Consider the following 56,636-nt stretch of genomic DNA (forward strand, 5'->3'; position numbering starts at 1 on the left):
CGGTGGAATATGGCGACACGGTGGATCTGTCTTATGTCGATCAGTCGCGCGATGACCTGAAGGATGGCGACACGGTGTGGGAGGCCATCACCGGCGGGGCCGAGATCATCCAGTTGGGTGATGCGCAAGTCAACTCGCGCGCCTATTGTTCCTCCTTCAACTTCAAGGGCGGGGACCAGCAGAAGAAAGTCTCGCTGCTATCCGGCGGGGAGCGCAACCGCGTCCACATGGCCCGGCTGCTGAAAGAGGGCGGCAACGTTCTGTTGCTGGACGAACCAACCAACGATCTGGACGTCGAAACCCTGCGCGCGCTGGAAGACGCTCTGGTCGACTTCGCCGGTTGCGCCGTGGTGATCTCTCACGACCGCTTCTTCCTTGACCGCATCTGTACCCACATCCTGGCCTTTGAAGGCGAGGCGCATGTGGAATGGTTCGAGGGCAACTTCGAGGATTACGAGGAAGACAAGAAACGGAGGCTGGGGGCGGATGCACTTGAGCCAAAGCGGTTGAAGCATAAGAAGTTTGTGAGGTGAGTTTTCGCAGAGAGCGGGATCCACTTTTTGATTGGCGCAAACATAACGCGCAACGACTTATTGAACTCGGCATTCCTGAGGCCATCGTAACCGATCATCATCGCTTCCTGCTCGCCGTGCAAAACGGCGAGGACTTCGACAGCGGCTGGACCGCGTACTGGCTCAATTCCCAAACCGGCCCGAAACTTTTGTCCCTTTTAGTCGATAGCTTTGACCCCATCGGCTATGATTTAGTTGACCGCTTGCAACGTATCCACGGACCGCCTCCGTTGAAAGAATATGATGTCGTTCGCCTCAGGGGAAAACGCGGCCGGTTTGATGCCGGATCAGTCGGAACAATTGTCCTCGAAAACTCACCGAATGATTTCACCGTAGAGTTTTCAGGAGAAAACCATCATCAAGACAGCGGACTGCTCGACGTAAAAGCGGCGTGGTGCGAACTAGTCCAGCGACAGCGCAATTCTTTTTAACAAACACTTGATTGTAGGCCGCACGATTTGCGACGCGCGCGGGAGCGAAGCGATGAGTGTTCGGGGAACAGCATCTATGTCAAATCCGAACATCATCAAACTGGCGCGCCAAGATCAGCCAAATCGCCGCCGCGCGGGGAGAGAAGCTGTAGGGTGGGTTTTCAACCCATCTTTTCCTGCGTGAAACCATCCCACATGGCGGGGTGAGCCCCGCCCTACCGGTTCTTGTTTGAACGCAAACAAAACCCACCCACCGGCACCAAATCGGCAGGAAATGGAACCAAATCCGCTCTTATTCCGGCTCATTTCTGCGTAACGCTGAGGGTGAGGAGAGCCGTTATGAGAGCTTATGTTCCTGTTCCACGCACGACCCGGCGGTCTGTTGAAACGCCAAAGCCCGGATATCGCGCGCCCAAGCCGTATCGTTTTACGGATTGGGCGAGCATCTGACCGGCCCACAGCGACCCGTTACAATGTGGTTTCCCGCGCGGGTCTGCCATAGCGGGGTAAAACCCCGCCCTACATTTTCAGGCAAACGCTGTGTGTATCGGCGAGCAGGTCGTTTAAGGGCGTCCTCAGAATACACGCTATAGGCGAATGATCGCCGATCCCCCGGTCCCGAATTTGCCTTTGCCCGCAAAATTGCGCCACACTTGCCCCAATCCCGCCTCAATTGGGGCGTTAACTATCCTCACGACACTCTGGGGAGAGGAAAATATGGCACCAGTCGCAGCGATCCTGGGCAGCGTTTTCGGAACAATAGCAGCCGTGGTTGGCTGGCTTCTGTTCGGTCTCGGCCTTTTGGGTGTTGTGCAGGTCTATTTTCTGGTCTCCCTGCTGGTCGCCGCGGCCCTGATCGGCTATGCGCTGCTACAGCCCAAACCTGCGCCGAAACCCGACCCCGAGGGCCTGCAACGCGCCTGAGCCGCATCCGCGCCACAGTTCCATAAAAACATCCGTTTTTAGTTTCACTCTCTTTTGATTTCCTCTTCAAAAGCTGGCACGATATACAGCAATCACACCGCGAAAAGGGAACGCAAGATGATTAAACGCCGCGAATTTATTGCGACCGGGCTGGCTGCTGCCACAGTGCCTGCTGTCGCGCAATCCTTTGAACTCAATCCGAAATACGCCCCCCAAGATGTGAAGATCGCCAGCCAGTACCAGCCGGGCCAGCTTCTGGTTCTGCCGCGTGCGCATTTCCTTTACCTGGTCACCGGACCGGGCACCGCGCGCCGCTATGGCGTGGGCGTGGGCAAGGCCGGTCTGGAATTCACCGGCACCGCCAAAATCGGCGCCAAGAAGAAATGGCCCACATGGCGCCCGACCAACGAGATGATCGAGCGCGATCCCAGCGCCTATTCCAAGTTCATCGACAATGATTACGTCCAGCCCGGCGGCCCCGGAAACCCCTTGGGTGCGCGCGCGCTCTACCTGTTCCAGAACGGGCGCGACACATATTTCCGCATCCATGGCACCACCGCGCCCCGCTCGATCGGGCGTTCAGTCTCAAACGGCTGTATCCGGATGATCAACGATCACGTGATCGACCTTTACGAACGGGTGCCGATGGGTGCGGTTGTGACCGTTCTTTAAGACGGCACGCCGATCAGGCCTGATTTCGACGGGCGCACCATTGGCTGCGCCCGTTTTCTATTGCACCTGTTCAATCAGGCGCAGAACCGACGGCCCAAGACCCTCGACAATCCGCGCCACGCCATCGGCATTGGGATGGATGCCATCGGCTTGAAAATAGCGCTGCAGCGCATCCGGTGTCCCTTCGCCCAGCCCGGAGAAGAAATAGGGGTGCAGCAGGGCGTCATGATCGGCCGCAAGATCGGGATACATGGTATCAAAGGCAGTTTTATAGGCCGGTCCGTAATTCCCCGGCGCGCGCATGCCGACCAGCAAGACATCGACATCGGCTTCCGCTGCGGTCGTCAGGATCGCATCGAGGTTTCCGCGGCTGACCGCCGGGTCGATCCCGCGCAGCAGGTCATTGCCGCCAAGGGTCACGATCATCGCATCCACGTCTGGCGTCAGGCTCCACGCCACCCGCGCGGCCCCGCCCGCGGTGGCATCGCCCGACACGCCGCCATTGATCAGGGTCACATCTGTCCCCTGCCCGTTCAGCCACGCCTGCAATTGCGGCACCAGCCCGTCGGCCTCAACCAGGCCATAGCCCTGGGTCAGGCTGTCGCCAAAGGCCAGCACCGTGATCTGCTCGGCACGCAGGGGTGCCGTGAGAAACAGAAACGCCATCAATGCCTTGCCCAGCAGGGCGCATACCCCATATGTCCTGCAATGCATCACCAATTGGCCCTTCCTTCATGACCCAGCCCATTCTCTCGCTTAAAGATGCCTCGCTGTCGCTGAAAGGCAATGCCGGAGAGGTGGCCATCCTTCACGGCATTACCCTTGATGTCCATCCGGGCGAGACATTGGGGCTGGTCGGCCCGTCGGGGTCGGGCAAATCTTCGCTGCTGATGCTGATGGGCGGGCTGGAACAGGCCACGGGCGGCAGTGTGATGGCCATGGGTCAGGACCTGACCGGAATGAGCGAGGATCAACTGGCCCGGTTGCGGCGCGATCATGTCGGCGTCGTGTTTCAGTCCTTTCACCTGATCCCCACGATGACAGCGCTGGAAAATGTGGCGACCCCGTTGGAACTGGCCGGGGCGCGCGATGCGTTTGAGCGGGCTGCCGAGGAGTTAGAGGCCGTGGGGTTGGCCGACCGGATGGATCATTACCCCTCGCAATTGTCGGGGGGCGAGCAGCAACGCGTGGCGCTGGCCCGCGCCGCAGCACCACGCCCCGATCTGGTGCTGGCGGATGAACCCACGGGCAATCTGGACAGTTCAAACGGGGCGGCCATTGTCGAGATGCTGTTTGATCTGCGCGCGCGCCACGGGGCCACGCTGGTTCTGGTGACCCACGATCCGACGCTGGCGGCGCGGTGTGACCGGGTGATCACGCTGCGGGACGGGCGCATCGACGTGCCGGAACAGGCCCCGGCATGAGCCTTGCTCTGTCTGCCCGGCTGGCCCGGCGCGAATTGCGCGGGGGGCTGCGCGGCTTCCGGATTTTCCTGGCCTGCGTGATCCTTGGAGTGGCTGCGATTGCCGCCGTGGGCACCGTGCGCGAAAGCATTCAGGCCGGGTTGAGTCGCGATGGTGCGGTCCTTCTGGGCGGCGACGCGGCGTTGGAGCTGACCTATCGCTTTGCGGATGAGGACGAGCGCGGCTGGATGGAAGGCGTCGCGCAATCCGTGTCCGAGATCGCCGATTTCCGCTCGCTCGCCGTGGTGGGCGAGACGCGGATGTTAACACAGGTAAAGGCCGTTGACGGGGCCTATCCGTTGGTCGGTGACGTGGTGTTGGACCCGGCGATGCCCTTGGACGTGGCCTTGCAAGAGAGCAGCCTACCCGGTGCGGTGATGGACCCGGTCCTGATCGCGCAGCTGGATATTGCAGTGGGTGACACGTTCCGCCTGGGCACACAGGAATTTGAGCTGCGCGCAGCGCTGGAGAGCGAGCCGGATGCCGCCGCCGCTGGCTTTGGCCTTGGTCCGCGCACCATCGTGGCGCGTGAGGCATTGGAGGCCTCCGGTTTGTTGGCCCCGGGCACGCTGTTTTCGACGCAGTACCGGTTGAAGTTCCCCCCCGGCAGCGACCTTGCGGTCTTGGAGGCCGAGGCCAAATCACGTTTTGAAACCAGTGGGATAAGCTGGCAAGACGCGCGCAACGGCGCGCCCGGTGTGGCGCAGTTTGTTGATCGGTTGGGGGCCTTCCTGATCCTTGTGGGCCTGTCCGGTCTGGCCGTGGGCGGCGTGGGTATTTCCGCCGCGCTGCGGGCCTATCTGGCCAGCAAAACGCGGACTATCGCCACATTGCGCACCTTGGGCGCAGATCGCCGGGTGATCTTTCAGACCTATTTCATTCAGGTGGGCATTCTTGGCCTTTTGGGCATGGCCTTGGGTGTTCTGCTGGGTGTGGGCCTGCCCATCCTGCTGGCCCCGCTGATCGAGGCGCGCTTGCCGGTGCCAGCCGTCTTTGCCCCCTACCCCGCCCCGATCTTCGAGGCGTTGATCTATAGCCTCTTTGCCGTGCTGATCTTTACCCTCTGGCCGCTGGCCAAGGCCGAACAGGTACGCGCCTCGACCCTGTTTCGCGACGCGCTGTCGGACACGCGCGGGCTGCCAAACTGGCGTTATATTGGGGTTACACTGATCTTGATCATAGCCCTTTTGTCCGCTGCCGCGTGGTTTTCGGGCAATCTGCAACTGACCCTTTGGACCGTAGGCGGGATAGCAGGCGCACTGGCCTTGCTGGCTTTGGCTGCACTGTTGCTGCGCCGAGTTGCAAAGGTCCTGCGCCCGGCATCACGACGCCGTCCGGCATTAGGCTGGGCCTTGGGGGCGATTGGCGGACCCGGCACCACGGCGGGGCCGGTGATGTTGTCGCTGGGTCTTGGCTTGTCGGTTCTGGCCGCCGTGGGGCAGATCGATGGCAACCTGCGCGGCGCGATTGAACGCGACCTGCCCGGGCAGGCCCCGTCCTATTTCTTCATCGACCTGCAAAAGGATCAGATGCCCGGCTTTCTGGAGAGGATCGAAACCGACCCCGCCGTCAGCCAGATTGAACAGGCCCCGATGCTGCGCGGGATCATCACGCGGATCAATGGCCGTCCTGCCGCCGAAGTGGCGGGGGATCATTGGGTTCTGGAGGGCGATCGCGGCGTCAGCTACGCCGGAGCGCTGCCCGAGACGACGACATTGACCGATGGCACATGGTGGGCCGAGGATTACAGCGGTGCACCACAGGTGAGCTTTGCCGCCGAAGAGGCCGCCGAGATGGGATTATCCTTGGGCGATCAGCTGACCGTCAACATCCTCGGGCGGGATATCGAGGCCACCCTGACCTCGCTGCGCGAGGTGGATTTCTCCACAGCTGGCATGGGTTTCATCATGGTGATGAACCCTGCTGCGCTTGAGGCAGCGCCGCATTCCTTCATTGCCACCGTCTATGCCGAGGCCGAGGCCGAAGCGGCGATCCTGCGCGATGTGGCGGGCATGTTCCCCAATGTCACCGCGATCCGAGTGCGCGATGCGATTGGCCGGGTCAGTGACCTGTTGGCCGGGCTGGCAGCGGCGGTATCGTGGGGGGCATCTGTCACGCTTCTCACCGGGTTTCTGGTGCTGATCGGGGCGGCAGCGGCAGACCAGTCGGCGCGCCGGTACGAGGCGGCGATCCTGAAAACCCTCGGAGCCAGCCGCGCGCGTATTCTGGCCAGCCTGACCATCCGCGCCATGATCCTTGGGGCCGCCGCCGGCGCCGTGGCGCTTGGCGCTGGCCTCTTGGGCGGTTGGGCGGTCAGTTACTATATCATGGAGACGGGGTTCGAGGTGATCTGGCCTTCGGCGCTGAGCATCGTTGCGGCAGGTGTGAGTGTCACGCTTCTGGCGGGCATCGCCTTTGCCTGGGGGCCACTGACCGCGCGACCTGCGGCGATTTTGCGCGCAAGGGAATAGCAGCGTTGAACCTCAGGGCGGGGGCTGTCACCCTGCCCCCGGTATCGCCCCAAGGAATCAAACGATGAGTGACAGCCTGCCCATCCCCCTCACCTCGCCCCTGACGCCTGCCCAACAGGCCAGCCTGATCAACCTTGTACGCCGCGCCGCCAAGGCCGAGATCATGCCGCGCTTTCGCAATCTGGGGCATGCGGATGTGTCGGCCAAGTCCTCGCGCTACGATCTGGTGACCGAGGCCGATACCGGGGCCGAGGCAATCCTGGCACGCGGCATTCAGCGGATGTTTCCCCACGCCCTGGTCGTTGGCGAAGAAGCGGCCAGCGCCGATGACACCCTGCGCGACAAGATCGGCGAGGCGGAACTGGCCTTTATCGTCGATCCGCTGGATGGCACCTGGAATTTCGCGCATGGGCTGGCGGTGTTTGGTGTGATCGTGGCGGTCACACGGTTTGGCAAGCCGGTTTTGGGGCTGCTGTATGATCCGGTGATGGATGACTGGATCATCGCGGACGAAGCCCACCCCGCCCGGCTGGCCCGTAACCTCGGGGCCGAGAGACCCTTGCAAATGTCGCGGGGTGGCGCGCTGGACGAGATGTCGGGCTTTATCCATCTTTATCTCATGCCCAAGGAAGGTCAGGCCGAGATGGCTGCCACCTTTCCCGATTTCGCTCGCACGCAGGTGCTGCGCTGTTCGTGTCACGAGTATCGCACGCTGGCACAGGGGGGCATGGATTTCTGCCTCTCGGGGATGATGACACCCTGGGATCACGCCGCCGGTGTGTTGATCTGTCAGCAGGCGGGCGGGTATGTGGCCATGCTGGACGGGTCCGATTACAATGCGGCGGTGCGCGAAGGGTATCTTTTGACCGCGCCCAACAAGGACAGCTGGCAGCGCCTGCGCGACCGGTTTGCATTTCTTCTGGATGGGCCGGACACGGCAGAACCTGTTGTAACGGAAACCTGAACTGACAAAGCCGCGTCGAATGGTCTAGGTTGTAAGCCAAGGAGAACGCGCGGCATGACAGCAGGGTCTGGGGACCACAAGAAAAAGGATTCGCACGCCACCCTTTCGGAAAGTGACCGGGAGGCGGCCATCGACCGGCTTTACGATGTCGCCCTTGATCCCAGCCGGTACGAGGCGTTGCTGGATCATTGGGAAAGCGCCATTGGTCCGTTGCGGGCGCAAGCCGACTTCAGCAAGCCTCAGTTGTTGGACGATCCGCTGATCGAAGGGCATTTCGAACGCGCCAGCACGTTTCTGGACCGCGTGGATACCGGCAGCAAGACAGATGAGATCGAAGATATCCTGGCCCCGTTTGACAGGGTCGCCGCATTTGTTCTGAACACACAGCAGGTTGTCTGTGCCGCCAATGACACCGCCAAAGAGTTGATGGGCGTGGATGTCGGCGCGCGTCTTCGCGATCTTCCGATCAACGACGATGATATAGAGGCGGTTCAGCGCACGCTTGGCTCGCTTTTGTCTGACAGCCCCGAAGACACGGCGATCCTGCGGGTGCGTGCCCGTCAGCAGGGCCGGTTTACTGTCCTGCGGCTACAGCTGTGTCATACGGCCGATGGTCAGCCGCTGGTGCTGACGGCCTCGAACGAAGTCGGCTGGCCAGACGAATTCGGGCCAATCCTGCGCAATGCCTTTGGTCTGACACAGGCCGAGGCCGACGTGGTGCATGGGTTGGTCGAATGCTGCTCGGTGAACGAAATTGCCGCCCGGCGGGACCGCTCGGTCGACACGATCCGCGCCCAGATCAAGTCCATCCTGTCCAAGACCGAAACCCACAGCCAGGTGGAGCTGGTTCGTCTTGCCCTGTCGATGATGGACATGGTCAGCCTGACCGTCGGCACCGCCCCCGGCCCCCGTGTGGTCAGCCGCGGACGCGGCGCGCTGCAGGAGCGCGAGTTTCAATCGCTGCTGACCGCGGACGGCCGACGGCTGGATTACCTGGTGCTCGGGGATCCGGCGGGCAGCCCGGTGTTGTTTCTGCCGCTGGATTATGGCCTCGTGCGCTGGCCCGCGCCGGCCGAGGCCGAGGCCACCCGGCGGGGTTTGCGCATCATTGTTCCGGTGCGCCCGGGCTATGGCCAGTCCGATCCTGTCCCGAAGAACGGCGATTACGATGCCGCCCTTCTGGCGGATGCGATGCAGATCCTTGATACAGAAGGCGCAGGCCCCTGCCCGATCATTTCGCTGGGCGGTGATTTTTACTATGCCGTCCAATTGATCCTGGCAGCGCCCGAGCGCTTTACCGGTGTCGTCGCCTGCGCCGGGGTTTTGCCGCTGACCCGCCGGGAGCAGTTCGAGCGGATGGAGAAGTGGCACCGCTTTATCCTGGCCGGGGCGAAATACACCCCGCATCTTTTGCCCTTCATGGTCAAGGCCGGGTTCCTGCTGGCCCGCAAGATCGGCAAACGCGGCTTTATCCACGCGGTCTACGGCCAGTGCCCGGCGGATGTGGACACTTTCGAGGACCCGGATGTCTTTGAGGCGATGGTAACCGGCTCGGAAGTGGCGTTATCAGAAGAGCATTCCGCCCATGCCGCATTCTCAGCCCAGATTCTGGGGCGTCAGCAAAAGGACTGGTCCGATGACCTGAACCGACTGCGAGGTAAGTTGCCGGTGATCTTCATGAACGGCACGCAGGATCCCCAGATTCCCGTGGCCACGCTGGAGGAGTTTCAACGCGACGTGGACTGGATTGATTATCGCATTTACGACGATGCCGGCCAGTTGGTATTTTTCCGGCATTGGCGCGACGCACTGGACAATCTGCAAGCTTTTCCGGCGAAAAAGTAAACCTTACCCTATCTGGGGTATGACGACACCCGGCGGGCGGGATACCCTTTCGAATAGGGGAAGATGTTTGGTAACGATGTAGGGGATATCTGTTTTCAGGTCACCTATTCGCCGTCCTGTATCGACACCGTTTTTCATAATCGAACACTTTTTGAGTGATCTTTTTTAGCAGCTACGCGGGGCGGCCTTCTTCCAAGGGCCGCCCTTTTCATGACATTCGCTCGGGATTGCTCGGAGTTATGAAAGCCAGCAATGCGGGGCGGAACAGACACTCGTCGCGTGCCAGCCACCGGAGGCCAACGTCAGCCCCTGGGGTGGCGACCCACCATCTGCTTCTGGGCGCTTTATGGTCGCAAAGTACATCCACAGAACGAACGCAGCGCTTGTGTCAGAGTAATCGCCAGCCCAAGGGAGGGGCTGACGATGGCCGGGCCGCTGCGCGGCTGTTAACCGGCTTGGTGCTTAGCTGTGAAGACCGCTTCGGGCTCAAACCAGACATACCGCCGCCGCTCCGATCCTATTCAGCGGCCTGATCATAGGCCTCCATTGTCGGGCAGGTGCATACCAGATGGCGATCACCATAGACGTTATCCACGCGGTTGACCGGCGGCCAGTACTTGTCGACCCGGAACGCGCCCGGAGGGAAACACGCCTCTTCGCGGGTGTAGGGGCGATCCCATTCCTTCACCAGATCCTCCATCGTGTGAGGCGCGTTTTTCAGCGGATTGTTTTCAGGGTCGATCCTGCCCTCTTCAATCGCGCGGATTTCTTCGCGGATCGACAGCATCGCATCGCAGAAGCGGTCCAGCTCGGCCTTGGTTTCGGATTCCGTCGGCTCGATCATCAGGGTACCCGCCACCGGCCAGCTCATCGTGGGAGCGTGAAAGCCGCTGTCCATCAGGCGTTTGGCGATATCGTCCACTGTCACGCCCGCGCTGTCCGCATAGGGGCGCGTATCAATGATACATTCATGCGCCACGCGTCCGCCGCGCCCTTTGTAAAGCACGTCAAACGCCCCTTCGAGCCGCTTGGCAATGTAATTGGCATTCAGGATCGCCACGCGGGTCGCCTGGGTCAGCCCCTCGCCGCCCATCAGAAGCGTATAGGCCCAGCTGATCGGCAGGATCGAGGGCGAGCCAAACGGGGCTGCCGCCACCGGCCCCTCATCTCCACCCAGTTCGGGATGACCCGGCAGATGTGGTTCCAGATGGGCTTTCACACCGATCGGCCCCATGCCCGGTCCACCCCCGCCATGGGGGATGCAGAAGGTCTTGTGCAGGTTGAGGTGGCTGACATCGCCACCCAGGTCACCGGGGCGCGACAGGCCCACCATGGCGTTCATGTTGGCCCCGTCGATATAGACCTGACCACCGTGATCATGGGTGATCTGGCAAACCTCGATCACGGTTTCCTCGAACACGCCGTGGGTGGACGGATAGGTGATCATGCAACCCGCCAGGTTCTCGGCATGCTGTTCAGCCTTGGCACGGAAATCGTCGAGATCGATGTCCCCGTTCTCGGCCGATTTCACCGGTACCACCTTCCAGCCCACCATCTGGGCGCTGGCCGGGTTGGTGCCATGTGCGCTCATCGGGATCAGGCAGATATTGCGGTGTCCCTGACCATTGGCGCGGTGATAGGCCGAGATCGTCAGCAGACCGGCATACTCGCCCTGCGCCCCTGAATTGGGCTGCATCGACAGGGCATCATAGCCGGTGATCACGCACAGCTTGTGGCTGAGATCGTCAATCATTTCCTTGTATCCCAACGCCTGATTTGCAGGGCAAAACGGGTGCAGGCGGGAAAACTCACGCCAGCTGATCGGCATCATCTCGGCCGCAGCGTTCAACTTCATCGTGCAGCTGCCCAGCGGGATCATCGCCCGGTCCAGCGCCAGATCGCGATCCGACAGGCGGCGCATGTAACGCATCATCTCGGTCTCGGCCCGGTTCATGTGAAAGATCGGGTGTGCCAGATAGGCGGACGTGCGGTGCATATTCTCGGGGACACGATAGTCGGGGGTGAAATCGTCGTCGATCTGCTCGATCCCGAAGGCCCGCCAGACAGCCTCGATGTTTCGCGGGCGCGTGGCTTCGTCCAGAGTGATCCCAACGCGGGTTTCCCCCACCCGACGCAGGTTGATGCCCTCATCCACGGCCGATTTCAGCACGGCGGCCTGCAAGGGCCCGACATCGACAGTGATCGTGTCAAAGAACACCTTGGGATCAACCTTGAACCCCGCTTTCTCCAGTCCCTTGGCCAGACGCACGGTCTTGCGATGAATGCGCTGCGCAATCGCCTTGAGGCCCTTGGGCCCATGAAACACCGCGTAGAGCGAGGCCATCACCGCAAGCAGTGCCTGCGCGGTGCAGACATTGCTGGTCGCTTTTTCACGGCGGATATGCTGTTCGCGGGTTTGCAACGACAGCCGGTAGGCGCGGTTGCCCTGGCTGTCGATGCTGACGCCGACAATCCGTCCGGGCATCGCGCGTTTATAGGCGTCGCGACAGGCCATATAGGCGGCGTGCGGGCCGCCATAGCCCATCGGCACACCAAAGCGTTGCGTGCTGCCCACCGCGATATCGGCATCCATCGCGCCGGGCTCTTTCAGCAGGGTCAGGGCGAGCGGATCAGCGGTGACAATGCCGATCGCCTTGTTAGCGTGCAGTTTGGCGATGTGATCAGTGAAATCGCGCACATGGCCATAGGTGCCGGGATATTGGAAAATCGCACCAAACACCTCTTCAGGGTTCATCTTGTCCGGGTTGCCGACGATCACCTTGATGCCAAGGGGCGCCGCACGGGTCTGCATCACGGCGATGTTCTGGGGGTGGCAATCGCGGTCCACGAAAAACGCCATCGCCTTGGATTTCGCCACGCGCTGCGCCATGGTCATCGCCTCGGCGCAGGCCGTCGCCTCGTCCAGCAGGGACGCATTGGCAATTTCAAGCCCCGTCAGATCGCTGACCATGGTCTGGAAGTTCAGCAAGGCCTCAAGCCGGCCCTGGCTGATCTCGGGCTGATAAGGCGTATAAGCGGTGTACCAGGCCGGGTTTTCCAGCACGTTGCGCTGGATCGCGGGCGGGGTGACCGTGCCGTGATAGCCCTGCCCGATCATGTTGACGAGCACCTTGTTCTTGGCCGCCGTCTTGCGCATGGAATGCATCAGTTCCCGCTCGGACATGGGCTTGCCGAAATCCAGCGGCTCGGCCTGACGGATCGCCTTGGGAACGGTTTCGTCAATCAGCGCCTCAAGGCTGGTCGCCCCAACAGTGGCCAGCATGTCGTCCATCTCTTCCGGGGACGGGCCGATATGGCGGCGATTGGCGAAATCATAGGGCAGATAGTCGGTCGGTTTGAACGTCATAACGGTCTCCCACGTCTGTGGCGGGCACGAAAGGCCCTTTTGCGGTTCCAAAGTAATCTCGGCTGCAGGCCAGAGAGGTTTCGCACGAAAAACCCCAGGCCTGCGTCAGATCAGGCGATGAAGGCCTGGTAAGCGGCTTCATCCATGTAATCGTCCATCTGGGATGGGTCGCTGGCTTTGATCTTGAAGAACCAACCGTCGCCGATGGCGTCTTCATTCACCTTGCTGGGCTCATCTGCCAGTGCCTCGTTGACCTCGACAATCTCACCGTCGATCGGGGCCAGAATATCGCTGGCGGCCTTGACGCTTTCGATCACCACGATCTCATCGTCCTTGGTCACCTCGGTGCCCACTTCGGGCAGTTCTACGAAAACGATATCGCCCAGCTGCTCGCTGGCATGTTCGGTGATGCCCACGACAATCACGCCATCTTCTTCGCGCAGCCATTCGTGTTCTTCGGTGAATTTCATCTTGGTCTCTCCCTTGATAATCAGCGTTTGAATGTGGCGGGGGTGAAAGGCATATCGGCCACCTGAACAGGTTGGCGTTTGCCCCGCACCTCTCCGAAAAGTTGTGTGCCGGATGCAGCCATGTCAATCGGCACATAACCCATCGACATCGGCCCTTCGATCGTTGGCCCGAACGCGCCCGAGGTGACATGGCCAATGGCCTCGCCCCCCTCGGCACTGGCGAACAACTCGGTCCCTTCCCGCATCGGGGCACGCCCCTCGGGGCGCAGGCCAACGCGTTTGCGGGTCGCGCCATTGTCCAGCTCGTGCAGGATACGGGCCGCGCCCGGAAAGCCACCCGCCCGCTCGCCGTCGGTGCGGCGCACCTTCTGGATTGCCCAGGTCAGCCCTGCCTCGACCGGGCTGGTGGCGATGTCAATATCGTTGCCATATAGGCAAAGCCCGCCCTCCAGGCGCAGGCTGTCACGCGCGCCGAGGCCAATGGGTTCCACGTCTTCGTGGGCCAACAATGCGCGGGCCAGCGCCTCGGCATGGGTGGCATGGACCGAGATTTCAAAACCGTCTTCGCCCGTATAGCCCGAGCGGGAAATCCAAAGGACACCGTAATCCGAGGAAAACAGGCCAACATCCATGAATCTCATGATGTCACAGCCCGGCGCGATGGGTTCCAGCACCGCCTCGGCGGCCGAACCCTGCAAGGCAATCAGGGCGCGGTCGGTGATTTCCTCGACTTCGCAGCCCTCCAGATTGGCGCGCATATGGGCAATGTCATCGGCCTTGCAGGCGGCATTGACCACCACGAACATCTCGTCCCCGCGATGGGCGATCATCAGGTCATCCATGATCCCGCCCGCGTCATTGGTGAAAAAGCCATAGCGTTGTCGCTTGTCGCCAAGGCCCAGCAGATTGACCGGCACAAGCGACTCCATCGCTGTCGCCGCCCCGCCATAACCATCGGGGTGGCGCACGATCACCTGGCCCATATGGCTGACGTCAAACAGCCCGGCCTTGGCGCGGGTGTGCAGATGTTCCTTCATCACGCCCAAGGGAAATTGCACGGGCATCTCGTGGCCCGCAAAGCCCACCATCTTACCACCCAGTTCCGCGTTGAGGGCGGTCAGGGGCGTTTGCCGCAAAGTCTCGCTCATCGGGTATCCTTCCCAATTTGCGCCAGTTTGATTTTCAGCAAATCAGTCCGGCATCACGTCTGCAAGGCACGAAAGCCTTGCGATGATGCCCCCTCTGTCCTTTCGCCTGAGATCGCTATCCCTTCGGCGCCCCGTCACTTTACGGGGTCTCTCCAGAGTTTATGAAATCGGGTCGGTCCTTTTGCCTGAGAGTTTCCGGGGCGGTTGCTCCTTCGGCACTGGCGGGGCCAGTTCTCCCGTTCCGATTTGAGTGTACGTTAGTATACCGCCCGAGTCGGTTCAAGCGGTTTTGCTGCGGCGACCTCAGGCCAGCTCTTTTCGGCTGCAGGCCGAGGGGGTGAAGATTTCAAACAAAGCGTCGTTGTCACATACCAGCGCTTCAAGCGTGACCGCATCAAGATGGGCAAAGAAAGCTTCGGCCGCATCGGCGATGGCCAGACGCAAGCGACAGGCGCTGACCAGAGGGCAGGTATTGTCGACATCGGCAAAGCACTCGGCGATGGGGGTATGCGATTCGAGTTGGCGAAAGACATCGCCGATCACGATCCGCTTGGGATGCCGATCCAGCGTAATCCCGCCCGAGCGTCCCCGTTGCGTATGCAAATAGTCCAGTTGCGCCAGCCGGTTGATGACCTGCGCCAGATGGCTTTCCGAGGTGTTACAGCGCTCGGCGATTTCGGCCTTTGTGACCAGCCGGTCCATGTTGGCCGCGCAATACATCAACACGCGAATTGCAATATTTGTTCGTTTGGTGATCCGCATTAAGCGACCTCATTGCTTGAACTTGGCACACCCTGCGGGCAAAAAGACCTTTAAAACATGACCTAAATCAAGAGCACGGGTAAAACATTGATCCCACATGCATATTTCTTCGGCTATGGTAGCCTGGTGAACCGCGACACGCATCATTTCGAGGGTGCGCACCGCGCGCGACTAACCGGATGGCGGCGAGTCTGGCGGCACACCCGGCTGCGCCAGGTGGCCTATCTGACGGTGGTGCCGGACGAGACGGGCGACATTGACGGGTTGATCGCGCAGGTGCCGCATGATGACTGGGACGCGCTGGACAAACGTGAAGGGGCGTATGAGCGCGTGGCGGCCGCCCATCAGGTTGCGCATCCCCTGCCCGATCAGCCCGAGATCGCGGTTTATGCCATCCCGGACGGCAAGCATGGCCACCCGGACGAGCATGGGCCGGTGCTACTGAGTTACATCGACGTGGTGGTACAAGGCTATCTGCGCGAATTTGGCGAGGACGGAGCGCGGCGGTTCTTTGAGACCACGAGCGGCTGGGATGCGCCGGTGCTGGCGGACCGCGCCGATCCGGTCTATCCGCGCCACACGAGACTGGGACCGTCCGAGCGCGCGTTTGTCGATGATCATCTGTTCGATTTAGGCGTGCGACTGATCCGCGCCTAGCGGCGAACCTGGAAAATCTGCAGCATACGGGCCTGCCGCTGGAACGGTTCCACCGGCCCCAGTGACGCCAGCGTGGCCACTTTGCGCAGGACCAGCCAATAGGCCAGCAACCCGAACAGCACGCCGCCCACTGCCTGTCCGATCAAAACGCCCGGCGCACCCATCAGCCAGGCCCCGAACATCACGAAAGGGATCGTGCCCAGCGTATGGCGCGCCCAGTTCAGTGTGGTGGAGTAAAACGGGTGGCCCAAATTGTTGAACCCTGCGTTGGCGATGAACAACATCCCGTTGAAGAACCACGCCAAGGCCAGCGGTCCGCAGAACAGATAAACAAGGTCGCGGGCCTGTCCGTCTACCCCGAACAGATCGGCCAGCGGCGCGCGCAGGAAGAACAAAAGCAGGGCCATTCCAACCACGTAGAGGGCCGTGAATGTCAGCGCCGCCCACAAAGCGCCATTCACGCGCTCGCGGTCCTTGGCGCCGAAATTCTGACCGATGATGGGGCCAACCGCCCCAGACAGGGCGAAAATCACCCCGAATGCCAGCGGGATCAGGCGGCCGACAATGGCCATGCCCGCCACGGCGGACTCGCCATAGGCGGCCATGGCGCGGGTGACATAGGCCTGCCCCACGGGTGTCGCCAGTTGGGTCAGAATTGCGGGGACAGCGATGGCCAGAATGGGCGGCAGATCACGCAGCAATGCCATCGGCGTGGGCCACGCAAACCCGCCGTAATGGCGCAGGATCGGGCGCAGGGCCATCGCCGCGATGGTCAGCCGCGCCGCCACGCTGGCCCAGGCGGCCCCGGTCAGACCCATGGACAGACCGAAGATCAGGATCGGGTCCAGCACCGCGTTGACCGTGCCGCCATAGATCGTGGCATACATCGCCCGCTTGGCATCCCCATGCGCCCGCAGGATCGCCCCGCCGGTCATGCCAACCATCAGGAACGGCAAGGTGGGGACAATGATTTGCAAGTAATGCACGGCCAGATCCGCAGTTTCCCCCGTTGCCCCCAGAAGGGCGACGAGATGGTGCAGGTTGACCCAGACCGACGCGGCAAAGATCGCCCCGAAAAGAACGCCGTAAATCAGGGTGTTGGTGGCTTTGACCTGCGCCTCTTCACGCTGTCCTGCACCAAGGGCGCGCGCCACCAACGCCCCGGCGGTGATCGCAAGACCAATGCCGAACGAGGTGGTGAAAAACAGGATCGCCCCCGCATACCCAACAGCCGCAGCCAATTCAGGCTCACCCAGCATCGAGATGAAGATCATGTCGATGAAATCGACGAAGAACACCGCGATCAGGCCGACTGACGCGGTCAGGGACATGACACTGACATGGGCAAACAGGTTGCCGGTCAGGAATTTCGCGCGGTCGTCACTCATTATCGGGCCTTATCATAAGACCCGCACTCAATCATCTGGGCGACATGGCGACAACCCCGGCCTTTTAACGCTCGACCCGCGACAGCGCCAAACCAACCCCGGCACCAAAGAACAACCCCCCGGTCAGCCGGTGCCTGAGCCGCCCCAGCCTCAGGATCAGCGGTCGCGCCGAGTGTGCCGAACTCGCCCATACCAGATCGCCCAGGAAAATCACGCACAGATAAAGCGCTGCGACGGGTACCAATGCTGTCCCCGCTGCATCGGGGCCTATGAATTGGGGAAGAAACGCGGCGTTGAAGAACAGTGTTTTGGGATTGATCATCGCCAGCAACAGCCCCTGCCAGAAAAGTACCCGCCCCGGCCTTTGACTTGGCGTGGTCGCCCCAAAATCCTCGACACCCTGCCTCCAGGACAAGACACCGAGATAAAGCAGATAAAACACACCAGCCCATTTCAACCATGTGAAGGCCGCGCCTGCGAACTCAAGCAGGGCTGCCAGCCCGGTAACAACAACGGCAAGCTGAATGGCCACACCTATGGTGGTGCCCAGAACAGTCATCGCCCCCAGCCGGAATCCGCGGGCAATGGTATTGGCGATGATCAAAGCGACGTTCGGGCCTGGAATCGCCACAAGAAGGGTTGTTGCCCCAATCAGAGCGAATGCGGTGCTTGAATCCATATCGTCTTTCCTCATGCAGGCCTGAAGCGTCCGCCAAAACCTGAATCATAACCTTTACCTGAGTTCTCAGGACAAAGCTGTGACGCAGTCGCATATGCCTTGCGTCAGAGGATGATAGCATAAAGTCGGGAAGCCTGAGAGGTCAGCCCTTGGCGCGGATCACCTGCAACAGTGGCAGAACGTGGCTCATATCGGGCCCATGCGACTGTCCGGTCAGCGCCTTGCGCAGGGGCATGAACAGGCCCCGGCCCTTGCGCCCGGTCGCCTCTTTCACCGCCGCGGTCCATTCGCCCCAGCTTTCGATGGTGTAGGGGCCGTCAGGCAGCAGCGCCATGGCCTCGGCCACGAACTCGGCATCCTCCTCGTCGATCACCGGATCGGCCCCGTCGCGGAACAACACCCACCAGCCCTCAAGATCGGCCATCGTGGTGATGTTGTCGCGCGCCACCGACCAGAAATGCAGTGCAAGATGATCAGGCACGCCCAAAGCCGCCACCTGATTCTTCACGCTCTCATAGGGCAGTGTTTGCAGATGATGCGCGGTCAGCGGATAGAGGTCCTGTTCGTCAAACTTGGTCGGGGCCGCGCCGAACCGCCCGATATCAAAGCCCTCGATCAGCTCGGCCATATCGGCCCGCAACTCGACCGGGTCGGACGAGCCAAGCCGCGCCATCAGGCTGAGCAGTGCCATGGGTTCGACACCCGCAGCGCGCAGATCGCGCAGGGACAAGGTGCCCAACCGCTTCGACAGGCTTTCACCCTGCGGGCCGGTCAACAGGGAATGATGTGCAAATTCAGGCACATGTCCGCCCAGGGCGTGAATGATCTGGATTTGCGTCGCAGTGTTGGTCACATGGTCCGATCCGCGCACCACATGGGTCACGCCCATCTCGGTATCGTCCACCACAGAGGCCAGCGTATAGAGCACCTGCCCGTCACCCCGGATCAGCACCGGGTCCGAAACCGAGGCCGCGTCAATCGAGATATCGCCGAGGATACCGTCGATCCATTCGATCCGCTCCTGATCCAGTTTGAACCGCCACACACCGCTGCCGCGTTCGGCGCGCAATGCCTCTTTCTCGGCGTCGGACAAGGCCAAAGCGGCGCGGTCATAGACCGGCGGTTTGCCCATGTTCAGTTGCTTCTTGCGTTTCAGGTCCAGCTCGGTCGGGGTTTCAAACGCCTCGTAAAAGCGCCCCATCTCGCGCAGTTTATCGGCGGCCTCGGCGTACCGATCCGGCCGGTCCGATTGCCGCTCGACCCGGTCCCATGTCAGGCCCAGCCATTCGAGATCCTCCTGGATCGCATCCACATATTCCTGTTTCGAACGTTCCGGATCAGTGTCATCAATCCGCAGGATGAACGTCCCGCCTGCTTTACGGGCGATCATATAGTTCATCAGGGCAGTGCGCAGGTTGCCCACATGGATGTATCCGGTAGGGGACGGCGCGAAACGGGTGGTGGTCATGGGTCATGCTCCTAGTTCGCGGCTGGCAATGTCACAGCGGTTGGTGATTGTCCAGAATTCAAAGGGTCAGGCGGGGTGCACCGGCCATCTTTTGTCCAGGTCTCGCAGGCCTGCGCGGATCAGTTCGGCCAGCACATCCATATCCACATCGTCCAGTTTGTTGATGTAGAGACAGGCCTTGCCCAGCTTGTGCTTGCCCAGACGCGGCAAGATATCCTTGTAGTCCTGATAGCCGGGCATGATGTAAAGCGATAGGCTGGCCTTGCGCGGACTGAACCCGGTGGCCAGGAAATCGCCCTCGCGCCCACTTTCATAGACATAGTGATAGCGCCCATAGCCGATGATGGAGCCCCCCCACATCACCGGATCGAAGCCGGTCACCTTGTGAAAGAACGTGAGCAGTGTTTCGGCATCCGCACGGCGGCGGGCCGGTTCGACCCCGGCAATGAAATCGGCAGGGTTCTGCGGGGTCGGTTGCGTTTTGTTGCTGGTCATGGCGCGCTCCGAAACCGTTTCGTGTTAAACTTGAAGCTATCAATGGACGCGAAACGGGCACAACACTCATATGTAGTGGGCGTTTCACGAATGGTTGTGTGACAAGTTATTCGCGAAACGCTTTTGCCTCACATTAGCGTGAGAGAGGCCTGCCTGTCACCCGACGGCTCTATATTGAAGCGATACCAACAGGAGAATTGCCATGACATCCCCCCGCCTGACCCGCCGCGCCATGATGGCCACCGCTGCCGCCCTGCCCCTCGCCCCGATCGCCGCCCGCGCCGAAGCGCCCATGCTGGGCGTGGATATGGCGCCGTTTCGCCGCTTCAAGCTGGGTGCGTTCGAAGTGACGACCCTGCTGGCGGGGGCTGCCGTGCGGCCCGACCCACAGACGATTTTCGGAATGAATGTCAACGCGGAGGAGTTCGATGCCGCCTCGGCGCAGGCCAATATTCCCAATGACAAAGCGCAGTTCTTCTTTACCCCCACCGTGGTCAATACCGGCGCGGAACTTGTGCTGTTTGACACCGGGCTGAACGCCGAAGGGATGCACAAGGCGCTGGAGGCTGCGGGATATGCCTCGGACATGATCGACCTGGTGGTGCTGACCCATATGCATGGCGATCACATTGGCGGGCTGATGGAGAACGGTGCGCCAACATTCACCAATGCGCGCTATGCCACGGGCCGTGTCGAATTTGATGCCTGGGCGGCGATGGACAATGCAGGGTTTGACAGCAACGTCCGCCCGCTGGCCGAGCAGATGGTGATGATGGAGGATGGCGACAGCGGTTTTTCCGGCCACACGGCCATGGCCGCTTTTGGGCACACGCCCGGGCACATGGTACATGTCCTTGAAAGCGAAGGACAATCCCTGATCATCGCCGCGGATTTCGCCAATCACTATGTTTGGTCACTGGCCAAACCCGACTGGGAAGTGAAGTTTGACATGGACAAGGCCGCCGCGGCCCAGACCCGCCGCACCCTGCTGGATATGATGGCCACTGATCGCGTGCCGTTCGTGGGCTATCACATGCCCTGGCCCGGTTTGGGCTATGTCGAACGGGACGGCGACGGGTATCGCTATGCGGCGCATAGTTACCAGTTGATGCTGTAAGGGCTTTTCGCGGGTCGTATCCCCGCCCATATTCAGGGGCATGAGCGACCTGCAATCACCCACTGCCACCGACACTCAGGTTTTCGAGCAAATCGCCCGCGCCACGGTCGAGGGCTTTCCCGCGCTGTTTCGCGATGCGGCCCGGCAGGTGGCTTTGCGCGTGGCGGATTGGCCCAGCGCGGATATGCTGGATGCGGTTGGGCTGCATCAGCCGGCCCAACTGACCGGACTTTACGAGGGCATCCCGATGACCGAGAAATCGGTCAGCCATCAGCCCCAGGCCCCCGACACCGTCTGGCTGTTTCGCGAACCCATATTGGCGGAATGGCGCGAGCGGGGGGATGTCGAACTCAACGATCTGATCGCCCATGTGACCGTGCATGAATTTGCCCATCATTTCGGCTGGTCGGACGCGGATATCGCAACCGTGGATCGCTGGTGGGAGTGAACCAATTCGCCCCCCGGCCCGTATCCCCTTCATGACCCAGACCAATCAGAAAATGACCGTCTACTACGACGGTGCCTGCCCGCTCTGTTCGTTTGAAATCGCCCATTACAAGCGGCAGGCGGGGGCTGACAAGCTGGCGTTTGTCGATGCATCCGAGGCGGACACCGACCTTGGGGATGGCTTAAGCCGATCACAGGCATTAGGCCGGTTTCATGTGCGCGATACCGATGGGACGCTGATCTTGGGGGCGGCCGGATTTGCCCGGATCTGGGGGGCGTTGCCACGCTGGCGTATTGCGGCACGGCTCGCCACTTTTCCGGGTGTCCTGCCGGTTCTGGAACTGGCCTATCGCGCGTTTCTGCCCATTCGGCCCGTTCTGGCCCGTGTCCTTGGGCGCCGCTTGGCCAAGGCCGCATCGGAACAGACGCGCTAGGGCATCGCCGACGCCTGTCAGGAGGCGGCGGGCCTTAAACAATGGCCTTTCGGGCCGAATTGATCCGCTCGGCAAGGTCCATTGCTGTGCCGGGCAAAAGCCGCTGAGAAAGGTAAACCGCACCGTCGATCAACGCCGCATTGCCCCGCGCCCAAAGCCTGCGGTACCAGACCATCCGTGCGCGGTAGGCATCGTCATCAACCGTGTGCAGAACCAGGAAAACCTCGCGCGCCGAGGCGGCGGCATCCGCATAGGCGAATTCCTCCCAACGCAGCAGGGGGTAACGCCAGACATGGATGCCCGCCGCGTCCACCCGCAGGACCGGTTTGGGCGAGAGGAGCCGGAACAGCGCGGTCACGGTCGCCGTCCCGAAAAACAGGATGCCGACAAGGCCGATGGGCAGCATGACGAAGGACTCGACCTCGCCCTGCCAGGCCAGCCACAGGGGCAATACGGACAGGGCGGTCATGGCGACGCCGACACCAGCAAGAAGAAGAGTTCTGAGGCGCGGGGCATGAATTTCAAACGGCTGTGTGGTCATGGTGTGGGTGTGTCACAGAGTCCGCGAGATGCGCGTATAGGCCAGTTCGATACTATCAATGGCCAACTCATTGCGCATGGCATCAAAACTGCCGACGGACCATTTGACCGGATAGGCGTTCGAGACCTGCCATTCAGCCACCGGTTCGCCCTCGCCATCAAGCAAAGACACGGTCAGGCCCTTGGGTTGAAGGGGCGCGGCCAAATCACTTTCAAAAACGGATTTGCACCATGTCACGATCTCGGACGTGCTTGTGGTCCGACCGCGCTTCAGTTTCAGATTTGGGTGCTTCACGGTTTTTGGAAGCTGATGGACAAAACGGTTCTCACCGCCTTCGATGATCGTTTCGACATCCATCCTCGCCTCAAGGCCGGACACTTCCTGACAGGCAAAGGCCACGTCTTGATCACCTGCAAACCTGACAGCGAAGTGGAACGCGACGGGAGGTATGACATCCGACATGGGGCCAGCTTAGACCGAATTGCCCCAGCCGCCAATCACCCCTCATCCTGCCAGGCATTGACGATTGCATGGCGCCAGCCCAGCCAAAGCGTGGTTTAGAGAACCATTGCCCTCCTTGCTCATAGTTATACTTGAAACCTGACTGATTTTCGCCACGTTTCTGGGGCAAACCACATCGATCGTTCAACCTCAGAGTGTGGAATCAGGCCATGTCCAACGCGGGTTTTCAGGACCGCTTACAGCGCATCAGCGCAAAGTCATCACCGCAACAGCAAGTGGAGGCACGCAGAGGTGGGCCAAAGCGGTCCCGTGGCCAAAAGCGGATCAACCGCCGCTTCGTAATTGGTGGAGCGGTCATGATCGCGGGCCTTCAGACGTTAAGGCAGGCCAACCAGCATTACGATGCGCTTCGGGACAGTGAGTTACCTGGAGTATTGATCGGGCTCGGTCTTGGCGGATCGGTGATGTTCCTGTTTGGAATCATCATGATGGCACGTGCGATGTATAGATTGTTGGTTGCCTCATCGGATGGGTTTCAAGATGAGATCGAAGAGGCGCAGCCCGCGCGGCAGACGTCCGGTTGGTTGCGGTTGCTATTCTCGCTTCTAGGATTCGTCATTGGCGCGATTGCCTGCTTTTACATGTTCATGGTGTCAGCCGCCCGTTACATTGACACAGAAACCTCTCAGCTCTTTCAGCAGGGTGGCGTGTTCATCGTGTTTTGCCTGATCGCGCTGTCCCTGCTTTTTGGCCTGGTCGGGGTTTTTCTGCGCGGTTTCGCACTGGGTCGAGTGCCGGTCTATTTCCTGTTTGGTGGTATGCTGACCTATGCCGCTGTTCGGATTCTCGGTTTCAACATGCTGGAATGGCAGGACTTCGTCGTCAGGCTGCAGTAATCAGCCCTTTCCCGAGGCAAGCTTCCTGCGAAGCGCGTCCCAAAGTGCACCGCGGGATCAAACGGTACTTTATCCCTCATCCCGCCAGCGGTTCACGATGGGATAGCGCCGATCCAGCCAGAAGGCGCGTTTGGAAAGGCGGGTGCCGGGGGCGGATTGGAAGCGTTTATATTCCGAGATGTAGAGCAGATGTTCGACCTGTTTGGCATCTTCGCGGGTAAACCCGGCCGCCACGCAATCCGAGATGGACCCATCCTGATCGACCAGAATATCCAGAATGCCATCCAGCACCGGGTAGTCGGGCAATGAATCACTGTCTTTCTGATCCTCGCGCAGTTCGGCACTGGGCGGTTTCTGGATCACGTTCGGGGGGATCACCTCGCCCCCCGGTCCCATCATCCAGTCGCGGTGATGGGCATTGCGCCAGCGGCAGATATCGAAAACACGGGTTTTATACATATCCTTGATGGGGTTGTACCCCCCTGCCATATCGCCATAGATCGTGGCATAGCCCACCGCCACCTCGGACTTATTGCCGGTGGTCAGCAGCATTTCCCCGAACTTGTTGGAGAGCGCCATCAACAGCAAACCGCGCAGGCGCGACTGGATGTTCTCCTCGGTCAGCCCCTCTTCGGTGCCCTCAAACAGCGGGGCCAGCGTGTTGGTGATGGCCTGACGCCCTTCGGCGATGGGCACGAAATCATACCGGCAGCCAAGATTTTCAGCCACCGCCTTGGCATCGTCCAATGAGGATTGCGACGTGTATTCCGAGGGCAGCATTACGCAGCGCACGTTCTCGGGACCAAGCGCATCCGATGCAATCGTCGCCACGATCGCGCTGTCGATCCCACCCGACAGGCCAAGCAGCACTTTCTTGAACCCGGTTTTGCGCATGTAGTCGCGCAAAGACAGCACCATCGCGTGGTAATCCTGCTCATAAGCGTCGGGGATATGGGCCAACTCGCCCGGTTCGGCCCGCCATCCGTCCCCGGTGCGCACCAGATCGAGATGGGCAATCGCCTCTTGCATCACGGGCATTTGCAGGGCGAGTTCCCCGCCGGGGTTCAATGCGAACGTGCCCCCGTCAAACACCTGATCATCCTGCCCACCGACAAGGTTGAGATAGATCACCGGTAGCCCGGTCTCAATCGCACGCGCGACCATCAGGTTCTGCCGCGTCTCCATCTTGTTGCGGTAATAGGGTGAGCCATTAGGGATCAGCAGAAACTCGGCGCCCGTCTCGGCCAGGGTTTCGGCCACGTCGGGGTGCCAGCCATCCTCGCAAATCGGAGTGCCGATGCGTACATCCCCCACCGCATAAGGCCCGCCGATATCGCCGCTGTCATAGATGCGAACCTCGTCAAACACGGTCTCATTGGGCAAATGATGTTTCAGCACTGTCGCACTGATCGTCCCGTTTTTCAGGATGTAATAACCATTATAGAGCCCCGCACCGCTGAGCGCCGGGCCGCCAATGCCCAGCGCCGGACCGTCGGCACAATCAACCGCCAGTTTCTCGATCTCGGCAATCGCCGCCTGATGAAAGGCCGGTTTCATCACCAGATCCTGCGTGTTGTAGCCGGTGATGAACATCTCGGGCAGCGCGACCATGTTGGCCCCGGCCTCGCGCCCGGCCTCCCACGCTTTGCGCGCAAGGGCTGCGTTGCCTGCAAGATCGCCCACAGTGGCGTTCAGCTGTGCCAGTGTCAGGCGGAAGGTATCGGCCATATCTCTGCCCTTTCGCAGGTCTTCGTGCGCAAGATTTAGCAGATAGGCGCGCAAGGGAAAGGCGATTTACCGGAAAGCCGTTGCCCCGCCCGGCAAGGTCCAATAGATTTCGCTGAAACGATCTGCACGAGAGTGCAGGCAGGGGGTTATAGCCGGATGATGATGCAGATCTTTGCACGACCGTTGATTTTTGCCTTAACCGTTGGTTTGGCCGGGATGGCCGCAGCGCAGGACGGCGAGGTCCAGACCAAGCAATATGACGATGGCGGTATCTATGAGGGCACGTTCAAGAACGGGCTTCAGCACGGCACCGGCACCTACACTCTGCCCAACGGTTATGAGTATTCCGGCGAATGGGTCGATGGCGAGATTCGGGGCAAGGGCGTGGCCCGTTTTCCCAATGGCTCGGTCTATGAGGGGGAATTTGCCAAGGGCAAGCCCAACGGAATTGGCAAGATCGTGTTCACCGATGGTGGCACCTATGAGGGCGGCTGGGCCGATGGCAAGATCACCGGCGACGGCATTGCCATTTACGCCAACGGTGTGCGCTACGAGGGCGGGTTCCTCAATGCGATGCATCACGGGCGCGGGCGGATGGAAAGCCCCGGCGGCTATATTTATGACGGCGACTGGGTCAACGGTGTCAAAGAAGGCATCGGCAAGATCACCTATCCCGATGGGGCCACGTATGAGGGCCAGGTCAGCGATGGCGCGCGTGACGGCGAAGGCACGCTGAGCATGCCCGACGGGCTGATCTATACCGGGCTTTGGAAAGACGGGCAGATCAATGGCACCGGCAAACTAACCCAGCCCAATGGCGATATCTACGAGGGCGAGCTGGTCTCGGGGCGCCGCGAGGGGCAAGGCCGTGTCATCTATCAGAACGGAGACATTTACGAGGGCGCCTTTGCCAATGATCAGCGCGAGGGGCAAGGCACGTTCACCGGCACCGATGGCTACAAATATGTCGGATCGTGGGTGGCCGGGAAGATCGCAGGGCAAGGCCGCGTGGTCTATCCTGATGGCTCGGTCTATGAGGGTGATTTCCGCGAGGATCTGGCCAATGGCACCGGCAAGATCGTCTACGCCGATGGTGCCACCTATGAAGGCACCTGGCAGGACGGCGTGATCGAGGGGGCCGGTATCGCAACCTATCCCAATGGCGTCAGCTATGAGGGCGAATTCAAGAATGCCCGCAACCACGGGCAGGGCGTGATGACCTATGCCGATGGCTATCGCTATGAGGGCGACTGGGTTGACGGCCAACGTCAGGGCCAGGGCATTGCCACCTATCCCGATGGCACGGTCTATACCGGCGAGTTTCTGGCCGGTCAGCGCCATGGGCAGGGCGAGATCGTGATGCCCGATGGTTTTAAGTATGTCGGCCAGTGGGAGAATGGCGAAATCTCGGGCCAGGGCATAGCGACCTATGTGAATGGCGACGTTTACGAAGGCATGTTCCTGCGCGGCAAACGCCAGGGCACCGGTACAATGCGCTATGCCACCGGTGAAGAGGTCAGCGGCAACTGGATCGATGGCGCCGAGGAAAGCCAGACCACGCAATCCGGAGAGGCGGACACGACCGACACCGGCGATGCGGCAAGCGAAGGTGACGCGACCGGGACCGGCGATGCAGCTGCAACCGACGCCAACTGACCCGCGTGTCCCGGCGGCCCGGTGCCGGACGGGATGAGCTATCTGGGTCTTAACGGTCTGGCGGTGGTAACAGGCGCGGGCCAGGGCATCGGGCAGGCCATTGCCCGGATGCTGTTGGCAGAAGGTTGCGCGGTGCTGGCTATCGGCCGCACGGAACAAAAGCTCACCGCCCTGACAGACGAGGGAGACGCGGACGCACACCGCCTGCTCTGCAGGGCGCTGGATATCCGCGATGATACCGCGCTGGCCGCGGCTTTGGATGACGCTGAAGCAAGGTTTGGCCCGATCCGCTATCTGGTGAACGCGGCAGGCGTGTTGTCTCCGTCGCGCCTTCTTGAAACACCGGCGCAAGATATCCGCGACATCATCGAAATCAACCTGACCGCAACCCTGATCCTGACCCAGACGGTGGCCCGCCGCATGGTGGATGCCAGAACCGGCGCGATTGTCACCATTGGCTCGAACTCGGGCACCACGGCCCGCACCGCACTGGGCGCTTATCCCGCCTCGAAAGCCGGGCTGAACCACGCGATGAAATGCCTCGGGCTTGAGCTGGCCGAGCATGGCATTCGCTGCAACGTCGTCTCGCCCGGATCGACGGACACGCCCATGCAACGGGGCTTTCAAAGCGATGCCAGCAGCCTTGAGCGTGTGTTGCAGGGCGACATATCCCAATGGCGACTGGGCATCCCGCTGGGACGCATGGCCAGCCCAGATGACGTGGCCGATCTGACGCTGTTCCTGCTGTCGCAGCGCGCCCGGCATATCACCATGGAAAACATCGTGCTGGATGGTGGCGCCACGCTGGGGGCGCGCTAGATCTGGTCGGCCCAGGCCAGTGGTGCAGGCAGGTCATCGGGTGAAAAGTCGATCCGCAACGCGGCGCGCCCGCCGGTATCGCTTGCCCTGCCCGAGCGATGCAATGTCAGCATGTGCAGGATCAGCACATCCCCCGGTTTGGCCGTGGTGACCCATGTTTTATGCCGCGTGGCGACCTCCGCAGCCTGATCACCGGGCAAAATGCCGCGAAGATGGCTGCCCTCGGCAATCTCCATCGCACCGTTCTCCACAGTGCTGGGATCAATATGCAGGCGCACAAACAACATGTTTTGCAGCAGCGCCTCGGGCGGCTCGCAATGCCATGTCCCGGATTTCTGTGACCAGTTTCCAAACCCCGCCACATCGGCCCGGGTGGCGGTTGCGATGATCCGATCCTGATGCCACGGAACGGCCCAGTTGGAACCATCTGACTTGTCAAAGCTGAGAAGGCGCACCGGGCGCTGGCCGGGGAAAGCTTTGGCAATCTGCCGGGCCACAGGAAGATCAGCCACGGCCTGAAACAGGGGGTCCGAGCGCGCCACCCGCGATCCCGGCCCACGCACGGATGCCGAAAGATCCTTTAGATTTTGCAGATCACCGGTCGATACCGCATCACGCAGCCATAAATAGCCTTGTCGGGCAAACTGGTTCTGTTCCTTTGTCATGAGGGGGATGTAGAGGGTAACACCGATCAGCACCAGCGTGACAGCGGGGATCAGGCCCGCTACACCACCTCGCCTGCGTCCAGCTTGGCCAGAACGGCATCCCCCCCTGCCAACACGGCCACGCGGCGCGCCTCGTCCATCTTGTCCCATGTGCGATACATCTGCCCCATGCGGGGGTTATTGGCGAAACGCTCGCGATGGCGGATCAGGAAATGCCAGTAGAGCAGGTTGAACGGGCAGGCATCCTCGCCCACCTTCTCTTTCACCGAATAGGCGCAGCCCTTGCAGTAATCCGACATCCTGTCGATGTAATTGCCTGAACTGACATAAGGTTTGCTGGCGATGATCCCACCATCAGCAAACTGGCTCATCCCCACGGTATTGGGCGCCTCGACCCATTCAAACGCGTCTGCATAAACGGCAAGATACCATTCATGCAATTGGTGCGGGTCAATCCCGGCCAACAGCGCGAAATTGCCGGTCACCATGAGGCGCTGGATGTGATGGGCATAAGCCTCGTCCCGTGTCTGGGCTACGGCATGCGAGACACAGTTCATCCGCGTCTCGCCCCCCCAATACATCCAAGGCAAATCGCGTTTATGGCCCAGCGTGTTGCGGGTGGGATAATCCGGTCCCTCGCGGAAATAGATGCCGCGCACATATTCGCGCCACCCGATGATCTGGCGGATATACCCTTCGGCGGCGTTGATCGGCACCTTGCCGTCTTTCCAGGCCTGCTCGACCCGCTCACAGACCTCCAGAGGTGAAAGCAGACCGATGTTGATATAGGGTGACAGGACCGAGTGATGCAGGAAACGGTCATTCTCCAGCATCGCATCCTGGTAATCGCCAAACCCCTCAAGCAGGTGTTTGACGAAATGATCCAGCGCGCGCAGCGCCTGTGTGCGCGTCGTTGCGAACCAGAACGGGCGCAGCACACCGAAGTTCTCGCCAAACCGCGCCTCGACAAGGTCCAGCACGTCTTCAGTGATCTCATCCGGTGTGAACTGCATCGGGGCCGAGCGGAACATATCGCCCTGCGCCGGTTTGCGGTTGTCATGGTCGTAATTCCATTTGCCCCCGGCGGGTTTATCCCCCTCCATCATCAGCCCGGTCTTGCGGCGCATGTTGCGATAAAAATACTCCATCCGAAGCTCTTTGCGCCCTTCGGCCCAATCGTTGAACTCGTCCAGCGAGGCGATAAAACGGTCATCGGGCAACAGCGTGACGGTCAGCGGGGCATCATCCAGCGCCACGATCAGACGCCATTCGCCGGGGCATGTGGCAATCACCTCGCTCACACCGTGTTCCTGCCCCCGGCGCATCAATTCGCCAACGATAGATTTAGACGCCTCGGGGTCATCCAGCCTCGTATAGGCCACCTGCCAGCCATCTGCGCGCAGAATTTCGGCAAAATGGCGCATCGCCGACAGGATCAGCGCGATTTTCCTGGGATGATGGGGTACATAACTGCCTTCCTCCATCACCTCGGCCATCACGATCAGGTCGGTATCGCGATTGGCCTCGCGCAGGGATGACAGCCCCGTGCTCAGTTGATCGCCGAGGATCAGGACAAGACGCTCTACCACGGGACGGATTTCCCCTGCCAATCGAAGAACTGGCCGCTGTCATCGGGTGTCAGATCACCAATCACATTCAACAGGTTCTGCGCCGCCTCTTCGGGCGCAACCGCCGGGTGACGGCCCACATATTTGGCGGTGAAATCGGTTGCCACGGTGCCCGGGTGCAGCGCCACGCAGATCGCCTGTTTATGGCTGCGGGCCAGTTCAATTGCCGAAGAATGGATCATCTGGTTCAGCGCCGCCTTGGCCGTGCGGTATGCGTACCAGCCGCCCAGCCGGTTATCGCCGATCGAGCCCACCCGCGCCGACAGGGCAGCAAACACCGCACGGCGGTCCTTGGGCAACAGATGCAGGCTGTGTTTCAGCACCAAAGAGGGGCCAATGCAATTCAGAGCGAATTGATCGGCCATGGCCGATGCCGTCACCTGCCGGATGGATTTCTCCGGGGCAGCCCCGGCGATTTCCAACGCGCCCGTGGCAACAAAGATCAGATCATAAGGCCCGGCGAGCGGAGCCAGCGCCGCCTCGACCGATGTCTCATCCGTCACGTCCAGTCCGTTTGCGCGGCGCGACAGCCCGGTCACCTCCACGCCGCGCGCGGTCAGCGCCGCCGACATGGCCTGCCCGATTCCGCCCGACGCTCCGATAAGTAATGCTTTGTTCATGAGAGCAGAGCTAGAAGCCCCCCTGCCCCGGTCAAGCGCTTTAGGGGGTTTTCAAGGCGAATACCTAAGCTTATAGTCTGACCCTATGATGACACAGAGCCATATCACCACGATTGCACGCCCCACCGGGGTGTCTGGTGCTGCTCTGATCCTACTCCTAAGCCGCCTCTGAGCGTGCCTTTGGGCGCGACCGCTCAGAGGATGTGCCGTTCCGCGCCCGAGATGCCCGCTTAGGATTTCGCCAAAATGCAAAAGATCAACATCGCCGAGAAGCTTGCCCTGTTTGACACCCATTGGGATCCCAAGGTTGTCGCCAGCTATAATGACAATGACGTCATGGTGGTCAAATTTCAGGGCGAATTTCCGTTCCACAAACACGACACCACCGATGATTTCTTTCTGGTCATCGAAGGGGATGTGACGATGGAATATGAGGGCGCTGATCCGGTGCGTTTTGGCCCCGGAGAGCTGGTGATCGTGCCCAAAGGGGTTGTGCACCGTCCCCGCGCGACGCATGAGGCGAAAGTGCTTTTGATCGAACCCAAGGGTGAACCGAATTCTGGTGACAGCGGCGCTCCTGCCGCCGCCAAAAACCATATCTGACAAACGAGACCCGACATGACACAGACCGATAAAGACCGAGTCGTTATATTCGACACCACATTGCGCGACGGCGAACAAAGCCCCGGCGCCACCATGACCCATGCCGAAAAGCTGGAGATCGCAGGGCTGCTGGATGAAATGGGCGTCGATATCATCGAGGCCGGGTTCCCCATCGCCTCGGAAGGGGATTTTAACGCCGTCAGCGAGATCGCCAAGAACACCCAAAACTCGGTGATCTGCGGGCTGGCGCGGGCCAACCTCAAGGATATCGACCGGTGCTGGGAGGCGGTGAAGCACGCCAAAGCCCCGCGCATCCACACCTTTATCGGCACCTCGCCCCTGCACCGGGCCATCCCCAACCTGACACAGGATGAAATGGCCGACCGTGTCCACGAGACGGTCACCCATGCCCGCAACCTGTGTGACAATGTGCAATGGTCGCCGATGGATGCCACGCGCACCGAGTGGGACTACCTGTGCCGCGTGGTCGAGATTGCCATCAAGGCCGGGGCCAGCACGATCAATATCCCCGACACGGTGGGCTACACCGCCCCAGTGGAAAGCGCCGATCTGATCAAGCGCCTGATTGCCGAAGTGCCGGGCGCGGATGAGGTGGTGTTTGCTACCCATTGCCACAACGACCTTGGCATGGCGACGGCCAACTCTTTGGCCGCTGTTGCCGGTGGCGCGCGCCAGATCGAGTGCACCATCAACGGCCTTGGCGAACGCGCGGGCAACACGGCCTTGGAAGAGGTGGTGATGGCAATGAAAGTGCGCGGCGATATCATGCCCTATTACACCGGCATCGACGCCACCAAGCTGATGAATATCTCGCGCCGGGTCGCCTCGGTGTCGGGCTTTGCGGTGCAGTTCAACAAGGCCATCGTGGGCAAGAACGCCTTTGCGCATGAAAGTGGCATCCACCAGGACGGCATGCTGAAAAACGCCGAAACCTTCGAGATCATGCGCCCCGAGGATGTCGGCCTGACCGAGACCAATATCGTGATGGGCAAACATTCGGGCCGCGCCGCGCTGCGCTCGAAACTCAGCGATCTGGGGTATGATCTGGCCGATAATCAGCTCAACGATGTGTTCGTGCGGTTCAAGGAGCTGGCCGACCGCAAGAAGGAAGTCTATGACGACGACCTGATTGCCTTGGTCAGTGCCGGGGACGGTGAAGACGACCACCTGGTGATCAAGTCGCTGAGCGTCGCCTGTGGCACGGGCGGTCCTGCCGAAGCCACACTGGTGATGAGCGTCGATGGCGCCGAGGCCAGTGCGACGCAATCCGGCGATGGCCCTGTCGATGCCACCTTCAAGGCGGTGCGCGAGTTGTTCCCGAACACAGCCAAACTCTCGCTCTATCAGGTCCATGCGGTCACCGAGGGCACAGATGCGCAGGCCACCGTATCGGTGCGGCTGGAAGAAGACGGGCGCATCGCCACCGGCCAATCGGCCGATACCGACACGGTTGTCGCCTCGGCGCGGGCTTATGTGAACGCGCTGAACCGACTGATCGTGCGGCGCACGAAAACAGGCGGAGATACGCCCGAGATTTCGTATAAAGACGTCTCGTAAATCCGGGCTTTCCGCCGACCATCCGGCGCAACGCTGACAAAAAAATCAAGCGGCGTCTTGCAGTGTGTTTCGCTCTGCAAGACGTCGCTTTTTCGTGTCACAGACGCCTTGCTCTCCAGACTATGCGCACGCGGGAAATGGCCGAAATCAAGCAGAATCGATTTCTTCTCTAAGGCGAATCATGATTCATGGCTACAATTTAAAGAAGTATTTCTAATGCCTGTATTCTGAATATTTTTACCGCTCCCATTCCAAAATAGAGGATTATCAATATGTTACGCCATGAATCCTACCCAAATCTTGTACTGCAGCGCGACAACCTTTTTTCGGTTCTTGATTGCGAGTCTCTGTCCGTTTCCGCCTGTGAAGTTGCGTACGAAAAGGATCTGCTGAGGCTGGTTCAATCCGTTGATCCGCTAATCCCGTCACTTGAGGCCACCCAGGCGGGCAACCCGGAATTTTTCAAACCAGCGATCTCAGACTTTGACCCTGACAGCGCCCTTGCGAACGCTCGGATGACAACATTTGCCCCGTTCGTTCTGGGGCAGAAAAGCTATCTCAACCGGCTGACCATCAACATCGCGAATTCCTGCAATCTGTGGTGTTCCTATTGCTATGCCGATCACGGGCAATATTACGACCAGAAGCACCTGATGAAGCCCGCGCGCGGGGTGAAGATCTTTAACAACGTTTCTGCGCTCTACGAAGTTGTCGGAAACATTCATTTCTTCGGTGGCGAGCCGCTGCTCAATCCCAAATGCATTGATGCGGTCTGTGCCGTTGCCCGCGAGAAATATCCCGATATCCAGTTCACGGCCACCACCAACGGGACGCTCGCCACCGAAGAGATACTGGACGTGCTCGAACGTTGGGGCGTTGCGCTGACGATCAGCATTGATGGGCCCGAACCGGTTCACGATGCCAAGCGACCCAAGGTCTCAGGCGGAGGAAGCCATGCCGATATCTGCCAGTCGGTCAAGAAATTCACCGCGCGCGGCATTTCCTGGAGCATCGAGTGCACCTACAACAAAAGCCATGTCGAATCCGACCTGTCAGTGTCGGAACTTGTGACCTATTTTCACGATGCGTTCGGTGAGCGCACATCTCATATCGCGTGGTCCTTTGTGCCGCTCAAAGACCTGGTCGCAAATGAGAGCTATCTGGAAAGCGGCGTATTTCGTAACGATCTGGACCAGCAGGAACAGGAATTCGTATCGGTCGACTATCTGACAAACACGTTCCGCGATGCCGCCCGCCTGTCCGTCAAGAACGCCTTGGCCGGCCAGGGCGGAAGTCTGTCCTTCGTGCATGGCGTCTTGTCGTCGCTCTATACCAAGCAGAAATCCGATAGCTATTGCCCGGCGTTTTCAAGCCAGATTTCGATCGGATCAAACGGCGATATCTATCCCTGCTTCATGTTCTTTGGCGATCCCAGAATGTGCATCGGCAACATTGAACGCGGCAATTTCGATATCGAAGCGTCTCAGCGGCTATGGCTGACATATATGCGCGAATACATTGACACAGCCACAGGAACATATCGCTGGTTCCGCCATCTCGGATCGGGCTGTGTGGCCGGGGATTACATTTCAACAGGATCATTTTCAAAACGTCTGTACGAGGGCATCCACGAAGCGATTATCGAAGAAGTCCTTCTGGGGGTTGCTCAGGCACAGATCAGCAAAACCAATAACCGTGGGCAGGTCGTACATTGAAGCGAAGTGCTTTGATTTGAGCAGTATAATTTTAACCGAAAGGAGGACAAATTTATGCCACATGAAAAAATTGCACGGGCGATTATCCGTGAAGTACCGGTCATGGCGATCGGCGAGCTTTTGAAAGGCCTTGAAGACCCGACCACGCCTTTGGCGGCGGGGAATGGCTGTGGAAACGGATGCGGCGGCAATTGCCGTGCCCCCGTCGGACTATCGTTCGACCAGTATGGCCATGCCGAAATCGCTGAAACTGAGCTTGCCAAAGCTGCCAAGGACGTTGACGGCCTGCGCGCCGCGCTGAAGGCGGAAATCACCCGCAGCTTCTGAAGCGCTCCAAGCAAGGCCCACGCAGGGATTTTCTTTGCGTGGGTCACCCGGATATCGGCGGTGCACCAGTTCTATCGCCCTGTTCTTACAAAACAACCATCCGATCCAAACCTGGCAGACCGCTCTCAGGCCGCGATCATGTAAATCTTGCGCAGGGTTTCGGTGATTTCCCAGACCACCGGCGCGCCTTTGGCGATGAAGAAACTGTCGCCCGCGGCCAGATGTTCCTTGGTGCCATCGGGATGGGTCAGGGTGATCTTGCCGGATACGATCGTCATTAACTCATGCACCGGATAGGCCGGGATATCTTCAAGGCAGGGGGCGCATTCCCAGGTGCCGGTGAGGATCGACTCGTCCTCGGTGGCAAAATGCGTGTGGTTCAGCTCGGTATGATCATCGGTCGTGAACACGTCCTGCGCCGCCATATCGGATTTCTCCATGGTCGGGTTGGGATCAATGAAGAACGGAATATTGGTCATGTCTGCAGTATCCTAAATACAATCTGTCTCAGTCAGCCCATTCCCAGGGCCGGGTGAACTGCCCCAGAACCTGGCTCAGCTGTGCCTCGTCCACCTCGCCGGATTTGCCCAGCCGCGCCACAAGACCGCGTTTCTTGCTGTCGATCACCTCGGCCACGCTGGCATTCACACCGGCCTCTTTCAAGGCGGCATCATAGATCCGCTTGATCGCCCGTTTGCGCAGATCGGGTTTGAACACCTTACCCACCGCTGTCTTGGGCAACTCGTCCAGGATTTCCACATGTTTGGGCTGGGCGGCGCGCTCGTGCACATGGACCTTGCAATGCTCGGCCAGATCCTCGGCGCTGGCATTGCCACCCTCGACCAGTTCGACATAAACGCATGGCAACTCGCCCGAATGGGCGTCGGGCTGACCAATGGCCCCGGCCATGGCGACGGCCTCGTGCGACATCAATGCCTCTTCAATCTCGGCCGGGTCGATATTGTGCCCGCCCCGGATGATCAGGTCCTTGGCCCGCCCGGTGATCCACAGATACCCCTCCGGATCCAACCGACCCAGATCGCCGGTGCGCAGATGCGTGCCAAAGTGATAAAGGTCGTGGTTCTTCTCGGCCTCGGTATAGGTGTTTCCGGCATAAACCCCTGGGGTCGAGACACAGATTTCACCAATCTCATCGACCTCGCATTCCACCGGCTCGCCTTTTTCATCGAACTTGATGATTTTCACATCCGAATAGGGCAAGGGCACCCCAACAGACCCAACGCGCTTTTCGCCATCGACCGGGTTCACCGACACAAGACAGGTCGCCTCGGTCAGGCCATAGCCTTCGATCACATGCATGCCGGTGGCGGACTCAAAGCGGTTGAACAGTTCCAAAGGCATCGGGGCCGAGCCGGAAAACGCGTTCTTCACCTTCGAGATATCGGCATCGACCTTGCGCTGCATCAGCATCGACACCGCGGTTGGCACGGTGATCACGAAGGTCGTGCCCCAGCGCTCAAGCAGCTTCCAGAAATTGTCGAACACCCCGTCGCCGCGATATCCGGCCGGGGTGGGGAAGACCACATGCGCGCCCGATTTGATCATCGCCATCAGGATCACATGGCAGGCAAAGACATGGAACATCGGCAACGGGCACATCACGCTGTCTTCTTCGGTGAACAGCAACGTGTGGCCCAGCCAGCCGTTATAGATCATGCCCTCATAGGTGTGCTGCGCCACTTTCGGCATGCCCGTGGTACCGCCAGTATGGAAATAGGCTCCGACACGATCAACGGGCGTATCCTTGAAGGTCAGGCTGGTGCCATGTTGTTTCATCTGGGCGACGAAATTCAACACCTTGGCGTTGTGATCCACCGGGTTCTTGGGGCGCACAAGCGGAACGATCCAGCTTTTGGGCGGGCTGAGATAGCGATTGAGGTCAATTTCCAGAACTGTTTTGACGTTGGGTGCATGGCGCACCGCATCGGCAGTTTTCTGACCGATATCGGTCTTGGGAAACGCCTTGAGCGTCACCACGACCTTGGCATTCGTCTCGCGCAGAATGGCCGAAATCTGGTCCGATTCCAGCAATGGATTGATCGGGTTCACGATCCCCGCAATCATCCCGCCAATGGTGGCCACAGCGGTTTCCATCGTGTTGGGCAGCACCAGGGCCACCACATCCTTTTCGCCTATCCCAAGCGACCGGAACAGGTTGGCGGCCTGACAGACCTGATCATGAAACTGTTGCCAGCTGAGCGTTTCGGCCTTTGCTGTCGGGTCCGAGAAAAGCTGATAACTGACCGCCGGGCGCGTGGGGAAGGCTTTGGTCGTCTCGCTCAACATCTGATAGAGCGTCACCGGGCGCTCCCGATCTTCCCACGACATCTCGTTTTGGATCGCGAGCGCGTCCTGCTTTGAGGCAAAAGTCATCTGTTCTCTCCCTGAAGCGGCCGAATGTCCCCCCGGCGCGCAGTCTCCCATTTGGGACAAGATGGGGGGCTTTGCCCCAAGGTGCAAGTTTGACGCTGCGTTTGCCCTTATTCGGGTGGCCGGGCAGGCAACAATCACAGCGGCCTTTGGCCTGTTGGCAGGGATGCGCCCAATTGGCTCACCGATTTGACTTGACTATTTTTGTCAGAAATCCGAGGAATGGCTTACAAATTTACTCGGATTAAGGATTCGCAACGATGAAACTGCCCTTCCTGACACGCCAGACCGCTGTGGCCTTTGCAGCGATCACGGCTGTCGCCGCTCCCGCTTTCGCCGCAGAAGTCAATGTCTATTCCAGCCGTCACTACGATACGGATGACACGCTTTATGCCAAGTTCACCGAAGAAACCGGCATTTCCGTCAACCGGATCGAGGCCAAGGCCGACGAGTTGATTGCCCGGATGCAGGCCGAGGGCGACAACAGCCCCGCCGACGTGTTGCTGACAGTTGACGTGGGCCGCATGGATCGTGCCGAGGCCGAAGGTCTGCTGCAGGCCTATGACTCGCAAGTGATCGAGGACGCAATCCCTGATCACATGGAGCACCCGGAGAACCTGTGGTTCGGGGTTTCCCAACGGACCCGGATCATTTTCTACGCCAAGGACCGCGTCGAGAACCCACCGCAAACTTACGAAGCCCTCGCCGACCCTGCCTATAACGATCAGATCTGCATCCGCACCTCGTCGAATATCTACAACCAGTCGCTGATGGCCTCGATCATCGAAACCCACGGTGAAGACGTGGCCAAGGAATGGGCAGCCGGTGTGCGCGAAAACCTGGCCCGTGCGCCGCAAGGCGGTGACACCGATCAGCTGCGCGGGATCGTCTCGGGCGAGTGCGACATCGCCGTGTCGAACCACTATTACTTTGCCCGCGCGCTTGAAAAAGACGTCGAAGGGTTAAGCGGTAAGACCGACAATATCGGTTGGGTCTGGCCGAACCAGGACGATCGCGGCACCCATGTGAACCTGACCACCGCGGCCATGCTGGCCAATGCACCCAACCCGGACAACGCCCTGAAGCTGATGGAGTTCCTGACCAGCGACTTCGCCCAACAGCATTTCGCCAGCCAGAACAACGAGTTCCCGGCAGTAGAAGGGATCGAGCCCACATCCGAAGCCAAGTCGATGGGGGAGTTCAAAGCCGACACCACCACCCCCACCGCTGCTTTCAGCGCCAATGCCGGCAAGGCACAGGCGATCTTCAACGAAGTGAGCTGGGACTGATCTTTCGCCCCTGCCCTGTCGCCTTGCAGGTCTGAAATGCCAAGCCGTCGCGATGCTGTCGCGGCGGCTTTTTTATGGGCCATCGCAGAGGTTAATCCACAAGCAATCCGTGACAGGTAAACCGATCTTGAGGATGGACACAGCCCGACGCCTCAGTCTAATTAAGCCAAACACCCGATAAAAGGCACTTAGTTCAGAAGGTCTTAATTTGGCAATCAAGATTGAAATGCTCCGCTGCTTCAGAACGGTGGCAGATCACGGCAGCCTTGCCGATGCAGCCGAGGCACTTGGGCGCACGCCTTCGGCGGTGTCGATGATGCTCAAGCAGTTCGAGGATCACATCGGCGCACCGCTGTTTGAAAGCACGCGCAAATCCCGCCTGACTCCCTTGGGTGAGATGATCTTGTCCGAGGCCAGCCGCGAGCTATCCCATTTCGACCGCACCGTTTCGGCCATCGAAGGGCTCAGCCGCGCCGAACAGGGCCATGTGCGTCTGGCGGTGACACCCTCGGTGGCGCAAACCGTGATGCCGCCCATCCTGCAGAGCTATCTCAAGCAACATCCCGGCGTGTCGATCGAGATGATTGATACCGACTCCATATCGGTACACCGCGAACTGGTGGCAGAACGCGCCGATATCGGCATGGGCACTCTGCCCGCGATCCCGGGATTTGAACGCGATCTGGCCTTTACGGATGCCTTTGGCGTGGTCTGTCCGCTGGATCATACGCTGGCCAAGAACTGGAAACGGCTCAGCTGGGCCGATCTGGAAGGGCGTAATTTCATCTCGAACGGACTCTGCGTGCATATCAAGGACGAAGGCTTTGCCCCGATACTGAAGGCATCGAACCTGATGGTGCGCAACACCGCCTCGATCCTTAGCCTTGTGCGCGCGGGCGTGGGCGTCACTTTGCTGCCTGAACTGGCGGTGCTGCCCGAATATGACGATCTGGAATTTCTGCCGCTGACCGACAGCACCGCGCGGCGCGAAGTGTGGATCGTGACGCCCCCGGAGTCGATGCTGACCCCCGCCGCCCGCGCGCTGGTCCAGGCGATCCGGCAAGCCAATTTTGCAGCTGCACGACCTCTTATTTCAGGGTAGCTGAAAAAAATTCAATTAGTTTGCGTTTGCCTTAAATGAAGGGATGTGGAATCAGGTACCAACGGGGCCGCTCGCCCGCACTCCAACCATGACACGAGGGTTTCACCGATGGCTGACACGCATCAAAACTATATCGCCGGAGACTGGGTGTCCGGACCCTCCGAAATCGAAAACCGCAACCCCTCGGATCTGAGCGATCTGGTCGGCGTTTATGCCCAGGCCAGCGCCGCACAGCTGGACGATGCCCTTGCCGCGGCCCGTGTCGCACAGGCAGAATGGGCCGCCTACGGGCTGGAGCGCAAACAAGCCGTTCTGATGGCCATCGGCACCGAGATGATGGCGCGCGCCGAGGAATTGGGTACCTTGCTGTCCCGCGAAGAAGGCAAGCCCCTGGCCGAGGGCAAGGGCGAAGTCTACCGCGCCGGGCAGTTTTTCACCTATTACGCCCATGAAGTGCTGCGCCAACTGGGCGAAAACGCCGATTCCGTGCGCCCCAATATCGAGGTGGATGTGCGCCGCGAACCCGTCGGCACCGTGGCGATCATCAGCCCGTGGAACTTCCCCACCGCGACCGCCTCGTGGAAAATCGCACCTGCCCTGGCCTATGGCAACGCCGTGCTCTGGAAACCGGCCAATGTCACACCGGCCAGCGCCGTTGCTCTGGCCGAGATCATCAGCCGTCAGGACATTCCCAAAGGCCTCTTCAGCCTTGTCATGGGCGCGGGCCGCGATGTCGGTCAACGCCTTGTGGAAAGCCCGATGGTCAATGCCATTTCCTTCACCGGGTCCGTACCCGTGGGCAAAGGCATCGCAATGGCCGCGATCCAGAACCTAACCCGCGTGCAAATGGAAATGGGCAGCAAAAACGCCCTGGCGGTGATGGACGATGCCGATCTCGATCTGGCGGTCTCTCTGGCGCTTGGCGGGGCCTTTGGCGGCTCTGGGCAGAAATGCACAGCCTCTTCACGCCTTGTCGTCCATGCAGGCATCCACGACGCCTTTGTCGAAAAGCTGGTGGCCGGGGCGCAGGCGATGAAAGTGGGGCACGCGCTGGCCGAGGGCGTGCAAATGGGGCCCGTCGTGTCCGAACAGCAGCTGAACGAAAACCTCGCCTATGTCGACCTGGGCGAATCCGAAGGGGCTGAACTGGCCTGCGGTGGCGCGCGCCTAGAGATGGAGCATGAGGGTTATTACATGTCCCCCGGCGTATTTCTGAATACAACCAACGACATGCGCATAAACCGCGAGGAAATGTTCGCCCCTCTCACGTCAGTGATCAAGGTAGGCAGCTATGAAGAGGCTTTGGCGGTGGTGAACGACACCAATTTCGGCCTGACCTCGGGGATCGCCACAAAATCCCTGGCCCGCGCCACCCATTTCCGCCGCAACGCACAAACCGGCGTCGTGACCGTGAACCTGCCCACAGCGGGCACCGACTACCATGTGCAGTTCGGCGGGCGCGGCGACAGTTCGTACGGACCCCGCGAACAGGGCATCCATGCGCGTGAATTCTACACCACCGTCAAAACCGCCTATATCGCGGCAGGCGATCCGTCATGACCTACCGCATCGACTGTCTGCAATATGCCAACTGGTCGGAAAAGATCTTCCACCAGATGCGCGAGGGCGGCGTGGATGCGGTGCATGTCACCATCTCTTATCACGAGAACTTCCGCGAAACCGTGCTCAACATGGAGCAATGGAACCGCTGGTTTGAACAATATCCCGACCTGATCATGAAGGGGCGGTGGGCGGGCGATGTGCGCACCGCGCACGAGTCCGGCAAAACCGCCATCTTCTTTGGTTTTCAGAACCCCGCCCCAATCGAGGACGATATCGGCTTGGTCGAAATCCTGCACGATCTGGGCGCGCGGTTCATGCAGCTGACCTATAACAACCAATCCCTGCTGGCCACGGGCTGTTACGAGGCCGAAGACCCCGGCATCACCCGAATGGGCAAACAGGTCATCAAGGAAATGAACCGCGTCGGGCTGGTGGTGGATATGAGCCACTCGGCGGATCGTTCAACCATCGAGGCAGCCGAGATCAGCGAACGCCCCATCGCCATCACCCATGCCAATCTACATTCCTGGCAACCCGCCTTGCGCAACAAACGCGATGATGTGGTCCGCGCGGTCACCGAAAACGGCGGGATGATGGGCTTTTCGATGTATCCCCATCACCTGAAAGGGAAATCCGACTGCACGCTGGAGGATTTCTGCGCCATGATCGCCACCGCCGCCGAGCGGTTCGGGGTCCAGCATTTCGGCATCGGCAGCGATCTGTGTCAGGATCAGCCCGACTCAGTCGTTGAATGGATGCGCGTGGGCCGCTGGTCCAAGGAAATCGACTATGGCGAAGGTTCAGCCAGCAATCCGGGCTTCCCGCCACAACCCGACTGGTTCAAGGACAACCGTGATTTTGGCAATATTGAAAGCGGCCTGCGCAAGGTTGGCTTCGATGATGCCGAGGTCGCCGGGCTGATGGGTGACAACTGGCTGCGCTTTTTCGACGAAAACTTCACACCTTCCGGGGCAAACTGACACGAAACGCCCTATAACAAGGATCAAGGAGGACAAGATGCACGACACCGAACACGACATGGCCATCGCCCCCCGTGATCCTTCCGTGGTCATGCGTCTGGCGCGGATGGGATCGTTCCATCAATCTCGCCTGTCCTTCATGCGCATCCTGCTGCGCCGCCTCGCGGATGAGAACTGGCGCTTTGATCGCCCCGTGTTTGACATCGACGCCAAGGGGGTGGGCCGTGCAGTCTATTCCGCCCATGGCCCCGAGCGGAGCTATTCCCTCGTCGCATTTGCCAATGACCTTCCCCCCGAAAAACGCTCGGACCGGGTGATTGCCACGGAATGGGACGCCACCTTTACGTTGTTTGATGGCGTACCCACAGAGGCGGATATCGACCGCCTTGCCGGCAATATCCCCAAGCAGGAAGCAGGCCGCGTCAGCGAAAAGGAACTGTCCGTCAGCCGCGCCAACCGCTCGGTCCGGCTGTGGGATCATGTGGTCGGAGCTTTGTCCAAAGGCCAGCAACCGGATGCCGAAAAGGTCGGCGATGTCGGATATCTGATGCGGACCACGGCCGTTTACGGCTCGGGCAAACTGGGCGCAGCAGATCGCGAATTGATTGCCGGGCGCGCCGAATTCCGCGCACCGTTTCAGGTGGAAATGCTCTCGGTCTTCCTGACCCGCGCGTTTGTCATGGATCTGGTAGAGCATATGGCCCACCTGCGCGATCCCGACAGGGCTGTGCCGCTTGACCCGGCCCTGCGCCGCCGCTTTGGCATCGGAAATTCCACGGGTCTGGGCATGGCCCCGTTCCTGATCAACCACCCGGTCCTTCTGAACAACTGGATCGCGGCGCGCGAATGGGCACTGGCGCGGGTCCGTTCGCTGCCCACTGCCTCGGCCCAAGAGGTCGAGTGTTTTCGCCAGTTCGCAGCCCGCGCGCAGAAACAGGCAACAAGCTGGGCGTCCGAGCATCCGATCCAGATCGAGAAACAGACCGCCCTGCGCGCCGACATGGCCGCGCTCGAGGCGCATCTGGCCAGCGCCGACCTGACGTCGGACATGCCCTGGAACCGTCTCTGGCTTTGGGCGGAAGACGCCCTGTCTCTTGAAGGGCAGGAACAGCTGGCCTCGCTTTTGCTGGAACCTTACGGCGACCTCGTCGATGGGCTGAGCCAGTGTATGGCCGCCGATGAACAGACAACATGGCGTATCGACGGGGCGATGCAGGTCTCTGACCTCAAGGCCATTCTTGAAGATATCTACGGTTGGGCGCTGAACATCGACTGGACGGACAAGGGTGCCAAGGCCCGCGTCTGGTACGTCTCGGAAGAAAAGCTGGAACCCCGTCTGGGTGAGCGGTTCGATGAGCCGATTGAACCTTATGAACAACCGCTTTGTCCCGGGCGCGATGCCGCGCGGATGTATGCCGATCTTGACGAGGCACCGGACGGCCCGGTCGCCGCTTTCCTTCTGACGCACCCGCAGCACCGGCATGCAGCCCGTCGCGCCCAGATCGCCGGGCGTTACCCCTATGCCGAAATTCGCGACAACACGATTGATGCCGCGATGCTGCCGATTGACCTGCTGCGCGCCAAGCTCAGCTTTTTCGGGGCCTGTCACTTCGACCCGCGCTCGGACCGCTGGGTGCGGATCAACATGTTCCAGAACGCCCCCTTCCCGCATGAATTGCACGCGGTGGGTGCCGATGACTGGGCGTATCCTTCTTTGCAGGAGGCGGCAGAATGACATGGTCCCTCAATGAAACCGAGGCCTTGGCGCGCAAAGCCGCGCGCGGTGCGGGTCTAAGCTGGGGATTGGCCGAAGAGGCAGGCAAGGCAACGCGCTGGCTGTGTTCCGCGGGACTGCCGGGGCCTGCGGCGCTGGCCGGACTGCTGATGCAGAATGATGGCGCCGAGTATGCCCGGCTTTGCCCGATCATGACGGACAGAACATGGCAAGCCGAAGAAGGCGCGCTGTGCCCGTTGATTGCCGGGGCCGCGCTGTGTGACCGGGCAGACGCCTTGGCCGCGGGCAACGGCGTGACCCTGCGCAACGTCGCCTACCCGCTTTTGCTGATCCCGTTCGTGGCAGCCGCATCCGAGGTAAGCAAGACAACACTCACCCTGCGTTGGGATGATGTGGAAAGCATCCATCAGGGCGAAGATGTCTGGCTCAGTGCAGCCTCGGAAATCCTCGCCGCTCCTTTGGCAGAAGACATTCATGTCGAACGCGGCGTAGCCCCGCAAGGCCCGCCCATTCAACGCTTTTACCGCGGGGCGATGGAGCCACAGATTGCCGATATCCTGGGCGCCTTCGCACATCGCACCTACGCACCCGACACACCCGAAAGCCGCATGGCCGGGGCCGGGGCGGGCACGACGGATAACGACTGAAGCCGTTCTTTTTCAAAGAGATCGCGAAGCGCTCTATCTGGCGCGCGGCAGCAAACGTTTGCCTGCATGACCGCCCGCAAGCGACCAGCACAACAGGCCCACTGGCAGCAAGCCGAACAGGCCCAATGTCAGCGATGGCACAGCCGCCTCGAACAGCCGTTCATCCGCCGCCAGCCTGTGGGCCTGCACCGCAAGCGTCTGAAAGTTGAACGGATGCAGAATCAGCGTGGCAGGCAGTTCCTTCATCACATCGACAAAGACGATCAGGGCAGCGGTCAGCAGGCTGGTGCGCGCCACCGGCAGGTGCACCCGCCACAGCATCCGCGGGGCCGGTTGCCCCAACGAGCGCGCAACCGCATCGTAATGCACCGGCACGGTGGCCATCCCGCTGTCATAGGCGTTGAGCGCAGCAGCCATGAAACGCGCGAAATAGGCAAGGATCATCAACCAGATGGACCCGGTGATCAGCAGCCCGGTACTGATCTGAAACTGCGCCTCCATCACCGCGTCAATCGCGTTGTCCAGCGCGGCCATCGGCACGATCACCCCCACGGCGATCACGCCGCCGGGTACCGCGTATCCAATCCCCGCGCCGATCACCATCCAGCGCGACGTGCGTCCCGGCTGGGTGCGGGCGCGAAAGCTGATCAGGATCGCGCCCAGCACGGTCAGAACAGCCGCAATCGACGCCAAAGTCATCGAGTTGCGCATCAGGCCCATATAGCGGTCATCCAACAGGCTTTGCCCCGATCCCCAGGCCATCAGCCCCAGCATGATCACCGGAATGATGAATCCCAGCAGGACCGGCAGCAGGCACACCAGCATCGCGCCCAACCCGGCCAGACCCGTCAGCCTGGGTTTGTCAGCCGCCTCAAAGCGGACACCCTTACCGGCGGTTTTCGCGCGCCCCCGCTGGGCACGTTCCAACCCCGCCAGCAACAGGGCGAATGTCAGCAGGCACATCGACAATTGCGCCGCAGCGGGCCTGTCGCCCAGTGAGAACCACGCCTGATATATGCCCGTGGCGAAGGTCTGGACGTTGAAGAAGGACACGGTGCCAAAATCCGAAATCGTCTCCATCACTGCCAGCAACGCCCCGCCCGCAATCGCAGGGCGCGCCATCGGCAGCGCCACGCGCCAGAACGCATGGGCAGGGGAATGGCCCAGCGTTCGCGCCACCAGAAACGCATTGGCACTTTGTTGACGGAAAGAGGCACGCGCCAGCAGGTAGACATAGGGGTAGAGCACGATGGTCAGCATCGCAGCCGCCCCGCCAAGACTGCGGATTTCCGGGAACCAGTAATCGCGTGGTCCCCAGCCGGTCACATTGCGCAACAGCTCCTGAACCGGGCCGGGATGGTCCAGCAAATAGGTATAGGCATAGGCCAGAACGAAGGCCGGAAAGGCCAGCGGCAGGGCCAATGCGACCTCAAGAAGTCGCGATCCGGGAAAGCGGTAAACCGTCACCAGCCACGCAGTGATGCTGCCAATCGCAGCGGTCGAAAAACCGACGACCACCACCAGGATCAGGGTTGTCATTGTATAGCGCGGCAGTACCGTGGACAGGATGTTGCGCCACGAGTCAAAATCGCCGCCGAGCGCCGCCACGCAGGCCGCGATGATCGGCACCACGCAGATCGCCACAGCCACCCAGGCCAGATTGTAAAGCAGGCGTTCTGTCATCGGCGGGGAGGTGCCTTTCCCAATATCGGTCGCCTGCATGTAGACAGGTCAGCTTGCTTGCTACCCCAGCGGCGCGGGCGCATCAATCTCTCTTAGTAATTTTGTCGACTATTATGTTTATCCGGCCCCACATTTGCGAAAGCTTTGTGGATAACCAAATTGGTCGTTCGATAAGTGACACCAACCAGAAATATGGCGGGATAAGTCGGCGCATGAGGACCCGGATTCACCTCGCTTACTGTGAGGAAATCTGCCCGATATTGCCGCGCGGCACCGTTGTCGCTTTGAAGATCGCATAACAGGCCAGTCCGGGACGCAGCTGCAACTCTTCCGCGGCGCGGGCGGTCACGCGGGCCAGCAATCGGTGCGTGCCCAGGCGCAGTTGCACAGCCACCCCAGGGCCGTCGCCGCGATGCAGGCTGTCCACGGTCACCGGCAGGATATTGCGCGATGACAACCCGCGTGGTGGGTCAAGCGCGATCAGAAGATCCTGCGCCAACACCCTGATCCTGAGGGAGGTTCCGACCTCGGCCGCAACCCCCGGCAACAACAGATCGCCCGCGCCGGTATCCAGCCGGGTCAGCCCGTCCTCATCGTGCTGGGCCACGGTCACGTTTAAAATCGCGCCCGCTTCGCGCACGCCGACAAAAGGCAGAACCCCGGGGTCGCTCAGCACCTCGGCAGCGGGGCCATCCCGCACCACCTGACCGGCTTGCAGGATCACAAGATGATCGGCCAGCCGGGCCACTTCGGCGACGGAATGGCTGACATAGACAATCGGCACCTGAGCTTCAAAGCGCAACGCCTCGAGATAGGGAAGGATTTCGTCTTTGCGCGGACCATCGAGCGCCGCCAATGGTTCATCCATCAACAAAAGATCGGGTTGGGACAGCAAGGCGCGCGCCAGCGCGACCCGTTGCTTTTCGCCCCCCGACAGCCCACCCGGGCGGCGCGACATCAGGTCTTCAAGCCCCAGAAGGCCAATAACCTCGGCCTCGCGTGCGGTGTCGTGCGGGCTGGGCGCGAACCGTGCACCGAACCGGATATTGCCCGCCACATCCATATGCGGAAACAACCGACCGTCCTGAAAAACATAACCAATCCGACGGTTGCGCGGCGGCAGATGGATGCCCGCCGCGCGATCAAACAAGATTTTGCCATTCAGGGTGATCCGGCCCAGATCGGGCTGAATAAGCCCCGCAATCGCATTAACGATGGTGGTTTTCCCCGATCCCGACGGGCCAAACACCGCCGTAATCCCGTCGCGCGAGGCGAAATCCGCCTCAATCCGGAAATCCCCCTGGGAATGGGTCAGTTGCACCTCAAGGCTCATCCCCGGCCAATCCTTTCGGCGACCCGCCGGGCCAGCCATTCCGAGATCAGCACGGCCCCAAGCGCGACGATGATCGACAGCACCACAAGCCGGATCGCGCTGCTTTCGCCGCCGGGCACCTGAAGGAAGGCGTAAATTGCAGAAGGCAGCGTCTGGGTTTCTCCGGGGATATTGGCGACGAATGTGATCGTGGCCCCAAATTCGCCCATCGCCTTGGCAAAGCCCAGCACGGTTCCGGCCAGAATACCGGGCACGATCAGCGGTAACGTGACAAGGCGGAACCCGGCCACGCGGCCCGCGCCCAATGTACTGGCGGCCTCTTCCAGCTTGGGATCGACCGCTTCAATCGCCAGCCGTATCGCCCTGACCATCAAGGGAAAACCCATGATCGCCGCCGCCAGCGCCGCGCCGGTCCAGCGGAAGGCAAGGATCAGGCCGAACGTTTCTTCCAGAAACCGGCCCGCAGGTCCGTTGCGCCCGAACAGGACCAACAGCAGGTAACCCGTGACGACAGGTGGCATCACGAGGGGCAAATGCACCAGCGCGCTGAGCATGGATTTGCCAATAAATTCCTTACGCGCCAACACCCACGCCACCCAAACTGCCAGGGGCAGGCTGAGGATCACCGCGACCAGCGAAACCTGCAGCGACAGGGTCAGCGCCGCCCATTCTTCGGGGCGCAAGGTCATTGCGAGGGTCCCATCGCCACGAACCCATGCTGCGCGAACAGGGCCTGCCCTGCCCGGGATCGCAAAAACGATGCAAACTCATTGGCCTGTTGGGCGCCTTCTCTGTCCAGGACAAGCATGGGATACGCGATTGGGTCATGCATCATGGGCAGCACCGCGTGCACTATATCGACATCAGGCTCGGCAGCCGCATCACTGGCATAGACCACCCCCAAAGGCGCCTCACCCCGCGCCACAAGGGCAAGGGCCGCGCGCACATTCTCGGTTTCGGCCAGCCGGGACCGGATGAGTGGCCAAAGCCCGGCACGCTCAAGCCATTGACGGCCATAGATGCCGGCCGGAACCCCAAGAGTATTCCCAATCGCCAGCCGCCCATCGCCCAGCCGCGCATCCAGATCATCAAGCTGCAAAGGCAGGCTCCCGCTTGGCCCTATGACAACAAGCTGGTTAGATGCGATGGTTTCCAGGTGCACCCGATCTGGCAGGGTGCCCTGTGCTTGCAGCCAATCCATCCACTCCTGATTGGCCAGTATGACGATATCGGCAGGAGCACCCTGAGCCACTTGTCGCGCGATCAAACCGCTTCCGCCGTAAGACACGACCACGTCGCCATCCCACTGCTCTGACGCTGCGTCCAGAACATCCTTCAGCGACGCCGCGGCAAAAACCGTCACACGCTCGTCCGCCATGCCCTGTAGCGGCATCAGGATCAGCACACAAACCGCTGCGAGGCTTCGGGAAATCGCGTTCATGGGCCAAGTATTTCGCATGGGCCAGAGCGGTGCAAGAGCGTTTGCTAATCCATAACAAAGCGCGAAAACACACAAAAACCAAATTTGACTAGCATTGTAACAAAACTTACATCATTATGTATTGTAACAATGAAACGACCGAGCAGACCAATAAAGGTAAAGGGCAGAGGCGCCCAATGAACCTACATAGCGTGAAACAGAAACCGATCTCTCTACTGAACAACGACAAGCGTGACGTGCGCACGCAGTTTTCGGCGCTGTGCTATCGCATGGTGCGCGGCAGACCCGAGATATTGTTGATCACCTCCCGTCGCTCGGGACGCTGGATTCTGCCCAAGGGCTGGCCGATGGACGGCAAAACCCCGTCGGAAAGCGCCATGATCGAAGCCTGGGAAGAGGCTGGCGTGATCGGCAAGGTCAGTCCAAAATGCCTTGGTCTTTATTCCTACCACAAGGAAATCAGCCCTGAGGAAGACCTGCCTTGTGTCGCCATGGTCTATCCGATCCGCGTCAAATCACTGGCCAGCAAATACCCCGAAGCGGGCGAGCGCAAACGCAAATGGCTGCGTCCCAAACAGGCCGCCGAACGCGTCGCAGAACCCGAACTGGCCCATATCTTACGGAAATTTGACCCCGATCTGATTTGATCAAACCGGCTCTTCCCCTTGATTTCCCTAAGGGCGCGGTTAACTATTCGGCGACTTCTGGAATGGGGCCTCCCGATGATTCAGTTCACGCTGAAATGCGACAATGACCACCAGTTCGACAGCTGGTTTCAGTCCTCCGAGGCGTTTGACAAGCTGCAAAACGCCGGGATGGTGGCATGTGCTGTCTGTGGATCTCAGCACGTGGAAAAAGCGATCATGGCACCACGCATTCAGGACAGCCGCACCCGTTCCGCCGCCCCTGCCGAAACTGCCCCGCTGAGCGCACCACAAAGCCCGGCGGAACAGGCACTGGCCGAGATGCGCCGCAACATTGAAGAAAATTCGGAATATGTCGGGCTGAAATTCGCACAGGAAGCACGTGATATGCATGTCGGGGACGCGCCCGAACGCGCCATTCATGGCGAGGCCGGCCCGGAAGAAGCCAAGGCCCTGATCGAAGAGGGCGTGCCCGTCACGCCCCTGCCCTTCATACCGGGTCGCAAGACGAACTAGACATAGATTCCAAGACAAGGATTCAACAGATGCATGTTCTGATCACCGGCGCCAATCGCGGCATCGGCCACGCCATGGCCGAAGGATACCAAGCGCGCGGTGACCAGGTGACCGGCACCTCGCGCAGTGGCGGCGAGTGGGCACAACTGGATGTGACCGACCCCAAGCAACACGCCGCACTGGCCCATCAACTGGACGGGCGTGCCATTGATCTGTTGATCTGCAATGCAGGTGTCTATCCGGACAAGGGGCAGCAACTGGCCGATGGCTATCCGGCACAGATGTGGGCCGATGCCTTTGCGACCAATGTGACAGGTGTTTTCCTGACCGTTCAGGCGCTTCTGCCGAACCTGCAGCACTCTGAAAACGCAAAAATTGCCATTATCTCCAGCCAGATGGCCAGCCACACCCGCGCGCCCGGTGGCAGCTATATCTACCGCGCATCCAAGGCCGCTGTGCTGAATCTGGGGCGCAATCTGGCCTCTGATCTGAAACCGCTGGACATCGCCGTGGGCATCTATCACCCCGGTTGGGTACGGACCAATATGGGCGGCAGCGGTGCCGATATCAGCCTGCATCAGTCCAGCGAGGGGTTGATCGAGCGGTTCGATGCGCTGAGCCTTGCGACGACCGGGTGTTTTGAAACCTGGGACGGCCGCCCCCACGCCTATTAAGGCGCATTTCTATTGCCCTTGGCTGCCCGGCGGCGTAAATCCCGCGCAATCAAGGTTTCAGGACGCATCTCATGCCTATCCTCGTTATGAAATTCGGTGGCACCTCGGTGGCCAATATCGACCGCATCCGCCGCGCTGCCAAGCGCGTGGGCGTCGAGGTTGCCAAGGGCTATGACGTGATCGTCATCGTCTCGGCCATGTCGGGCAAGACGAATGAACTGGTGGGCTGGGTCAATGACACCTCGCCGATGTTCGACGCGCGCGAATATGACGCCGTTGTCAGCTCGGGCGAGAATGTCACCGCCGGGCTGATGGCGCTGACCTTGCAGGAAATGGACGTGCCCGCCCGCAGCTGGCAGGGCTGGCAGGTGCCGCTGAAAACCAGCTCGGCGCATTCTGCCGCACGGATCGAAGAAATCCCGACCGACAATATCAACGCCAAGTTCGGTGAAGGCATGCGCGTGGCCGTCGTGGCGGGTTTCCAGGGGATCAGCCCCGAAGGCCGCATCACCACGCTGGGCCGGGGCGGATCAGACACCACCGCCGTGGCCTTTGCCGCAGCCTTCGGGGCCGAGCGCTGCGATATCTACACCGATGTGGACGGGGTCTACACCACCGACCCGCGCATCGCCTCGAAAGCGCGCAAACTGGACAAGATCGCGTTTGAAGAAATGCTGGAACTGGCCTCACTGGGGGCAAAGGTGCTGCAAACCCGCTCGGTCGAGCTGGCGATGCGCTATAATGTGAAACTGCGCGTGCTGAGCAGTTTCGAGGAACAATCGGATGAGGCGGGCACATTGGTCTGCGCCGAGGAGGAAATCGTGGAATCAAATGTTGTGAACGGCATCGCCTATTCCCGGGACGAGGCCAAGATGACGTTGGTGTCGGTCGCCGACCGTCCGGGCATCGCCGCGGCCATCTTCGGGCCCTTGTCCGAGGCTGGGGTGAACGTGGATATGATCATCCAGAACATCGCCGAAGAAGGGCGCACCGACATGACCTTTTCCTGCCCCACCGATCAGGTGAAACGCGCGGAAAAAGCCCTGAACGACGCCAAGGACGCCGGTGAGATCAACTATCACGATCTGATCGCCGATATGGACGTGGCCAAAATCTCGGCCGTGGGCATCGGCATGCGCAGCCAGTCCGGCGTTGCCGCCAAGATGTTCAAAACACTCAGCGACGAAGGCGTGAACATCAAGGTCATCGCCACGTCCGAGATCAAGATCTCGGTGCTGATCGACCGCAAATACATGGAACTGGCCGTACAGGCCCTGCATGATGTGTTCGAGCTGGAGAAGGCGGGATAGCTGACCCTAACGGACCTCCACGCCTGACCTGACCGCACCGCGCCGCAAATTGTCGAGCGCAATCCTGTCCTGATGGCGAAACACGATCAGCAGGACACAGGCCGCAAAGGTGATGATCGTCGGGTAGAAAACGTGTGAATTGAACACGATACGATCCACGCCGCTGATGTACCAACGGTAGGGATCGACGATCGCCCACCAGACGCTGGCCGCCGTGAACCCATGAATAAGCGCCTGCAGCGGCAGCACATAGCGCCGCCACAGCCCGATCACGCACAGCACACCGATCACCACCTGCGCGGCCCCGATGCCATATCCCAGAATGACATTTGTAGTCGCATCGAGATCGACATTACGCCCCACGCCAAAGGGGGCTTTTGCCTCAACAATGGCGCGCAAACCAACCCAGACCAGCAGGAACCCGGTGGCCACGCGCAAAAACAGCAGGCTGAGACGTTGAGCAAACATCGACGTCAAAAAACGATCCGTCATCACAATCGGCTCCATAAGGGACAACTGGGCTGGGCCAGACACTATCGCGCAATTGCCAGGGTCCGCATCACTCTTTTGTGTGTAGTCCGCACTCAGGGCGCGACAGGCCGCGAGCACACCTGATGCCACTGCCTACATGTCGGGCAATCAGGAAGAGAATGCCGTTATTTCAGACAGTTCACCAGATAAGACCGAAATTCCCGTTCCCCTGATCTGCAACCTGTGATTTAACCGGTGCGGCCCGGGGAAAAACCCCGGCACAAAGGGGGACCGGCCGATATGGCGCAGGGACGCGAAACAGACAGTCGAAAGCTGCTTGGGCGGCTGCGCGAGGTCATGGCCGACGATGCCGGCGGTCAGACCCGTCTGGATCAGATCACCCAGCTGATTGCGGGTGAGCTGAATTCGGACGTGTGCTCGATCTACCTGTTTCGCGATGAAGACACGCTGGAACTCTGTGCCACCGAGGGCTTGAACCCCGAATCCGTCCACCAGACCCGCATGCGGCTGGGTGAGGGGCTTGTGGGCCGCGTGGCGCGCACCGGCGCGATCATGAACACCGATGATGCGCCCAACACGCGCGGCTTCCGCTATATGCCGGAAACCGGGGAAGAGGCGTATTCGTCCTTCCTGGGCGTCCCGATCCAGCGGTTGGGCGAAATGCTGGGCGTGCTGGTCGTCCAGTCCAAGGACACCCGCACCTATTCCGAAGACGAGGTTTACGCCGTCGAAGTGGTCGCCATGGTTCTGGCCGAAATGACCGAGCTGGGCGCATTTGTCGGCGAAGGAGCGGCCCTGTCTGCACGCCACCAACAGCCGGTTTTGTTCAATGCCACGACCGGACAGGAGGGGGCTGCGCGCGGCCATGTCTGGCTGCATGAACCTCGCGTGGTGGTCACCAATCCCTTTGCCGACGACCCGGCGCGCGAGTTGGAGCGGCTGAACGAGGCCGTTGAGGAATTGCGGGTGGGCGTCGACAAGATGCTGTCCACAGCCGCCGGGGGCGACAAGGAACAGCTTCAGGTGCTTGAGGCCTACCGGATGTTCGCCAATTCCAAGGGCTGGATGCGGCGCATGGAAGAAGATATTGGCCGGGGCCTGAGCGCCGAGGCGGCTGTCGAAAAAGAGCAATCCACCGCCCGCTCCCGCATGGGTCAGGTGACGGATGCCTATCTGCGCGAGCGGCTGCATGATCTGGACGATCTGTCCAACCGCCTGCTGCGCATCCTGACCGGGCAAGGCAGCGAAACCGGTGCGGAAATGCCCGCCGATCCGATCCTGATTGCCCGCAATATCGGCCCTGCGGAACTGCTGGATTACGGCCGTAGTCTGAAGGGGATCGTGCTGGAAGAAGGCTCGGTCGGCTCTCACGCGGCGATCGTGGCCCGTGCGCTGGCGATCCCGCTGGTGATCCATGCGGACCGCATCACCAACGAGGCGCTGAACGGCGATTTCATCCTGGTGGACGGCGAACAGGGCGTGGTGCACCTGCGCCCTGACGACACGGTCATCAGTGCGTTTCGTGACAAGATGGCAATGCAGGCGCAGGCGCAGGAGCGCTATGCCTCGATCCGCGAGAAACCGGCTGAAACCCTGTGTGGCGCCAAAATCGAGTTGCATATGAATGCCGGGCTGATGGCCGACCTGCCCAGCCTGAACAGTTCGGGTGCCGAAGGTGTGGGCCTGTTCCGCACCGAGCTGCAATTCCTGGTGCGCTCCAAGATGCCCAAACGGGCCGAACTGTCCGAGCTTTACGCCCGCGTGATGGACGCCGCCGGGGACAAGCGCGTGGTGTTCCGCACGCTCGACATCGGCTCGGACAAGGTACTGCCCTATATGAAAGCCACGGACGAGCCGAACCCGGCGATGGGCTGGCGCGCGATCCGTGTGGGATTGGACAAACCCGGCGTGATGCGGATGCAGTTGCAGGCGCTGGTACGCGCCGCCAAGGGCCGCCCCTTGACGGTGATGTTCCCCTTTATAGCCCAGATGGAAGAGTTTTCAGCAGGCCGCGCCGAAATGGACAAAGCCATCGAACGCGAGCGGATTCTGGGCCATCCCCTGCCCGAAAAGATCGACGTGGGCGCGATGTTGGAAACACCCTCGATGGCCTTTGCCCCTGACAAGTTTTACGACGACGTAGGGTTCCTGTCGATCGGCGGGAATGACCTGAAACAGTTCTTCTTTGCCGCGGATCGCGAGAATGAACTGGTCCGGCGGCGCTATGACACGCTGAATGTCAGTTTCCTGACCTTCATCGAGCGGATTGTCGAACGTTGCATCCGCACCAACACACCGCTGTCGTTTTGCGGCGAGGATGCAGGCCGCCCGGTTGAGGCGGCGTGTTTTGCCGCCATCGGGCTGCGCTCACTGTCAATGCGCCCGGCCTCGATTGGCCCGGTAAAATCCATCCTGCGGCGCAGCAATCTTCAGGAGTTGCGCAAGGTGATCCACGACGCCCGCCACCGCGGCGATCAATCGGTGCGCCCGGCGGTGATGGAGTATCTGCGCGGCAAGCTTTAGCGCGAACCGACGAGGATTTGCCCACACATTAGAACCAGGCCGACGGGTTAAGCCCCATTCCGGAACGACCGGGCGGGCTTGAACGCTCGCTGACAGAACGCGGAGGCAACCTGACGCCAACGCGGCATACGCCTTGTCAAAAACTCTGTTTCTTCAATTGTGAAGGTTCTGCGCTGGCCGAAGCACTGTTCGCAATATGACAACAGGGGCATGCTCTTGCCGGTATTTTGCCATGTTTTCGCCACGTTTCGCGCCCAAAAAACATGGACTCGCCGCATTATGGAATTATGCCATGTCTGGCGCGGGAACACCGATTCAAACAAAAGGTCTTTAGCATGGCTGAGATATCACCTGATCGCGACGCAGCATCGACGGAAGCGAAATCCGCCGATGAACTTATCCGCGCGGTCATGAGCGATCAGAAACGAGTGGTGAGCCGCAACGCCCTGCCAGATCTGGAGCCGGTGCCGGAAGAGATCGACCCGCGCGAGGCCAAGCGCGCCCGGAAGATCCTTGCCGCCGCGCAAAAGGGCAAACATCCGGGCCTGCGCGATCGCATCAGCAGCCGCATCACGGGGTATCGCCCGCGTGTCAAACACATCCTGCTGGCCGCTCTGGCCCTGGTGATGTTCTTCCGGCCATGGTTGATTCCGGGGCTGTTATTCGTCGCGTTCTGGGTCGTTCTGGTGGCCTATCTGACCATGGGGCATGACCGGATGGTCGAGATTATCTCGAACGGATGGGACCGCTTTGTGAAACGTTATCCCAAACGGGCCGAAAGACTGCGTCAAAGGGCAGATCGCTTTGCCTTGAAGTTTGACGCCATGCTGGACCGTCTGCCCGACAGCTGGGCCGAGAAACTGGCCCTGCCCGATCTGTCGCAACCCAGCAAGCCGGATGAAAGCCTGGACGAACGCCCCGATCCGTTTGACCGTCTGAGACAGCCCGAAGTCTATCGCGGCTGATCCCGCGCTCACAGACAAACAAACCGGGCGGATCAACCCTTGAATTCACCCGGCACTGCGCGTATGTCGCACCATCAGACACGGCAACAAAAGACGGCGCACATGGCACGCACTAATCCGCTTCAGTTTATTCAACAGGTCCGCTCGGAAGTGTCCAAGGTGGTTTGGCCCACCCGGCGCGAGGTCCTGCTGACCACGGTTATGGTGTTTATCATGGCCGCGCTGACAGCGGTGTTCTTCGCCCTGGTCGACATGATCATCCGCGGCGGGCTGAATGGCATTCTGGGGATCTTCGGCTAAACCACGCGGGTTTTTGCCCAGCTGACCCCTTGAAAA

The 56,636-nt window shown here is 60.4% G+C and carries 54 protein-coding genes and 1 riboswitch (1 of these 55 cut by a window edge); of the genes, 32 read left to right on the forward strand and 22 right to left on the reverse strand.

Going from position 1 to position 56,636, the window contains the following annotated elements; all coding sequences use genetic code 11:
* From ettA to V6N02_RS12345, 4 genes are all read left to right on the forward strand, one after another.
* A protein-coding gene (gene ettA / locus V6N02_RS12330) for an energy-dependent translational throttle protein EttA (RefSeq protein ID WP_371225903.1) crosses the window boundary here: on the forward strand, positions 1–533 show its 3' end. 1,123 nt of this gene lie to the left of the window's left edge; only the last 533 of its 1,656 coding nucleotides appear in the window; its start codon lies beyond the left edge, outside the window; the stop codon is at positions 531–533.
* A complete protein-coding gene (locus tag V6N02_RS12335) occupies positions 530–1,003 on the forward strand; it encodes a hypothetical protein (RefSeq protein ID WP_371225904.1) in 474 nt (157 codons plus the stop codon). The genes ettA and V6N02_RS12335 overlap by 4 nt, the downstream gene beginning before the upstream one ends.
* Positions 1,004–1,720: 717 nt before the next feature.
* A complete protein-coding gene (locus V6N02_RS12340) occupies positions 1,721–1,927 on the forward strand; it encodes a hypothetical protein (protein WP_371225905.1) in 207 nt (68 codons plus the stop codon).
* A 117-nt stretch (positions 1,928–2,044) separates the two neighbouring features.
* A complete protein-coding gene (locus V6N02_RS12345) occupies positions 2,045–2,599 on the forward strand; it encodes a L,D-transpeptidase (protein WP_371225906.1) in 555 nt (184 codons plus the stop codon).
* 57 nt (positions 2,600–2,656) lie between these two features.
* On the opposite strand, the gene V6N02_RS12350 is transcribed toward V6N02_RS12345, so the two are convergent.
* Positions 2,657–3,313, reverse strand: coding sequence for an arylesterase (locus V6N02_RS12350; RefSeq protein ID WP_371225907.1), 657 nt, complete (start codon positions 3,311–3,313; stop codon positions 2,657–2,659).
* A 20-nt stretch (positions 3,314–3,333) separates the two neighbouring features.
* On the opposite strand from V6N02_RS12350, the gene V6N02_RS12355 reads away from it, so the two are divergent.
* The 4 genes from V6N02_RS12355 to V6N02_RS12370 all read left to right on the forward strand — a co-directional run bounded on the left by V6N02_RS12355 (position 3,334) and on the right by V6N02_RS12370 (position 9,342).
* Positions 3,334–4,023 carry an ABC transporter ATP-binding protein gene (locus V6N02_RS12355; protein ID WP_371225908.1) on the forward strand — a complete coding sequence of 230 codons (690 nt, stop codon included), beginning with the start codon at positions 3,334–3,336 and terminating at the stop codon, positions 4,021–4,023.
* Positions 4,020–6,533: an ABC transporter permease gene (locus V6N02_RS12360; RefSeq protein WP_371225909.1), complete on the forward strand. Its 2,514-nt coding sequence runs from the start codon at positions 4,020–4,022 to the stop codon at positions 6,531–6,533. The genes V6N02_RS12355 and V6N02_RS12360 overlap by 4 nt, the downstream gene beginning before the upstream one ends.
* 64 nt (positions 6,534–6,597) lie before the next feature.
* Complete coding sequence (locus V6N02_RS12365) at positions 6,598–7,497, forward strand: inositol monophosphatase family protein (protein WP_371225910.1); 900 nt, start codon at positions 6,598–6,600, stop codon at positions 7,495–7,497.
* Between the two features lie 54 nt (positions 7,498–7,551).
* Complete coding sequence (locus tag V6N02_RS12370; protein ID WP_371225911.1) at positions 7,552–9,342, forward strand: bifunctional helix-turn-helix transcriptional regulator/alpha/beta hydrolase; 1,791 nt, start codon at positions 7,552–7,554, stop codon at positions 9,340–9,342.
* 517 nt (positions 9,343–9,859) lie between these two features.
* Here the strand turns inward: V6N02_RS12370 and gcvP are convergent.
* The 4 genes from gcvP to V6N02_RS12390 all read right to left on the reverse strand — a co-directional run bounded on the left by gcvP (position 9,860) and on the right by V6N02_RS12390 (position 15,089).
* Positions 9,860–12,709: an aminomethyl-transferring glycine dehydrogenase gene (gene gcvP, locus V6N02_RS12375; protein WP_371225912.1), complete on the reverse strand. Its 2,850-nt coding sequence runs from the start codon at positions 12,707–12,709 to the stop codon at positions 9,860–9,862.
* A gap of 110 nt (positions 12,710–12,819) precedes the next feature.
* Complete coding sequence (gcvH, locus tag V6N02_RS12380) at positions 12,820–13,179, reverse strand: glycine cleavage system protein GcvH (RefSeq protein ID WP_371225913.1); 360 nt, start codon at positions 13,177–13,179, stop codon at positions 12,820–12,822.
* A 20-nt stretch (positions 13,180–13,199) separates the two neighbouring features.
* Positions 13,200–14,327 (reverse strand): glycine cleavage system aminomethyltransferase GcvT, encoded by a 1,128-nt coding sequence (gene gcvT / locus V6N02_RS12385; RefSeq protein WP_371225914.1) that lies wholly within the window; start codon positions 14,325–14,327, stop codon positions 13,200–13,202.
* Between the two features lie 163 nt (positions 14,328–14,490).
* Positions 14,491–14,576, reverse strand: a riboswitch (glycine riboswitch).
* Between the two features lie 54 nt (positions 14,577–14,630).
* Positions 14,631–15,089 carry an RrF2 family transcriptional regulator gene (locus tag V6N02_RS12390; RefSeq protein ID WP_371225915.1) on the reverse strand — a complete coding sequence of 153 codons (459 nt, stop codon included), beginning with the start codon at positions 15,087–15,089 and terminating at the stop codon, positions 14,631–14,633.
* Between the two features lie 90 nt (positions 15,090–15,179).
* Here V6N02_RS12390 and V6N02_RS12395 point away from each other — a divergent pair, with 90 nt between their 5' ends.
* Positions 15,180–15,746, forward strand: a complete 567-nt coding sequence (locus V6N02_RS12395) for a gamma-glutamylcyclotransferase family protein (RefSeq protein ID WP_371226364.1) — start codon at positions 15,180–15,182, stop codon at positions 15,744–15,746.
* Here the strand turns inward: V6N02_RS12395 and V6N02_RS12400 are convergent.
* The 4 genes from V6N02_RS12400 to V6N02_RS12415 all read right to left on the reverse strand — a co-directional run bounded on the left by V6N02_RS12400 (position 15,743) and on the right by V6N02_RS12415 (position 19,776).
* Positions 15,743–17,134: an MATE family efflux transporter gene (locus V6N02_RS12400; protein ID WP_371225916.1), complete on the reverse strand. Its 1,392-nt coding sequence runs from the start codon at positions 17,132–17,134 to the stop codon at positions 15,743–15,745. The two genes, V6N02_RS12395 and V6N02_RS12400, sit on opposite strands and share 4 nt — an antisense overlap.
* 64 nt (positions 17,135–17,198) lie before the next feature.
* Positions 17,199–17,813 carry a LysE family translocator gene (locus V6N02_RS12405; RefSeq protein ID WP_371225917.1) on the reverse strand — a complete coding sequence of 205 codons (615 nt, stop codon included), beginning with the start codon at positions 17,811–17,813 and terminating at the stop codon, positions 17,199–17,201.
* 142 nt (positions 17,814–17,955) lie between these two features.
* Positions 17,956–19,281: a glutamate--tRNA ligase gene (gene gltX, locus V6N02_RS12410; RefSeq protein WP_371225918.1), complete on the reverse strand. Its 1,326-nt coding sequence runs from the start codon at positions 19,279–19,281 to the stop codon at positions 17,956–17,958.
* A gap of 66 nt (positions 19,282–19,347) precedes the next feature.
* Positions 19,348–19,776 carry a DUF1801 domain-containing protein gene (locus V6N02_RS12415; protein ID WP_371225919.1) on the reverse strand — a complete coding sequence of 143 codons (429 nt, stop codon included), beginning with the start codon at positions 19,774–19,776 and terminating at the stop codon, positions 19,348–19,350.
* 202 nt (positions 19,777–19,978) lie between these two features.
* On the opposite strand from V6N02_RS12415, the gene V6N02_RS12420 reads away from it, so the two are divergent.
* The 3 genes from V6N02_RS12420 to V6N02_RS12430 are packed head-to-tail and all read left to right on the forward strand — an operon-like array spanning position 19,979 to position 21,774.
* Positions 19,979–20,893, forward strand: coding sequence for an MBL fold metallo-hydrolase (locus V6N02_RS12420; RefSeq protein ID WP_371225920.1), 915 nt, complete (start codon positions 19,979–19,981; stop codon positions 20,891–20,893).
* A gap of 40 nt (positions 20,894–20,933) precedes the next feature.
* Complete coding sequence (locus V6N02_RS12425; protein ID WP_371225921.1) at positions 20,934–21,341, forward strand: metallopeptidase family protein; 408 nt, start codon at positions 20,934–20,936, stop codon at positions 21,339–21,341.
* Between the two features lie 31 nt (positions 21,342–21,372).
* Complete coding sequence (locus tag V6N02_RS12430) at positions 21,373–21,774, forward strand: thiol-disulfide oxidoreductase DCC family protein (RefSeq protein ID WP_371225922.1); 402 nt, start codon at positions 21,373–21,375, stop codon at positions 21,772–21,774.
* Positions 21,775–21,808: 34 nt separating this feature from the next.
* Here the strand turns inward: V6N02_RS12430 and V6N02_RS12435 are convergent, their stop codons facing one another.
* Both V6N02_RS12435 and V6N02_RS12440 read right to left on the reverse strand, forming a co-directional pair.
* Positions 21,809–22,315, reverse strand: a complete 507-nt coding sequence (locus tag V6N02_RS12435; RefSeq protein WP_371225923.1) for an STM3941 family protein — start codon at positions 22,313–22,315, stop codon at positions 21,809–21,811.
* A 12-nt stretch (positions 22,316–22,327) separates the two neighbouring features.
* Positions 22,328–22,777: a phage tail protein gene (locus V6N02_RS12440; RefSeq protein ID WP_371225924.1), complete on the reverse strand. Its 450-nt coding sequence runs from the start codon at positions 22,775–22,777 to the stop codon at positions 22,328–22,330.
* 356 nt (positions 22,778–23,133) lie between these two features.
* On the opposite strand from V6N02_RS12440, the gene V6N02_RS12445 reads away from it, so the two are divergent.
* Complete coding sequence (locus tag V6N02_RS12445; RefSeq protein ID WP_371225925.1) at positions 23,134–23,673, forward strand: hypothetical protein; 540 nt, start codon at positions 23,134–23,136, stop codon at positions 23,671–23,673.
* A 69-nt stretch (positions 23,674–23,742) separates the two neighbouring features.
* Here V6N02_RS12445 and V6N02_RS12450 read toward each other — a convergent pair whose 3' ends face one another.
* Positions 23,743–25,401, reverse strand: coding sequence for an NAD+ synthase (locus V6N02_RS12450; RefSeq protein WP_371225926.1), 1,659 nt, complete (start codon positions 25,399–25,401; stop codon positions 23,743–23,745).
* Positions 25,402–25,617: 216 nt separating this feature from the next.
* On the opposite strand from V6N02_RS12450, the gene V6N02_RS12455 reads away from it, so the two are divergent.
* Positions 25,618–27,057, forward strand: coding sequence for an MORN repeat-containing protein (locus tag V6N02_RS12455; RefSeq protein WP_478013483.1), 1,440 nt, complete (start codon positions 25,618–25,620; stop codon positions 27,055–27,057).
* A gap of 33 nt (positions 27,058–27,090) precedes the next feature.
* Positions 27,091–27,876: an SDR family oxidoreductase gene (locus V6N02_RS12460; RefSeq protein WP_371225928.1), complete on the forward strand. Its 786-nt coding sequence runs from the start codon at positions 27,091–27,093 to the stop codon at positions 27,874–27,876.
* Here the strand turns inward: V6N02_RS12460 and V6N02_RS12465 are convergent.
* Genes V6N02_RS12465 through V6N02_RS12475 form a run of 3 tightly spaced genes read right to left on the reverse strand, consistent with a single transcriptional unit; the run spans position 27,873 to position 30,789 of the window.
* Positions 27,873–28,541 carry a phytanoyl-CoA dioxygenase family protein gene (locus V6N02_RS12465; protein ID WP_371225929.1) on the reverse strand — a complete coding sequence of 223 codons (669 nt, stop codon included), beginning with the start codon at positions 28,539–28,541 and terminating at the stop codon, positions 27,873–27,875. The genes V6N02_RS12460 and V6N02_RS12465 overlap by 4 nt on opposite strands.
* A gap of 59 nt (positions 28,542–28,600) precedes the next feature.
* Positions 28,601–30,130: a cryptochrome/photolyase family protein gene (locus V6N02_RS12470; protein WP_371225930.1), complete on the reverse strand. Its 1,530-nt coding sequence runs from the start codon at positions 30,128–30,130 to the stop codon at positions 28,601–28,603.
* The gene (locus tag V6N02_RS12475; RefSeq protein ID WP_371225931.1) at positions 30,124–30,789 is read right to left on the reverse strand and encodes an SDR family NAD(P)-dependent oxidoreductase; all 666 of its coding nucleotides are present in this window, start codon (positions 30,787–30,789) and stop codon (positions 30,124–30,126) included. The genes V6N02_RS12470 and V6N02_RS12475 overlap by 7 nt, the downstream gene beginning before the upstream one ends.
* Positions 30,790–31,035: 246 nt before the next feature.
* Here V6N02_RS12475 and V6N02_RS12480 point away from each other — a divergent pair, with 246 nt between their 5' ends.
* The 4 genes from V6N02_RS12480 to V6N02_RS12495 all read left to right on the forward strand — a co-directional run bounded on the left by V6N02_RS12480 (position 31,036) and on the right by V6N02_RS12495 (position 35,012).
* Positions 31,036–31,392: a cupin domain-containing protein gene (locus V6N02_RS12480; RefSeq protein ID WP_371225932.1), complete on the forward strand. Its 357-nt coding sequence runs from the start codon at positions 31,036–31,038 to the stop codon at positions 31,390–31,392.
* Between the two features lie 15 nt (positions 31,393–31,407).
* On the forward strand, positions 31,408–32,970 hold the full coding sequence (locus V6N02_RS12485; protein ID WP_371225933.1) for a 2-isopropylmalate synthase: 1,563 nt from the start codon (positions 31,408–31,410) through the stop codon (positions 32,968–32,970).
* A 515-nt stretch (positions 32,971–33,485) separates the two neighbouring features.
* Complete coding sequence (locus V6N02_RS12490; RefSeq protein ID WP_371225934.1) at positions 33,486–34,685, forward strand: radical SAM protein; 1,200 nt, start codon at positions 33,486–33,488, stop codon at positions 34,683–34,685.
* 54 nt (positions 34,686–34,739) lie between these two features.
* Complete coding sequence (locus V6N02_RS12495) at positions 34,740–35,012, forward strand: hypothetical protein (protein WP_371225935.1); 273 nt, start codon at positions 34,740–34,742, stop codon at positions 35,010–35,012.
* Positions 35,013–35,137: 125 nt separating this feature from the next.
* Here the strand turns inward: V6N02_RS12495 and V6N02_RS12500 are convergent, their stop codons facing one another.
* Positions 35,138–35,491, reverse strand: a complete 354-nt coding sequence (locus tag V6N02_RS12500) for a cupin domain-containing protein (RefSeq protein ID WP_371225936.1) — start codon at positions 35,489–35,491, stop codon at positions 35,138–35,140.
* A gap of 28 nt (positions 35,492–35,519) precedes the next feature.
* Positions 35,520–37,406 (reverse strand): acyl-CoA synthetase, encoded by a 1,887-nt coding sequence (locus V6N02_RS12505; RefSeq protein ID WP_371225937.1) that lies wholly within the window; start codon positions 37,404–37,406, stop codon positions 35,520–35,522.
* Positions 37,407–37,663: 257 nt separating this feature from the next.
* Between V6N02_RS12505 and V6N02_RS12510 the strand changes: the two genes are divergently transcribed.
* The 6 genes from V6N02_RS12510 to V6N02_RS12535 all read left to right on the forward strand — a co-directional run bounded on the left by V6N02_RS12510 (position 37,664) and on the right by V6N02_RS12535 (position 44,719).
* A complete protein-coding gene (locus tag V6N02_RS12510) occupies positions 37,664–38,692 on the forward strand; it encodes an extracellular solute-binding protein (RefSeq protein ID WP_371225938.1) in 1,029 nt (342 codons plus the stop codon).
* A gap of 226 nt (positions 38,693–38,918) precedes the next feature.
* Complete coding sequence (locus V6N02_RS12515) at positions 38,919–39,794, forward strand: LysR family transcriptional regulator (protein ID WP_371225939.1); 876 nt, start codon at positions 38,919–38,921, stop codon at positions 39,792–39,794.
* A 108-nt stretch (positions 39,795–39,902) separates the two neighbouring features.
* Positions 39,903–41,354 carry an aldehyde dehydrogenase family protein gene (locus V6N02_RS12520; protein WP_371225940.1) on the forward strand — a complete coding sequence of 484 codons (1,452 nt, stop codon included), beginning with the start codon at positions 39,903–39,905 and terminating at the stop codon, positions 41,352–41,354.
* Positions 41,351–42,337, forward strand: coding sequence for a membrane dipeptidase (locus tag V6N02_RS12525; protein WP_371225941.1), 987 nt, complete (start codon positions 41,351–41,353; stop codon positions 42,335–42,337). Before V6N02_RS12520 ends, V6N02_RS12525 begins: the two co-directional genes overlap by 4 nt.
* A gap of 37 nt (positions 42,338–42,374) precedes the next feature.
* Positions 42,375–44,072: a hypothetical protein gene (locus tag V6N02_RS12530; protein ID WP_371225942.1), complete on the forward strand. Its 1,698-nt coding sequence runs from the start codon at positions 42,375–42,377 to the stop codon at positions 44,070–44,072.
* Positions 44,069–44,719: a DUF3726 domain-containing protein gene (locus tag V6N02_RS12535; RefSeq protein WP_371225943.1), complete on the forward strand. Its 651-nt coding sequence runs from the start codon at positions 44,069–44,071 to the stop codon at positions 44,717–44,719. Before V6N02_RS12530 ends, V6N02_RS12535 begins: the two co-directional genes overlap by 4 nt.
* Positions 44,720–44,752: 33 nt before the next feature.
* Here the strand turns inward: V6N02_RS12535 and V6N02_RS12540 are convergent, their stop codons facing one another.
* The 4 genes from V6N02_RS12540 to modA all read right to left on the reverse strand — a co-directional run bounded on the left by V6N02_RS12540 (position 44,753) and on the right by modA (position 49,176).
* A complete protein-coding gene (locus tag V6N02_RS12540) occupies positions 44,753–46,402 on the reverse strand; it encodes an ABC transporter permease (RefSeq protein WP_371225944.1) in 1,650 nt (549 codons plus the stop codon).
* Positions 46,403–46,637: 235 nt separating this feature from the next.
* Entirely contained in the window at positions 46,638–47,735 is a 1,098-nt protein-coding gene (gene modC, locus V6N02_RS12545; RefSeq protein WP_371225945.1) for a molybdenum ABC transporter ATP-binding protein, read from the reverse strand.
* Entirely contained in the window at positions 47,732–48,424 is a 693-nt protein-coding gene (modB, locus tag V6N02_RS12550; protein WP_371225946.1) for a molybdate ABC transporter permease subunit, read from the reverse strand. The genes modC and modB overlap by 4 nt, the downstream gene beginning before the upstream one ends.
* Positions 48,421–49,176, reverse strand: a complete 756-nt coding sequence (modA, locus tag V6N02_RS12555) for a molybdate ABC transporter substrate-binding protein (protein ID WP_371225947.1) — start codon at positions 49,174–49,176, stop codon at positions 48,421–48,423. The genes modB and modA overlap by 4 nt, the downstream gene beginning before the upstream one ends.
* A gap of 176 nt (positions 49,177–49,352) precedes the next feature.
* On the opposite strand from modA, the gene V6N02_RS12560 reads away from it, so the two are divergent.
* The 4 genes from V6N02_RS12560 (at position 49,353) to V6N02_RS12575 (ending at position 52,320) form a co-directional block, all read left to right on the forward strand.
* Positions 49,353–49,823 (forward strand): NUDIX hydrolase, encoded by a 471-nt coding sequence (locus V6N02_RS12560; protein ID WP_371225948.1) that lies wholly within the window; start codon positions 49,353–49,355, stop codon positions 49,821–49,823.
* Positions 49,824–49,898: 75 nt separating this feature from the next.
* Complete coding sequence (locus tag V6N02_RS12565) at positions 49,899–50,336, forward strand: DUF1178 family protein (protein ID WP_371225949.1); 438 nt, start codon at positions 49,899–49,901, stop codon at positions 50,334–50,336.
* A gap of 29 nt (positions 50,337–50,365) precedes the next feature.
* Entirely contained in the window at positions 50,366–51,010 is a 645-nt protein-coding gene (locus V6N02_RS12570; RefSeq protein ID WP_371225951.1) for an SDR family NAD(P)-dependent oxidoreductase, read from the forward strand.
* Between the two features lie 71 nt (positions 51,011–51,081).
* Positions 51,082–52,320, forward strand: a complete 1,239-nt coding sequence (locus V6N02_RS12575) for an aspartate kinase (protein WP_371225952.1) — start codon at positions 51,082–51,084, stop codon at positions 52,318–52,320.
* Positions 52,321–52,326: 6 nt separating this feature from the next.
* Here V6N02_RS12575 and V6N02_RS12580 read toward each other — a convergent pair whose 3' ends face one another.
* The gene (locus tag V6N02_RS12580; protein ID WP_371225953.1) at positions 52,327–52,812 is read right to left on the reverse strand and encodes a hypothetical protein; all 486 of its coding nucleotides are present in this window, start codon (positions 52,810–52,812) and stop codon (positions 52,327–52,329) included.
* 279 nt (positions 52,813–53,091) lie between these two features.
* Between V6N02_RS12580 and ptsP the strand changes: the two genes are divergently transcribed.
* From ptsP to secE, 3 genes are all read left to right on the forward strand, one after another.
* Entirely contained in the window at positions 53,092–55,335 is a 2,244-nt protein-coding gene (ptsP, locus tag V6N02_RS12585; protein WP_371225954.1) for a phosphoenolpyruvate--protein phosphotransferase, read from the forward strand.
* Between the two features lie 335 nt (positions 55,336–55,670).
* A complete protein-coding gene (locus tag V6N02_RS12590) occupies positions 55,671–56,300 on the forward strand; it encodes a hypothetical protein (protein ID WP_371225955.1) in 630 nt (209 codons plus the stop codon).
* A 102-nt stretch (positions 56,301–56,402) separates the two neighbouring features.
* Positions 56,403–56,600, forward strand: a complete 198-nt coding sequence (secE, locus tag V6N02_RS12595; RefSeq protein ID WP_371225956.1) for a preprotein translocase subunit SecE — start codon at positions 56,403–56,405, stop codon at positions 56,598–56,600.
* The last annotated feature ends 36 nt before the right edge of the window (positions 56,601–56,636 follow it).

Source organism: Roseovarius conchicola, from assembly GCF_041403425.1.
Lineage (GTDB): Bacteria > Pseudomonadota > Alphaproteobacteria > Rhodobacterales > Rhodobacteraceae > Roseovarius > Roseovarius conchicola.

Bases quoted from the DNA above. Each gene is read 5' to 3' on its own strand.
- V6N02_RS12340 (WP_371225905.1), top strand. From the start codon at position 1,721: ATGGCACCAGTCGCAGCGATCCTGGGCAGCGTTTTCGGAACAATAGCA.
- V6N02_RS12345 (WP_371225906.1), top strand. From the start codon at position 2,045: ATGATTAAACGCCGCGAATTTATTGCGACCGGGCTGGCTGCTGCCACA.
- V6N02_RS12350 (WP_371225907.1), bottom strand. From the start codon at position 3,313: ATGCATTGCAGGACATATGGGGTATGCGCCCTGCTGGGCAAGGCATTG.
- V6N02_RS12355 (WP_371225908.1), top strand. From the start codon at position 3,334: ATGACCCAGCCCATTCTCTCGCTTAAAGATGCCTCGCTGTCGCTGAAA.
- V6N02_RS12360 (WP_371225909.1), top strand. From the start codon at position 4,020: ATGAGCCTTGCTCTGTCTGCCCGGCTGGCCCGGCGCGAATTGCGCGGG.
- V6N02_RS12365 (WP_371225910.1), top strand. From the start codon at position 6,598: ATGAGTGACAGCCTGCCCATCCCCCTCACCTCGCCCCTGACGCCTGCC.
- V6N02_RS12370 (WP_371225911.1), top strand. From the start codon at position 7,552: ATGACAGCAGGGTCTGGGGACCACAAGAAAAAGGATTCGCACGCCACC.
- gcvP (WP_371225912.1), bottom strand. From the start codon at position 12,709: ATGACGTTCAAACCGACCGACTATCTGCCCTATGATTTCGCCAATCGC.
- gcvH (WP_371225913.1), bottom strand. From the start codon at position 13,179: ATGAAATTCACCGAAGAACACGAATGGCTGCGCGAAGAAGATGGCGTG.
- gcvT (WP_371225914.1), bottom strand. From the start codon at position 14,327: ATGAGCGAGACTTTGCGGCAAACGCCCCTGACCGCCCTCAACGCGGAA.
- V6N02_RS12390 (WP_371225915.1), bottom strand. From the start codon at position 15,089: ATGCGGATCACCAAACGAACAAATATTGCAATTCGCGTGTTGATGTAT.
- V6N02_RS12400 (WP_371225916.1), bottom strand. From the start codon at position 17,134: ATGAGTGACGACCGCGCGAAATTCCTGACCGGCAACCTGTTTGCCCAT.
- V6N02_RS12405 (WP_371225917.1), bottom strand. From the start codon at position 17,813: ATGGATTCAAGCACCGCATTCGCTCTGATTGGGGCAACAACCCTTCTT.
- gltX (WP_371225918.1), bottom strand. From the start codon at position 19,281: ATGACCACCACCCGTTTCGCGCCGTCCCCTACCGGATACATCCATGTG.
- V6N02_RS12415 (WP_371225919.1), bottom strand. From the start codon at position 19,776: ATGACCAGCAACAAAACGCAACCGACCCCGCAGAACCCTGCCGATTTC.
- V6N02_RS12420 (WP_371225920.1), top strand. From the start codon at position 19,979: ATGACATCCCCCCGCCTGACCCGCCGCGCCATGATGGCCACCGCTGCC.
- V6N02_RS12425 (WP_371225921.1), top strand. From the start codon at position 20,934: ATGAGCGACCTGCAATCACCCACTGCCACCGACACTCAGGTTTTCGAG.
- V6N02_RS12430 (WP_371225922.1), top strand. From the start codon at position 21,373: ATGACCCAGACCAATCAGAAAATGACCGTCTACTACGACGGTGCCTGC.
- V6N02_RS12435 (WP_371225923.1), bottom strand. From the start codon at position 22,315: ATGACCACACAGCCGTTTGAAATTCATGCCCCGCGCCTCAGAACTCTT.
- V6N02_RS12440 (WP_371225924.1), bottom strand. From the start codon at position 22,777: ATGTCGGATGTCATACCTCCCGTCGCGTTCCACTTCGCTGTCAGGTTT.
- V6N02_RS12445 (WP_371225925.1), top strand. From the start codon at position 23,134: ATGATCGCGGGCCTTCAGACGTTAAGGCAGGCCAACCAGCATTACGAT.
- V6N02_RS12450 (WP_371225926.1), bottom strand. From the start codon at position 25,401: ATGGCCGATACCTTCCGCCTGACACTGGCACAGCTGAACGCCACTGTG.
- V6N02_RS12455 (WP_478013483.1), top strand. From the start codon at position 25,618: ATGGCCGCAGCGCAGGACGGCGAGGTCCAGACCAAGCAATATGACGAT.
- V6N02_RS12460 (WP_371225928.1), top strand. From the start codon at position 27,091: ATGAGCTATCTGGGTCTTAACGGTCTGGCGGTGGTAACAGGCGCGGGC.
- V6N02_RS12465 (WP_371225929.1), bottom strand. From the start codon at position 28,541: ATGACAAAGGAACAGAACCAGTTTGCCCGACAAGGCTATTTATGGCTG.
- V6N02_RS12475 (WP_371225931.1), bottom strand. From the start codon at position 30,789: ATGAACAAAGCATTACTTATCGGAGCGTCGGGCGGAATCGGGCAGGCC.
- V6N02_RS12480 (WP_371225932.1), top strand. From the start codon at position 31,036: ATGCAAAAGATCAACATCGCCGAGAAGCTTGCCCTGTTTGACACCCAT.
- V6N02_RS12485 (WP_371225933.1), top strand. From the start codon at position 31,408: ATGACACAGACCGATAAAGACCGAGTCGTTATATTCGACACCACATTG.
- V6N02_RS12490 (WP_371225934.1), top strand. From the start codon at position 33,486: ATGACAACATTTGCCCCGTTCGTTCTGGGGCAGAAAAGCTATCTCAAC.
- V6N02_RS12495 (WP_371225935.1), top strand. From the start codon at position 34,740: ATGCCACATGAAAAAATTGCACGGGCGATTATCCGTGAAGTACCGGTC.
- V6N02_RS12500 (WP_371225936.1), bottom strand. From the start codon at position 35,491: ATGACCAATATTCCGTTCTTCATTGATCCCAACCCGACCATGGAGAAA.
- V6N02_RS12505 (WP_371225937.1), bottom strand. From the start codon at position 37,406: ATGACTTTTGCCTCAAAGCAGGACGCGCTCGCGATCCAAAACGAGATG.
- V6N02_RS12510 (WP_371225938.1), top strand. From the start codon at position 37,664: ATGAAACTGCCCTTCCTGACACGCCAGACCGCTGTGGCCTTTGCAGCG.
- V6N02_RS12515 (WP_371225939.1), top strand. From the start codon at position 38,919: ATGCTCCGCTGCTTCAGAACGGTGGCAGATCACGGCAGCCTTGCCGAT.
- V6N02_RS12520 (WP_371225940.1), top strand. From the start codon at position 39,903: ATGGCTGACACGCATCAAAACTATATCGCCGGAGACTGGGTGTCCGGA.
- V6N02_RS12525 (WP_371225941.1), top strand. From the start codon at position 41,351: ATGACCTACCGCATCGACTGTCTGCAATATGCCAACTGGTCGGAAAAG.
- V6N02_RS12530 (WP_371225942.1), top strand. From the start codon at position 42,375: ATGCACGACACCGAACACGACATGGCCATCGCCCCCCGTGATCCTTCC.
- V6N02_RS12535 (WP_371225943.1), top strand. From the start codon at position 44,069: ATGACATGGTCCCTCAATGAAACCGAGGCCTTGGCGCGCAAAGCCGCG.
- V6N02_RS12540 (WP_371225944.1), bottom strand. From the start codon at position 46,402: ATGACAGAACGCCTGCTTTACAATCTGGCCTGGGTGGCTGTGGCGATC.
- modC (WP_371225945.1), bottom strand. From the start codon at position 47,735: ATGAGCCTTGAGGTGCAACTGACCCATTCCCAGGGGGATTTCCGGATT.
- modB (WP_371225946.1), bottom strand. From the start codon at position 48,424: ATGACCTTGCGCCCCGAAGAATGGGCGGCGCTGACCCTGTCGCTGCAG.
- modA (WP_371225947.1), bottom strand. From the start codon at position 49,176: ATGAACGCGATTTCCCGAAGCCTCGCAGCGGTTTGTGTGCTGATCCTG.
- V6N02_RS12560 (WP_371225948.1), top strand. From the start codon at position 49,353: ATGAACCTACATAGCGTGAAACAGAAACCGATCTCTCTACTGAACAAC.
- V6N02_RS12565 (WP_371225949.1), top strand. From the start codon at position 49,899: ATGATTCAGTTCACGCTGAAATGCGACAATGACCACCAGTTCGACAGC.
- V6N02_RS12570 (WP_371225951.1), top strand. From the start codon at position 50,366: ATGCATGTTCTGATCACCGGCGCCAATCGCGGCATCGGCCACGCCATG.
- V6N02_RS12575 (WP_371225952.1), top strand. From the start codon at position 51,082: ATGCCTATCCTCGTTATGAAATTCGGTGGCACCTCGGTGGCCAATATC.
- V6N02_RS12580 (WP_371225953.1), bottom strand. From the start codon at position 52,812: ATGACGGATCGTTTTTTGACGTCGATGTTTGCTCAACGTCTCAGCCTG.
- ptsP (WP_371225954.1), top strand. From the start codon at position 53,092: ATGGCGCAGGGACGCGAAACAGACAGTCGAAAGCTGCTTGGGCGGCTG.
- V6N02_RS12590 (WP_371225955.1), top strand. From the start codon at position 55,671: ATGGCTGAGATATCACCTGATCGCGACGCAGCATCGACGGAAGCGAAA.
- secE (WP_371225956.1), top strand. From the start codon at position 56,403: ATGGCACGCACTAATCCGCTTCAGTTTATTCAACAGGTCCGCTCGGAA.